Origin of the sequence: Pseudomonas sp. Irchel s3a12 (assembly GCF_900187485.1) — a bacterium.
Classification (GTDB): domain Bacteria; phylum Pseudomonadota; class Gammaproteobacteria; order Pseudomonadales; family Pseudomonadaceae; genus Aquipseudomonas; species Aquipseudomonas neuropathica.
In genome coordinates this window covers 115,094-171,640 of the sequence record NZ_FYDN01000012.1, presented here as the reverse complement: position 1 = coordinate 171,640, position 56,547 = coordinate 115,094, and the positions used below count along the sequence as shown (strand labels likewise).

The following is a 56,547-nucleotide window of genomic DNA, read 5'->3' as shown; positions in this document are numbered from 1 at the left end:
ACCTACGACAACCCGCAAGACCTGAGCGCGGAAACCTGGACGTTGATGCGCTTTACCGAGCACGAAACCGACGCCGGCAACCTCGAATGGCTGATCCGCAAGGACGGCTGCATGCACTGCGCCGAGCCGGGTTGTCTGGCGGCGTGCCCGAGTCCCGGTGCGATCATCAAGCACGCCAACGGCATCGTCGATTTCGATCAGGATCACTGCATCGGTTGTGGCTATTGCATCACCGGTTGCCCGTTCAACATTCCGCGCATTTCGCAGAAGGATCACAAGGCCTACAAGTGCACCTTGTGTTCGGATCGCGTGGCGGTAGGGCTGGAACCGGCCTGTGTGAAAACCTGCCCGACCGGCGCCATCGTCTTCGGCACTAAGGAAGACATGAAGGAACACGCCGCCGAGCGCATCGTCGACCTGAAAAGCCGTGGCTTTGAAAACGCCGGTCTGTATGACCCGGCAGGTGTTGGCGGCACGCACGTGATGTACGTGCTGCACCACGCAGACACGCCGAAAATCTATGCTGGTTTACCGCAAGATCCGGCAATCAGTCCGTTGGTGGGCCTGTGGAAAGGCATCAGTAAACCGCTGGGCCTGCTGGCCATGGGTGCGGCGGTGCTGGCCGGGTTCTTCCATTACGTGCGCATCGGCCCGAATCGCGTCGAAGAAGATGAACATCCGACGCCGCCCGACACCTCGGTGCATGTCGTCGATCCGGCGGTGCACACCTTCGATCCACGCGGGGAGGACCGGCCATGAGCAACAAGACGATCCTGCGTTACACCGCCAACCAGCGCACCAATCACTGGCTGGTGGCGATCCTGTTTTTCATGGCCGGGTTGTCCGGGCTGGCTTTGTTTCACCCTTCGCTGTTCTGGCTGAGCAACCTGTTTGGCGGCGGGCCGTGGACGCGGATTCTGCATCCGTACATGGGCATAGCCATGTTCGTGTTTTTCCTCGGTCTGGTGCTGAGTTTCTGGCGCGCGAACTTCTTTATCAGCAACGACGGCAAGTGGATGCGCCGCATTGATCGCGTGCTGGTCAATGACGAAGAAAGCGTGCCACCGGTAGGCAAATACAACGCCGGGCAAAAGCTGCTGTTCTGGACTTTACTCCTGTGCATGCTGGGTTTGCTGTTCACCGGGCTGGTGATCTGGCGCGCCTGGTTCAGTGCGTATTTCGGCATCACCGTGATTCGCTGGGCAATGCTGCTGCATGCGCTGGCCGGGTTCATTCTTGTGCTGAGCATCATCATTCACATCTACGCCGGGCTGTGGATCAAGGGTTCGGTGGACGCGATGATGCATGGCTGGGTAAGCCGCGCTTGGGCGAAGAAACACCATGAACTCTGGTATCGCGAGGTGACCCGCGATGAACGCCAACCGGACGTGCCGGAGCGACCGATCACCAAAAAGGGCTGACTTTTGCCAACCATTCTTGAACCTGGGGAAATCGAAGCGGCGGCGAGTTCGCCGCCGTTTCTGCATCTGCCGCCTTCGAACCTGTTTGCGCTGCGGGCTGATCGACTGGAACAACTGGCCGAGGGGCATGCGCTGGCAGAGTACCTGCGACTGATTGCCGGGTTGTGCCGGGTTCAGCAGCAGGTGTTTGATGATCCGCCGCTGACGGCGCCGTTTGATCAGCAGCGGATCGAGGCTTGTCAGCAGCATGGTTTGCCGCCGTTCGCGGCTGATAGCTTGGTGCGCGAAGAGGGCTGGCAGGCTTATCTCGAAGCTTTGCTGCAGCGTTATGAACCTGATGAACAGCCCGCCGTCATTGAGGCGGTGACAACGTTGCGGGTCGCCAGTCCCGGTCAGTTGCGTGCATGGGCCGTGGCGTTGGTCAGTGGCCAATACTCAATGGTGCCGGCGCAACTGGTGCCGTTTCTTGGCGCAGCGCTGCAAGTGGCCTGGAGTCACTGGCTGCTCAGCGCGGCGAATCTGCAACTGAAACCCGGCGACAGCCTCAGCCAATGCCCGGCGTGCGGTTCACCGGCGATGGCCGGGGTGATCCGCCATCGCGGCAAACACAACGGTTTGCGTTATCTGGTCTGCTCGCTGTGCGCCTGCGAATGGCATGTGGTGCGGGTCAAGTGCGTGTATTGCGAGTCGAGCAAGGGTCTGGATTATCTGAGCCTTGAGGACGATCGCCATGCTGCCAATCAGGCGCCGCTTAGGGCGGAAGTCTGTCCGGGCTGCAACAGCTATCTGAAACTGGTGTATCTGGAGAACGATGCCGATGCCGAGGCGTTGTCGGCGGATCTCGGCAGTTTGCTGCTCGATATGCGTCTGGCTCAGGATGGTTTTCAGCGGCTGGCACCGAATCTGTTGCTCGCACCGGGAGACGAATGACCTCAAGGTCTACACTCTTGTTTTTCACTGCGGGGCGCAGTGAACTGTCTCCAGGAGTGACTGATGTCCCTGCGGTTACCTTCCATTGATGGTGTGTTGCGTCATCCGGCCTGTGTGCCTTTGCTTGAGCGTCATGGGCGTGAATCACTGCTGGCGGGTTTGCGCCAGTTGCTCGATGAACTGCGCCCCGGTGTGTTGAACGGGCAATTGTCAGCCGTCGAAATCAGCCCTGAAGTGCTCGCTGGCCGCGTCAGTGAACGCCTGCTCCAGCAACAACGCAGCCACGTGCGCCGGGTCTTCAACCTCACCGGCACGGTGCTGCACACCAACCTTGGTCGCGCCTTGTTGCCCGAAGAAGCCATCGACGCGGTGCAAATGGCCGCGCGTTATCCGCTCAATCTGGAATTCGATCTGGCCAGCGGTAAGCGCGGTGATCGTGATGATTTGATTGAAGGCCTGATCCGCGAACTGACCGGTGCCGAGGCCGTCACCGTGGCAAATAACAACGCCGCCGCCGTGCTGCTGACACTCAACAGTCTAGGCGCGCGTAAGGAAGGCATTATTTCCCGTGGCGAGCTGATCGAGATCGGCGGCGCCTTCCGCATCCCCGACATCATGGCCCGCGCCGGCGTGCGCCTGCATGAGGTCGGCACGACCAATCGCACCCATGCCCGCGACTATGAAGCGGCGATCAACCCGCGCAGCGGTTTGATCATGCGTGTGCACGCGAGCAATTACAGCATCGAAGGGTTTACCGCTCGCGTGCCGACTGCGGAATTGGCCGAGTTGGCCCATCGGCATGGTTTGCCGTTGCTGGAAGATCTGGGCAGCGGCAGCCTGTTGGATTTGACCCGTTGGGGATTGCCGGCGGAACCGACTGTGCGGCAGGCGCTGCTGGATGGCGCGGACATCGTCACCTTCAGCGGTGACAAGTTGCTTGGCGGCCCGCAGGCAGGGTTGATCGTTGGGCGCAAAGAACTGATTGCGAAGATCAAGAAGAACCCGTTGAAACGCGCTTTGCGCGTGGACAAGTTGACCTTGGCGGCGCTGGAGGCGGTGCTGGGTTTGTATCGCGATCCCGATCGCCTCGCTGAGCGTCTGCCGAGCTTGCGTCTGCTCACCCGGCCGCAGGCAGATATCTTTGCGCAGGCCTCACGCTTGCAGCCCTTGATGGCTGAAATCTTGGGGTCGGTTTGGCAGGTTAGCGCAGTCGAGGCCTTGGGCATGATCGGCAGCGGTAGCCAACCGGTGGCGCGTTTACCGAGTGCGGCATTGTGTATGCGCCCGCAAGTCTCCAAGCGTTTGCGCGGGCGTTGCCTGCTGAATCTGGAAGCGGCGTTGCGCGCCTTGCCGATCCCCGTGCTTGGGCGGATTGACGACGATGCCCTGTGGCTGGATCTGCGTCAGCTCGACGATGAACCAGCGTGGCTCGCGCAATTGCCGCAGTTGCAGGTCGAGTCGTGATCGTCGGCACGGCGGGGCACATCGACCACGGCAAGACGTCGCTGCTACAAGCGCTGACCGGGCAAACCGGTGACCGCCGCCCGCAGGAACGCGCGCGCGGCATGACCATCGACCTCGGTTATCTCTACGCTGAACTGGAACCCGGCGCGGGGCTGACCGGGTTTATCGACGTGCCCGGCCACGAGAAATTCACCCACAACATGCTCGCCGGTGCGCAGGGCATCGATCTGGTCTTGCTGGTGATCGCCGCAGACGATGGCGTGATGCCGCAGACCCGCGAGCATCTGGCAATTGTCGAATTGCTCGGCATCCCGCGCGCCGTGGTGGCGATCAGCAAATGCGACCGGGTCGAGGCGGGCAGGGTGGAGGAGGTTCAGCGGCAGGTGCTGGATTTGCTTGAGGCCGGGCCATTTGCTGAAGCGCCGATCGTGCTTGTGTCGAGCGTGACCGGGCAGGGCGTTGATGAACTGCGCGAGACGTTATTGCAGACGCAACGTGAAGTACTGGAGCGCAGCCGCGAAGGTGGTTTTCGCCTGGCCATCGACCGCGCGTTCAGCGTCGCCGGTGCGGGGATTGTGGTTACCGGGACGGCGTTGTCGGGCACAGTTGCCGTCGGCGACAAGCTCACCCTCGGGCCATCCGGAAAATCGGTCAGGGTTCGCGGCTTGCATGCACAGAATCAACCCGCCGAACTTGCTGTTGCCGGCCAGCGGGTGGCGTTGAACCTGACCGGCGAACGCCTCGAACTTGCGCAGATCCATCGCGGCCAGTGGCTGCTCAGCGAATGGCTGCACGCGCCAACACAACGGGTCGACTTCGACTTTAAACTGCTGCCCAGCGATCGCACGTTCGAACACTTTCACCCGGTACATGTGCACCTCGGTACGCAGGACGTCATCGCTAGGGTGGCTTTACTTGAAGGCCCGCGGCTGAGTCCCGGCGAGCGCATGTTCGCGCAACTGCTGATCAATGCGCCGGTGCATGCGGTGAAGGGCGATCGCCTGATCCTGCGCGACCAGAGCGCGCAACGCACCTTGGGTGGCGGTCAGGTCCTCGACCCGTTCGCCCCGGCGCGACAACGGCGCAGCCCTGAACGTCTGGAGCAACTACGCACCTTGGCCTCCGGCGGCGAACTCGAACATGTCTTGCCCGTGCTGCTCAACTACAGCGCCGGCGGCCTCGATCCGCAAAGGCTGGAGCGCCAGTTCAATCGCCCGCGCGCGTCGTGGTCGTTAGCGGAAAACGTCCGCCTGATCGACACCCGCCAGGGCCCGGTACTGTTCAACGTGCAGCGCTGGGCGCAGTTGAAATTCACCCTGCTGGAACAACTCACACAGTTTCATGAACAGGAGCCCGACCAGATGGGCCCCGACCGCGATCGCCTGCGCCGCTTCAGCGGTCTGGCGCTGGAGCGTTCGACGTTTGTAAGTTTGCTGGATGAATTGCTGGCGGCCGGATCGATCCAAACGAGCGGCCCATGGCTGCACCTGCCTGAGCATCAGGTGCGCCTGAACGCCGAAGACGAAACCCTCTGGCAACAACTGCAACCGCTGTTTGAAAACGCCAAATTCGACCCGCCGTGGGTGCGCGACATCGCGAAAATGCTCGGCCAGGACGACGCCGTCGTGCGCCTGCTGCTGCGCAAACTGGCGCGCTTGGGTCTGATGCATCAAGTCGTACGCGATCTGTTTTTGAGTGACGCGCAACTGCGCCAAATGGCTGACGTGTTGTTAAAACTGGCCAAGGAAAATCCGCAGATCCAGGTGACAACCTTCCGCGATGCGCTAGGCTTGGGACGCAAACGCTGTATTCAGTACCTCGAATATTTCGACCGCGTCGGCCTGACCCGACGCCTCGGCGAATCCCGCCAGATCCGCCCCGACAACGCGCTGGCCAACGCCTGCGCACAATGAGTTCAAGGAAGGCAATCGCGCCCGGTGGCGCGGCCGGGCTTCAAACCCGGTTGGGGACGGCATCCGTTCCCGGGCAGGTTCGACTCCGGCTGCCTTCCGCCAGTTTCCAACAAGCCAAAGAACGGCTGCCGTAGATTGATCGCTCCCACGCTCCGCGTGGGAATGCAGCCCGGGACGCTCTGCGTCCCATCCAGACCCGAACGCGGAGCGTCCGTTGAGGCATTCCCACGCAGAGCGTGGGAACGATCTGTATCCCCGCTACTACGGCAACTCCAGATTATCCATCACCCGATTCACCGCCAGCTCACCGAGCATGATCAATTGCGCAATCCCCAACAGCGTCCGTCGTTGCGACGCGGGTATGAGGCGGGCGAAGTCATGGGCGATGGTTCTGGCTGAGGCGAGTGTTTCGCTGGCATCGGCCAGCAGTTCTTCGTTTTTGAAGTCGGCGGTCACGGCGTACATCCGGCGGGTTTTCCGTGGCGGCGGGGTGGAACCGGGTGGGCAGAGGTAGTGATCGAGCGCGCGTTCGGCGGCGTCGTTGAGCTTTCTTGAATCGAGGGATTCGTAGGGGGAAGCGAGGTCAGTTTCGGGCGGGTTGGGTGTTGGTTTTATCATGGTGAAGCTCCTTGAGATGTGGAGCCGTCATTCCATCGCTGCTAAACGGATAGGGTGGCGGCTGTACGCGGGTTAGCAGACCAGGCTCAAGGATCCCGGCGCACCGAAGTGCCCCACGCAAAGCCGCCATAACGTAATGGCGATACTCGCGTGCCTTGAAATTTGCCGAGCTGCTAAACCCGATCGCTGATTCGTCAGCGACGGCACCACAATAGAACCCGCCCCCAAGGCGCACAAGCCGGCGGATTCTGGCGTAGCTGTAGGCAATGGCGCAAGAATTTGTAGCCTTGAAGGCGTGTCTGGAGGTGTCTTTTAAACACTGAAGTTTAAAAGACGAAAAGTCGGGCAAAGGTCTGGGGGCAAACGGGGTTTGTCCCTGATACCTGATAACGCGTTCCGCCAGTTTGCCAAAAGCAAAAGATCGCAGCCTTCGGCAGCTCCGACACCGATCTATGTAGCAGCTGCCGAAGGCTGCGATCTTTTGATCTTGCCGGTGTTGATCGTTCCCACGCTCTGCGTGGGAATGTAGCCCGGAACGCTCTGCGTCCCATCCAGAGCCGAACGCGGAGCGTCCGTTGAGGCATTCCCACCCAGAGCGTGGGAACGATCTGTACCCGAACTAATTCGGCAATTCCAGATTATCCATCACCCGATTCACCGCGAGTTCGCCGAGCATGATCAATTGCGCGATCCCCAGCAGCGTCCTGCGCTGCGACGCGGGGATGAGATGGGCGAAGTCATGAGCGATGGTTCTGGCGGAGGCGAGTGTTTCGCTGGCGTCGGCCAGCAACTCCTCGTTTTTGAAATCTGCGTTAACGGCGTACATCCGGCGGGTTTTACGTGGTGGTGGGGTGGAGCCAGGTGGGCAGAGATAGTGATCGAGGGCGCGTTCGGCGGCGTCGTTGAGTTTTTTTGAATCGAGGGATTGGTAGGGGGACGCGAGGTCTGTTTCGGGTGGGTTGGGTGTTGGTTTGATCATGGGTAAAGCTCCTTGATTGTCGGAGCTGCCACATTTCGCTGCGAAACGAAGAGAGGTGGCAGCTGTACGCAGGTTCGCAGACCGGGAATCAAGGTACCCGGCATACCCGAAGGTATCCCGCGCACAGCCGCCATGAAGCACCGTTGCATAAATCTTGATAGCAACGATTGGGTGCGCTGTGCGCCTTGATTGATCCGGGCTGCGAAACCCGATCGCTGATTTGTCAGCGACCGCACCACAATAGAACCCGACCCCAAGGCGCACAAGCCGGCGGATTCTGGCGTAGCTGTAGGTAATGGCGCAAGAATTTGTAGCCTGAAAGGCGTGTCTGAAGGTGTCTTTTAAACGCCTGAGTTTAAAAGGCGATTTGCGCTGATTTCACTGGCCCCTTCGCGAGCGGGCTCGCTCCCACAGGTTCGGCGGTGTAAACACAGCCTGGTGATCGCCGCAGAAACCTGTAGGAGTGAGCCTGCTCGCGATAACGGTGTATCAGTCAGCATGAATGTTGCTGAAAAGACGCTATCGCGAGCAGGCTCACTCCTACAGGGGAAAGTGTTTCAATTCGGGATGGGCGGTGGGTTAGAAACCCAGTGGGTACTGGATCACCACGTAGATACGGTCAATGTCATCACCGGCCTGCGCCTCGTTGGCCCGGTGTGAAACATGCGACACCTGCACCGACAGATCCTTCGCCGCGCCCGATTGCACGACGTACTTCAAATCGATATCGCGCTCCCAGTGCTTGCCACCATCGCCTTGCTGCGGTTGATAACTGCCGCTGTCAGGATCGAACGGGTTGTAGGCGCCACCCTTGGGCGCGTGGGTGCCGTCGATGTGGCTACCGCTGACGTAGCGGGTCATGAACTTCAGGCCGGGGATGCCGAAGGCGCCGAGGTCGAGGTCGTAGCGCGCTTGCCAGGAGCGTTCGTTGGCGCCGTTGAAATCGGCGTATTTGATCGAGTTGGCGAGGTAGATCGAGTCGCCGCCGACGAAATCGAACGGTGTGTCGCCATTGATCTTTTGCCAGCCGAGCATCACCGCGTGCGGGCCGAAGGCGTATTTGCCGGAGAGGCTGAACGCGGTGTTGTCGATGGCGCCGGCCAGCGCTCGGCCGGTGTCGCGGGTGTGGTAGAGGTTGGCGTCGAGCAGCACCCCGGACTGCTTGAGGTGCAGATTGCCGTAGTACTGATGCCAGGTGTCGCTCAGGTCGGAGGCATACAGCGCGCCGCCCACTGGGCTGTCGGTGAACAGATCGGCGCCGAGAAAACTGATCGCGCCGGCCTCGGTATTGGCGCCGTAGCCGTAGAAGTCGCCTCTGCCGGAGGAGCTGTCCTGGTTCTTGAAAGCGGTGAAATGCCCGGCCATCAGGTTGATGTGGTTGAACTCGGCGCTGTTGAGCAGGAAGCCTGTGGCGTACTCCGGTTGCAAGCGTTTGTCGGAGGTGTCGAACACCGGGGTTTCGACGGTCATTTCACCGAAGGCGAGGGTGGTGCGCGAGGCTTTCAGCTTGAGCGCACCGCCTGCGCTGGAGTAATCGTTTTCGCTGCGGCCATCGCTGTCGACCGGCAGCAGACCGGTCCCGGAATGGCCTCTGCCACCGTCGAGTTTCAGCCCGGCGAAGGCGTGGGCATCGATGCCGAAACCGACCGTTCCGGCGGTGAAACCGGATGAGAAAGTGCCGATAAGGCCCTGAGCCCATTCTTGTTTGTAGTTTTTGCCGGAGGGTGAGGGCGAGCGGTAGTCGTTGCTCAGGTAGAAGTTGCGGCTGAGGATTTCGCTTTTGGCATCGTCGAAGAAACCGCTGGCGTGGGCGCTGGTGGTCAGACCGCAGAGCAGCGCGAGGAGGGTGAGGCGTGAAGAGGCGCGGTCGATCATGGTCGGTGGCCAGCGGCAATTAAGATGGCTGGGATGATCGCGGGAATGTAGGGCAGGGGATTGAGCGGATGTGCTCAATGAACGGCATCACACAACCCCCTGTAGGAGTGAGCCTGCTCGCGATAGCGGTGTGTCAGTCTCGATAAATTTAACTGACAGACCGCTATCGCGAGCAGGCTCACTCCTACAGTTTTAACCGCGTTTACGCCAGCGGCGGCGTGCGTGGCGGGATCTGGCGTTTGCTGCCGGTTGATTCAAACGCGGCGGCGAAACGCAGCAGGTTCGAGTCGTCGTAGGCGCGGCCGGCGAAGGTTAAGCCCACCGGCATGCCGATGTCGGCCATCACGCCCATCGGCACGGTGACGGTCGGCACGCCGAGATGACGGATCGCCAGGTTGCCGTTGGCCACCCAAATGCCATTGCTCCAGGCGATGTCAGCCGACTCCGGGTTGACGTCCGCGTCCGCCGGGCCGACGTCGGCAACAGTCGGGAACAGCACGGCGTCGAGGCCAAGCGTGTCCATCCAGTCTTCGAGGTCGATGCGTCGGGTTTGCTCCAGGCCGCGCAGGCCGTCAGGCACGGTGCTGATTTCATTCCACGGGATGATGCCGCGCTCGGCCATGCGCACGTACTCATCCATGCCGGCAGCCAGATCGCCTTCACGGTTGGGCAGGGTGCCCGGGTCGTGCGGGAAGATTTTCGGCCCGTCGACGTCGACCAGACGATTGAGTTTCGGATCGCCGTTGGCTTGCAGGAAGTCGTCGAACGCCCACGCGGTCAGGTCCCACAGCTCATGGTGAAGGAACTCTTTGGAGACCAGCCCCCGAGTGAACACGGTTGGCGCGCCGGGGCGATCGCCTTCGCAGTTGGAGACCAGCGGGAAATCGGTTTCGATGACTTCGGCACCGGCTGCTTCGAGGGCTTGGCGCGCTTGCTTCCACAAGTCGATCACCGAGGCGCGGGTGTTGATGCGCTGGCCGGTCGGGCCTCCGATGCCCGGGGCTTCGCTGGTGCCAGCCTCAGGGTCGGCATTGATAAACATGCGCGGCACGGCGAAACGCTTGCCGGCCAGCGCTTTAGCGTCGGCGGCCAGATCGGCGTAGGCGGCGGGGCGCACTTCGCTGACGCTCGGGATCGGCACCCACGGTTGCAGACGCCAGAGGTCGCCACGGGTGTCCGGGTCTTCGGCGACGACGATGTCGAGGACTTCGAGCAGGTCGGCCATGGTGCGTGCGTAAGGCACGACGACGTCCATGGTCGGCGTCAACGGCCAGTTGCCGCGCACCGAAATCACCCCGCGCGACGGGGTGTAGGCGCACAAGCCGTTGTTCGACGCTGGGCCACGCCCGCTCGACCAGGTTTCTTCAGCCAGACCAAACGCGGCAAAACTCGCGGCAGTGGCGGTACCGGCACCGTTCGACGAACCGGAGGCAAACGGCGCGGTGAGGTAATTGGCGTTGTAAGGACTTTCGGCGCGACCGTAGACGCCACGTTGCATGCCGCCATTGGCCATCGGCGGCATGTTGGTTTTGCCCAGGCAAATCGCCCCGGCCGCGCGCAGACGTTCAATGGTGAAGGCGTCGCGATAAGCGACCAGATCGGCGAAGGCCGGGCTGCCGGACGCTGCAGTGAGGCCTTTGACCAGATAGCTGTCTTTGGCGGTGTAGGGAATGCCGTCGAGCGGGCCGAGGGTTTTGCCTTCGGCACGACGGGCATCGGACGCCCGAGCTTCGTTCAACGCTTCAGGGTTGCGCACGACCACGGCATTCAGCGCCGTTGGGGTGTCGGCGCCATCGTAGGCATCGATGCGTGCGAGATATGCCTGTACCAGTTCGACAGCGGTGGTCTGGCCGGACTCGAGCGCGGCGCGCAGTTGGGCAATGGAAACTTCGGTGACTTCGATCATGCGCTCACCGCTGTTTGAATTTGGGTGTTTTTCCTGGAGTGGGTGTTCATATCGGTTCTCGTTGCACAGCTATAAGCGACAAGGTTAAGACTGGCGCCTATTTAACACCAAGCGGCGCGCGGAGTAATCGGCGGGATTGATCTCCAACCGATTTTCCCTTTCAGGCTTACACCATTCCCTGTGGGAGCTGGCTTGCCAGCGATGGGGCCAGCCCATTCGATAATGATGTGTCTGAACTATCGCCATCGCTGGCAAGCCAGCTCCCACAGGGATTTTATGGTGTTCACAGACGGCAGGTATGACCGCAGTCGATCACAGCACCCCGTACTCCCGCGCCGTCCGATCCACCGCAATCCGCGTCTTGTCGATCAACTCATCCAGCTCCGTGCGCGTGGCGACCAGCGCCGGGGCCATGATCATCCGTCCCAATGTCGAGCGAATGATCAATCCCTCCTCAAAGCCAATCGTGCGGCAACGCCAGGCGATATCGTTTTCATTGGCAAAACGCTTGCGCGTCGCTTTGTCCTCAGCAAACTGCAACGCCGCCACCAGCCCGACGCCCTGAATTTCACCCACCAAAGGGTGATTGCCAAACACTTCGCGCAGGCAATTCTGCAGATACGGCCCGGTGTCGGTTTTCACCTGGGTGACCACACCTTCATCACGCAACGCCTTGAGGTTGGCAATCGCCACCGCGGCCGCGACCGGGTGCCCGGAATAGGTCAGGCCGTGGGCAAACACGCCACCTTTCTCGACCAGTGCTTCTGCCATGCGCCGCGACAGAATCAAGCCACCCATAGGGATGTAACCCGAGGTCAGGCCTTTGGCGATCGACAGCGTGTCCGGCTCAAAACCGAACGTCTGATGGGCGAACCATTCACCGGTGCGACCAAAACCACCAATCACTTCATCCGCACACAACAACACATCGTATTTACGGCAAATACGCTGGATTTCCGGCCAGTACGTCGCCGGCGGAATGATCATCCCACCCGCACCCTGAAACGGTTCTGCGACGAACGCGGCGACCTTGTCGGCGCCTAGCTCTAGAATCTTGTCTTCCAGTTGCCGCGCCGCTTGCAGGCCGAATGCTTCCGGGCTGAGGTTGCCTTCGTGAGCGAACCAGTACGGCTCATCAATGTGCGCGACATCGGGAATGGTCCCGCCCATCTCATGCATGAATTTCATCCCGCCCAACGCCGTCGCGGCCAGGGTCGAGCCGTGGTAGCCGTTCCAGCGGCCGATCATGATTTTCTTCTCGGGCTGGCCCATCACCTGCCAGAACTTGCGCACGGTGCGGATCAGCACTTCGTTGGCTTCGGAGCCGGAGTTGGTATAGATCGCGTGGCTGTAGTGCTTGGGCAACAGACTGAAGAGCAGTTCGGACAGCTCGATCACCGCGGGGTGAGTGGTGTGGAAGAACATGTTGTAGTAGGGCAGTTGTTCCAGCTGTGCGGTCGCAGCAGCGGCGAGATCCTTGCGCCCGTAACCAAGGTTGGTGCACCACAGGCCGGACATGCCGTCCAGGTAACGATTGCCGTCGTTATCCCTCAACGCCAGCCGATCACCGCTGACCATCACCCGCGGACCTTCCTCGTTGAGCGCCTTCTGATCAACGAACGCGTGGATGTGGTGAGCGGCGTCAGAGGCTTGGTAATCGCGGGTACTGCGGGTCGAATCGAGTTCGGCGGACATGGCGGATCTCCAGAGCAAAGGGCAAGTGAGTGAGCTCGTTGCAGCGCTGCACGGAGAAAGTTTTGTCATCTAAAAATATTTTTGTAAAGAAAATATTTGTCGGTGAAAAAAGATCTCCGTAGGCTGAGGGCCATTGGCAAGGATCATCAGAGGCAACATGAGCGGACTCAGAGAACGGCAGAAGGAACAGCGCCGGCAGGTGATTGCCGAGGCGGCGCTCGAGTTGTTCAAGCGCAACGGTTTTGCGGCTACCACGCTGGACCAGATCGCCGTGCAGGCGGGGGTTTCCGCCCCCACCGTGGTCAACTATTTCGGCGGCAAGCAGGAGATTCTGCTGGCCTTGCTCAAGCAACCCGACGAGCAAGCCATGCGCGAGGCGCGGGCGAATCTCGACGATGCCAGTGATCCGCTGGAAGCGCTGTGCGAGTTCGAAGGGCTGATGACCGATTACCAGCTACAAGCGATGCCGGCTTCGTTATGGCGAGAATTGGCGCCGTTCCTGCTGACCGGTGAGTTGGCTGAGGCGATGAGCCCGTGGAATGCCGCCGTGATCGAAGAGACCAAAGCGCTGCTTCTGCATTTTCAGCAGGCCGGCAAAGTGCGCGAATTGATCGATCTCGACGTGGTGGCGACGCTGTTCAACCAATACGCAAACATGGCGTTCATTCGCCTCGCCACGCAGGAGGTGCCGGATCGCCCTGCGCACGCCTTGCACATGCGCGGGGTTCTGAATCTGTTGTGTCACGGCATGCTGGAGCGCTAAGGCTAAAAGACGATGAGCTGGAAGTGGACTAGGCTCACAGCGGTTCAACGCTGGCCCAATCAGGAGAGCCGACATGGAAGACAAACCGCTGATAACGTTTCAGAGTTCCAGAGCATTGCTCGACGTGCTCATTCGAGCCGGCCTGATCACCGTTCTGGTGCTGTTCTGCTACGACATTTTCCATCCGTTTCTCAATGTCATGCTTTGGGCGCTGATCCTGGCCGTCACGCTGTATCCGCTGAATCAGGCTCTGGGCGCTAAACTCGGTAATCGCTACGGTTGGGCGGCAATCATTCTGGTGCTGCTGGGCCTGGTGATTCTGATGCTGCCGTTGAGCCTGCTGGGTGCTTCGATCGCCGATTCGATCAAGGGCAGCATGCACACGTTCGAAGCGGGGCAGTTCGAGATACCGCCGCCACCGGCCAGTGTTGAAGGCTGGCCGTTGATTGGCGCGCCGCTTTACGGCATCTGGATGCATGCGTCACAGGATCTGAGCTGGGTGTTTCAGGAACTGGCGCCACACCTCAAGGACTGGAGCAAAGTGGTGTTGCATCAAGCCGCCGGCGTCGGCGCAGGCATCGTGGTGTTTGTGATTGCCTTGATCGTTGCCGGGCTGATCATGCATCACGGCGAGCGCGGCCACCGCACAGCAGTGGCTGTCACCACACGCATTTCCGGGCCGGTGCGCGGCCCGCAGATTGCCCAACTGTGCACGGCAACCATCCGCGCCGTGGCACAGGGTGTGGTCGGCATCGCCTTTATTCAGATGCTGCTGGTCGGCGTGGCACTGGTGGTCATGGGCGTACCGGCGGCCGGTGTTCTCGCCTTGATGGTGCTGCTGCTGGGCATCACCCAATTGCCGGTGTTGCTGATCACGCTGCCCATCGTGATTTATGTCTTCGCCGTGGACGGGGTCAGCGCCGGCACGATTATCTTTGCGGTGTGGATGGCGATTGCCGGGCTTGCCGACAACGTGCTCAAACCGATGCTGCTGGGACGCGGCGTCGCGGTGCCGATGCCAGTAGTACTGATCGGCGCGCTAGGGGGCATGGTCACCAGCGGCATTATTGGTTTGTTCACCGGGCCGGTGATTCTGGCGGTTGGCTATGAATTGTTCATCGGCTGGGTCTATCAACCGGCCGATATCACCGAGCTTCTGGAGAGCCAGCGCAAAGAAAATCTACCGTGACACTCATCCCTCTCGCTGACGCATTGGCGTACACCTTAGCGGACGTCTAGGCTGGTCAGTCAGTCGCCCTTCGGGCGCAACGCCCACGCAGGGACAGGAGCGGAACCGATGAAAGCCCCAGCCAGTATTGTCTGCCTGATGTTCACACTGGTTCTCGCGCCGGGAGTCCGCGCCGAAGACCCGCCGGCGGCGCCCCCTCCCGAGACCACCGACGACGCGCCGTTGATCAACCCGCAAGTGGTCGACAAGCTCATCGATATGGGCGATTACCTGCGCAGCCTGCCGAAATTCCAGGTCGACGCCCAAGTCTCGCGCGACACGGTTCTGGAGTCCGGGCAGAAGATCAAGACCGAGTCCGCCAACACCCTGAAAGTGGTCGGCCATGATCGCCTGTATGCGAAAAGCGAAGGCGATGTGCGCACCCGCGAGTTTTTCTATAACGGCAAAAAACTCACCCAGTATTCGCCGTACCTGAAGTACTACACCACCGTCGACGCCCCGGCCACGGTGGCGGAAACCCTGCACAAGGTCGAAAACTTCTACGGTGTGCAGGTGCCGATGGAGGACCTGTTTCTGTTCGGCAGTGATCAGGCGCAGATCGATGCCTTGAAAGCCGCGTTGTACGTGGGCCCGTCGGTCATCAAAGGCCAGCTCTGCGACCATTTGGCGTTTCGCCAAGAGGGCATCGACTGGCAATTGTGGCTGACCCGCTCCGACAAACCCTTGCCGTGCAAGCTGGTGATCACCACCACCGACGATAAGAGCTTCCCCGAGTACAGCGCGGTGTATCAGTGGAACCTCAAGCCGACCATTCCGGACACGCAGTTCACCTTCAAACCGGGCAAAGGCGATGTGGCGATTGCGTTTAAAAAAGCCAGCGATCAGGGAGGGCAGTGACATGAACAAGTCGATGACGTGGAGTTTGTTGTTGTCGCTGGCCGCCGCCACGCTGCTGACCGCCGGTTATGTCGTCGAAGCCGATGCCCGGGGGCAACGCGCCCAGGGGCATGCCCGCGCCAACGTCAACCGCGCGCCGGCGCCGAATGCGCAACGGGCGCAGCGGATCAATGCGCCGCAGCGCACCAACAATGTCAGTGCCGGTAACCGGGTCAATTCGGGCAATCGGGTCAATTCGGGTAACCGGGTCAATGCCGGCAACAACGTTGGTAACCGTACGAACGTCAACAACGGCAACCGAAACGTCAACATCGACAACAGCCGCGATGTCGATATTGATGTCGACGGCCATGGCCGTTATGGCTACGACGATCACTACCATCCGGTGGCGGTCGCAGTGGCGGTAACGGCAACCGTCGCGGCCACTGCGGCGGTGGTAGGGGCAATCTTTACCCCGGCGCAAATGCCCAGCAGTTGCGTGCAGGTGATTCAGTACAACGTCGCCTACATGCAATGCGGCTCGACCTGGTACCAGCCGCAGTATCAGGGCAGTGATGTGACGTATGTGGTGGTCAATGCGCCTTGATCAGGCTTTCGGCACCCACGCTTGCATCTGCGCCAACATGCCACGGCCGCCTCGGCGTAACCCGGTAGCCAGGGTCAGCCACGACAGCTCAGTAACGATGACGTGTGCGGCAGGCACCAGTCGCACTTCACCGGCAGTGCTGCCCGCCGGGCCACCGTCCGGCATGAAAATCGTCAGCCAGTCATCCACGCTCTCAACGATCAGGCACAGGCGAAAGCCTTCGCCCTCGGCAATCAGGCCGACCTTGGAACCGTCCTCGTTTTCCAGCCCGGCAAACCGCGCCGTGGTGTCCTTGAACAACTGGTAACCGGGCAGGTTGCTGAGCAGCTTGTTTTCCGTGGCCTCCAGCGCCCGCGCCGCCGCAGACGTGCGTGCCAGCAGCCCGGCGAGAAAACACAGGACGATCAGGCCCAGCAACGTCGCCACACTCACCAGCGTCACGCCCGCCACGTCATAGCCTTTGAACATCGGCAACAACTTCTCCATCGGCCCGCGCAGCAGGTGGATGGCTTTTTCGATCAGCACGACAATCAGCACCAGCGGCAGGATGAACAGCAGCCCGCCGATCACGGTGGTCTTGATGAACTTGAACATGACGGCTCCTTGAATGACGTGCGATCCGTTTCAAGGCTAGCTGATAAAAATCTTGAGCCGGGTGGTGAAAGCGGTTCGAATGGCGCACTCCCGTTATCCATCAATAGAACAACGAGCCTGAGACATGACGACAGCCCGGCCGCTGGTGCCCGATCAAGAGCAATGGCAACCCTGGACACCTGACGAATTGGCCCGACGTCTGAGCGCGGTAAACTACCCGTGGTGTGTAGTCGGCGGCTGGGCGCTGGACTTGTGGCACGGGCGGCAAACCCGGACTCACAATGATCTGGAGTTCACGGTGTTGCGGGCGGATTTTGCGTGTTTTCGTCAGGCGCTGAGCGATCTCGACTTCTACGCGGTGAAGGACGGTACGTTCCAGGTTTTGTCAGCGATTTGCTTGCCCGCCGCAGACATTTTTCAGGTCTGGGGATACGACCGCGCCGCACAGGCCTGGCGCGTGGATGTGATGATCGAACCAGGCACGCCGGACACCTGGGTTTATAAACGCGATCCGTCGATTGTCTGTTCACGCGCCGACATGGTGATGCGCAGCACGGCCGGCATTCCGTATCTGCGACCTGCTGCCGTTCTCTTGTTCAAAGCCAAGCACACGCGCGCCAAAGACCGCAGCGATTTCGCCATGGCTTTACCGCGGATGTCGGTGCAGGAACGCGTGTGGCTGGTTCGACATTTGACGCTGTTGCACCCGGAGCACGACTGGCTGGACGCTGTTCAGGCTTTATCAGCGCCGCCAACTGCCCAAGGGTAACTCGACCTCGCGCTCGGCAGCAGCCAGGGCTATCTCCAGCCCGGACTTGTCCAGCGGCGCGCAGTAAGCCGGTTTCGCCCGCTCGAATCGCCAGCTCTCATCGAGGCCTCCGGCGTCGACCGCATCGAAGCCGAGTTCGTCCAGCAAACCCACGACCAACGCCTTGGCGTCAGCGTCATCTGCGGCGACGGGCAGGGCGCGCCGCTCGCTGGAGCCGTGCGGGCGGGCATCGGTGAGCAAGTCCGCGGCGAGGATGGCATTGAACACCTTGACCACGGTGGCGCCCTGCAGATGCTCGGCGAGCAAACGGCTGGTGGTGGTCTGGAAGGTGTCGAGTACGGCGATGTGTCCGTCGCGATCGGGGTAATAGTTGTTGGCGTCGAGCACGATTCTCCCTTCGAACCAGGCTGGCGGCAGGCTCGGGATGTGTTCGTAGGGGATGGCCAGCAACACCACGTCGGCAAACTGTGTGGCCTGTTCGGCCGTGCCGATCTGGCAGCCGGTGATGCCGGCGAGCACGCTGCTCATGGTCTTCGGGCCGCGTGAGTTACTGAGCATTACTTCGTGCCCGGCGGCGAGGGCGATTTGCGCGACGGCGCGCCCAATGAATCCGGCTCCAACGATTCCAATTCGCATGGTGTGTTCCTCTGTCAGGTGGGGAGCCACTATGATGATTCATGACCAGATGCAGATAAATTGCACTCTGTTACTTACTTTCGCTAACAGGAGTTTCGAATGGATCGGCTGACCAGCATGGCGGCTTTCGTGATGGCGGCCGAAGCGGGCTCCTACGCCAGTGCCGCGCAACGCCTCGACATGTCGGCGCAAATGGTTGCCAAACACGTGGCCGCCCTTGAACAGCGGCTGGGTGCGCGGTTGCTCAATCGCACCACGCGCCGGCAGAGCCTGACCGAACTGGGCCAGGCCTACTACGAGCGCTGCAAGCACATCGTCACTGAGGCAGAGACCGCTGATTCGCTGGCGCAAATCATGAATGACACGCCGCGCGGTAAGCTCAGGATCAGCGCGCCGGTAACCTTCGGTTCGTACAGCCTGATGCCGTTCATGACCGCGTTCTTGCGCGAATTCCCTGAAGTGGAAATTGATCTGCACCTGACAGACCGTGCGGTGGATCTGGTGGAGGAGGGGTTTGAGGTGGCTTTCCGGATCGGCCCGTTGGCCACGGCTAGCCTCACCGCCAGGCCCTTGGCCGCGTATCGCTTGATTGTCTGCGCGGCGCCACGCTATCTGGCAGAACACGGCACGCCGCAAGTGCCCGCCGATCTGCAACAACATGAGTGCCTGGGTTATGCCTATTGGTCACGGCCTGCCGATCACGAGTGGTCGTTTTTCAACGGTGCGCAGGTCGAGCGCGTGCCGGTGAGCAGTCGCTTGCACGTCAACGAGAGCAAGGCGTTGTTGTCAGCGGCGGTGGATGGTTTCGGGATTGTGCTGGGGCCTGCCGACTTTCTTGAACCGGCATTGCGCAGAGGCGAGTTGGTGAGGTTGTTGGAGGGGTTTGAGGCGCCGAGCAGAGCGATGCATCTGCTGTACACGGCGCATCGGCAGAAGACCGCGAAAGTGCGCCAGTTCATCGATGCCGCGGTCAGCCGATTTGGCTGACCGGGCGATTTGGATGAGTGAATAAAACGACTCAGTTAATTCGCGGATGCTGCTGCACCAGTTCCTTGCGCTTGGCTTCCAGCGCGGCGATTTCGGCGTCGATGTCTTCGATCTTCTGCTCGATGTTGTCGTGGTGTTCTTGCAGCAGTTCCTTGGCTTCCTCGAGGTCCGAGGCTGCCGGCGCGGCACCGCGCAATGGCTTGTTCGCGGTTTCCTTCATGGTCACCCCGGTGGCCAGACCGATCACGGCGATGACCATCAGGTAATACGCCGGCATGTACAGATTATTGGTGCTCTCGACCAGCCACGCGACCACGGTCGGAGTCAGGCCGGCAATCAATACCGAGACGTTGAAAGCTGCCGCCAGCGCGCTGTAGCGAATGTGCGTGGGAAACATTGCCGGCAGGGTGGAGGCCATGACACCGATAAAGAAGTTCAGCAGCACGGCCAGCATCAGCAGGCCGGCGAAGATCAAACCGATCTTGCCGCTGTTGATCAGCATGAACGCCGGAATCGCCAGAATGAACAAACCGATGCTGCCAACCACGATGAAAGGCTTGCGGCCGATCTTGTCGCTGATGAAGCCAATCGCCGGTTGTACGAAGAGCATGCCGACCATGATCGCGATGATGATCAACACGCCACGGTTTTCGCTGTAGTGCAGATTGTGCGAGAGGTAACTCGGCATATAGGTGAGCAGCATGTAGTAGGTGACGTTGGTCACCGCCACCACGCCGATGCAGGTCATCAGGCTGCGCCAGTGTTTGGTCGCGACCTCTTTGAACGAGACTTTCGGGCCACCGGCGAGGCCTTCGCGATCGCCTTGCTCAAGCTTTTCGACGTGCTGCTGGAACGCCGGGGTTTCTTCCAGGGCGTGACGTAAGTAGAGGCCGATCATGCCCAGCGGCAAGGCGAGGAAGAACGGCAGACGCCAGCCCCATTCCTCGAACTTCGCTTCGCCGAGCGTAGTGGAAATCAACACCACCACGCCGGCACCGAGGACGAAACCGGCAATCGAGCCGAAATCCAGCCAACTGCCGAGGAAGCCACGCTTGCGGTCCGGCGCGTATTCGGCGACGAAGATCGACGCACCGGTGTATTCACCGCCCACTGAGAAGCCTTGGGCCATTTTCGCCAGCAACAGCAGGATCGGCGCCCAGATGCCAATCGAGGCATAGGAGGGGATGAGGCCAATGGCGAAGGTGCTCAGCGACATGATCACGATGGTCGCGGCGAGGACTTTCTGTCGCCCGTACTTGTCGCCCAAGGCGCCGAAGAACAAGCCGCCCAGCGGCCGGATCAGGAAGGGCACCGAGAACGTCGCCAGCGCGGCGATCATCTGGGTGCCGGGGTCGGCGCCGGGGAAGAACACTTTGCCGAGCACATAGGCGACGAAGCCGTAGACACCAAAGTCGAACCATTCCATGGCATTGCCCAGGGCGGCTGCGGTAATCGCTTTGCGCATCTTGGCGTCGTCGACAATGGTGATGTCGTTCAGGCCGATCGGCTTGACGGTTTTCTTGCGTGATTTCATCCGGGTCTTCTCTTTGCTGATCCATCGTGCCGCGTAGATGCCATCTTTTTGATGGCGCGTACTCTTTGGCTCAGATACATGAGGACACGAAATAATTCACTGCTCGGCGCTTTTTTTCCTTGCACACCTGTGTAGGAGCTGCCGAAGGCTGCGATTGATCGTTCCCACGCTCTGCGTGGGAATGCAGCCGGGGACGCTCCGCGTCCCAATAAGATCGCAGCCTTCGGCAGCTCCTACAGGGGATATGTGTTTACCGGCGGATGGCCGTATACGATTGCCGCAGGTCGCTGGCCCAGCCATCCAGCACAACCTTGACATCATCGGCGGTCAACACCTGCTTGTCGTTCTCCAGCGGCACACCGGTGCCTTTGCGCACCACTTCGGCAATCACCTCGCCGGTCGAACCGTCCTCGAACGACACCTCGGTGGCGACTTGGCTGTCCTGATCGCGGATGCCGGTCGCCGTGCTCACACCGGCAGCGACGAGGGTGACCGGCAGCCACTCATAAAAGCGCAAACCCTGAGTGCTGGTCGCCACTTGGGTGATGGCGGGGCGCACCACCAACGTGTTCGGCCCCGGTTGGTTGACCAGATGCATCACCTTGCCTAATTCCAGTCGCAGCGCCGCATCGTAGTAGTCAGTGACCCCGGACAGCGTGCTCAGCGGAATCCGCGACGTCGGCTCGGCACTTGGGTAAAACTGGCTTGGCGCCAGGTAAACCTGGGTATATCGGCCCCGGGCGAGTGCCGGGCTGACCCACGCCAGGACAGGCTGGCCGGACGGCGACTGGCGCTCGGCCAAGACGCTGTAGTCATGCAGAAAACCGCTGTGTTCGACCTTGTTACTGCTGCAGGCGGACAGGCTCAGGGTGGTGGCGAGGGCCAGCGACAGCGAATGCGTGCGGGTCATTAACGGGTTTCCTTGTGAGGTTGCGTGGCGATGCTGTCGGAACATTCGATGTGCAACTGGCCGTGGCTCATGATCCATTGGATCAGGTCGGCGGCAGCAATGCTGTGGACGTATTCGACCCAGTGCGCATTGGTCGGGCTGAACTGCTCGAAGTAGCGGCGCAGGACGATGCGGCTCTGATCGCTGGAAACGCTCAGGCACGACTCCTGAAACACAATCGGCGTGTCGGGGCCGAGCGCGGCGGTGCGCTGGCTGAGGATCAAGGGACGATTGCTGTTGTGCCCCTCGGCGCAATGGTTGTCGTTCAATAGCTTCATGCGAACCCCCTTGGATTGGAATGGCCGCAGAATGCCCGCGAGGTTTTGCCAGAGAATGTCCGCTTGATGTCTGCTGCGTAGAAATGTTGCTCGATTGAAATAAATGACCCGGGCGCCGAAATGGCTTTAGATTGGCTTTTTTTGGTGCATGGATTCTGTAACTGTGAGCAGACTGCTGTTCGTCGACGACGACGTGGAAATTCTCGCGCTGCTGAAGAAGTTCTTCGTGCAGCACGCCTATGAAGTCGACGTGGCGCCGCACGGCGAGGCTATGTGGGCGGCGATCGCACTGAACCGGCCGGACACGATCATTCTTGATGTGATGATGCCCGGCGAAAGTGGCCTGAGCCTGTGCCAGAAGGTGCGCGCGCAGTTGGGCATTCCGATCATCATGCTCACCGCCATGGCCGAACTGAGTGATCGCATTGTCGGGCTGGAACTGGGCGCGGACGACTATCTGACCAAGCCGTTCGCCCCACAAGAACTGCTCGCTCGCGTACGTGCCTTGCAGCGTCGCGCCGCTGAACAGCGCAACCCGGTCGAGCCTTCCCGCCCGGTGATCGCCTTCGCCGGTTGGCATCTGGACATCACCTGTCGTGAACTGCGCTCACCGGAAAACGTGATGATTCCGCTGTCCGGCGGCGAGTTCGATTTGCTCGTGGTGTTCCTCGATCATCCACAGCGCATACTCACCCGCGAGCAGTTGATCGACCTGACCCACGGCCATGGTCACGACGCTTTTGATCGCAGTATCGATGTGCAAGTCAGCCGCCTGCGGCGCAAGATCGAGCCGGACAGCAAGCGCCCGGACCTGATCCGTACCGTGCGCAACGGCGGTTATCTGTTCACCGCCAAGGTCAGCCGCTCGTGATTCGCCGACTGTGGCGTGGCGACACCCTGCGCCGGCGCATCGCCCTGACGATCATTGCGGCAATGGTCGCGTCGCTGGCGTTGAATGCACTGTTCGTGCAAGTCGCCGGGATCTGGGCGCGGCCACCGATTGAACGCACCGGCCTGCTCGAGCAAATTGCCGCGACATCCCGGGTGATCGAGGCAGCCCCGGCCAACCTGCGCCCGCAACTGGCCGCTGCGGCGAGCAGCGCCATGCTGCAAGTGTCGTGGAAAGCGCAGCGCGCGGACTTCGATCTGCCCAATGACGGCCTTCGCCTGCCAGCGAGCAGGGTGCCGGTGCTGCAGCAACTGCTGGGCAATGATCGAAAAATCGAGGTGTTCAGCCCAGGCGACTGGCCGAACGGCAGTGCCCAGGCGCATTACGCCGCCGTCGTGCAATTGGTCGATGGCAGTTGGTTGTCATTTATCCCGCCGGAGCGCAGTTGGGGTCTGGAATTTGGCGTGCGTATCGTGATCGTCATCGCGTTGGGACTGATTGCCACATTGCTCGTCGCCTGGGTCGCCACCCGGCAACTGGCCAATCCGTTGCAGCGCTTCACGCGTGCCGCCAGAAGATTTGGCACCGACCTGCGCGCACCGCCGATCAAGCTCGAAGGCCCCGACGAAATTCGTCAGGCGATCATTGCCTTCAACACCATGCAGGCGCAGATCCAGCATTTCATCGCCGAGCGCACGCACATGCTGGCGTCGATCTCCCATGATTTACGTGCGCCGCTGACGCGCATGCGCTTGCGCAGCGAATTTATGGAAGATCTCGATCATCAGGGCAAACTGATTCGCGACGTTGAAGAGATGCAGTCGATGATCAACGCCGCGCTCGCGTTCTTCCGCGAAGACACCCACCGCGAGCAGACCACGGCGTTCGATCTGTCGGAGCTGCTGCAAACCATCGTCGATGATTACCGCGATCAGCAGATCAATGTCGACTTCGGCGGCCCGGCGCATCTGGTGTATGAAGGCCGGCCACTGGGGATCAAACGGGTGGTCGTCAATCTGTTGGAGAATGCGCTGAAGTATGCGCAGCGTCCGGTCATTGCGTTGAAGCGTGACGAGTATTCGATTCGCATCGAGATCAGCGACGAAGGCCCCGGCATTCCCGAGGTGGCGTTGGAGCAGGTCTTCGATCCGTTCTTTCGGCTGGAGACTTCGCGCAATCGTGACACCGGCGGTGTGGGTCTGGGTCTTTCCGCAGCGCGAGCCATCGTCCGTGAGCAGGGCGGTGAATTGACGCTGAGCAATCGCAAGAGCGGAGGGTTGATCGCGAAGGTCGAGTTGCCTGTGTGAAATTTCTTCTGTAGATTTTCATGAAATTACAAGAAACAAATTTCATGGGGTCGTGAATGTTTCAGCAATCCAGCCAGCACGTCGACAGCTATTACGCCCACAGTTGCGCCGATATTCTGCGCCATCGGCCGGCGCTGGAAGGCGAACATGACGTCGACGTGGTGATCATCGGCGCCGGTTTCAGTGGCCTGCACACCGCGCTGCGTCTGGCCCTGGCGGGCAAACGCGTGATCGTGCTAGAGGCCAGTCGCGTGGCGTGGGCGGCCTCGGGGCGTAATGGCGGGCAGGCGATTCTTGGCTGGTCGTGCGATATGCCGCCGCTGGAAGCCGCGCTCGGTTATGAGCGGGCCAGACGGCTTTGGGATGGCATGCGCTGGGCTGCCGACGAATTGCGCGAATTGCCCGGGCGCCATGGTTTCGATTGCGACTATCGCCCCGGGCATTTGTGGACGTCGGTGATGCCACGGCGGGTCAGCTTGCTCAGCGAATGGCAACACGAGGCCAGTCACAAGTGGGGCCACGATGCTTTGCAGTTCATTCCTCGTGATCAATTGCCCGAATGGGTGGCCACTGATCGCTATCAGGCCGCGCTGTACGACCCGCAAGGTGCGCACCTCAATCCGCTGAAACTGGCGCTTGGGCTGGCGGCCGCCATCGAGCGGGCCGGCGGGCGTATCCACGAGCAAAGCAAGGCGTTGAGTTATCAGGAGGAGGGCGACGGTTTCCGGGTCAACACCGCGCGCGGCTCGGTGCGCGCCGATGTGCTGGTGCTGGCGTGCAACGCTTATCTCGATGAACTCGACCCGCAACTGTCCAGTTGCATTCTGCCGGTGGGCACTTATCAGGTCGCCACCGCACCGCTGACGCCTGAGCAGGCCAAGGCGCTGTTGCCGCGCAATGTCTGCGTGACCGACAACCAGTTCGTCCTCGATTACTTCCGCCGCACGCCGGATAACCGCTTGTTGTTCGGCGGCGGCTGCACTTACCTGGGCGGCATGCCCAAGGACATCGCGGCGGCGACGCGGCCGTTTCTTGAGCGAGTGTTCCCGCAGCTCCAGGGTGTCGGCATCGAGTTTGCCTGGGGCGGGCATATCGACCTGACGATCAACCGCACGCCGGACGTTGGCGGCGAGGGTAACCGTTATTGGCTGCAAGGTTACTCGGGCCACGGCGTCCTGCCGACATTGGCTGCCGCACGTGCGGTGTCCAATGCGATCCTCGGCGATAGTGATGAATTGGCGCTGTACCAGGGCTTGAGCAATGGCCGTTTCCCCGGTGGCAAGCATTTCGCGGCACCGCTGGAAGCCATCGGTAAGGCCTGGTATCGACTGCGCGACAGCATTTGATGAGACTTTTTTTGGAATCGCGGCCATGAACAAGCAAGAAGAAATCGCCGCGCTGGCGATCCTCATCCACGACCTGCGCAAGCACAAGAAGTGGACCCTGAAAGAGCTGGCCGACAAGATCGGCCGTTCGGTCGGCTTCCTGTCGCAGGTCGAGCGCGGACTGTCGCGCCCCACCGTGGCGGACCTGACCGCAATCAGCGAAACCTTCGGCGTGCCGACCACGTATTTCTACAGCCTGCCCAAACCCAAGGAATTGCCGTGGGTGACGCGCCCGGACGAGCGTCGCACGCTGTATTACGCCAATGGCATCACCGACATTCTGGTGTCGCCGCAGATCCGCGCCTCGTTCTCCATGCTCGAAAGCCATCTGGAAGCCGGCGCGAGCAGCGGTGATCGCCATCTGACCGACAGCTCGGAGCAGGGCGGTTATGTCCTCGAAGGCGAGCTGACCTTATGGCTGGGCAACGACGAAGAACCGATCACGCTGAAGGCCGGCGACAGCTTCCAGTTCGACAGCCATACCCGCTGCCGCTACGGCAACCTCTCCGAGCAGCTGACCCGCGTGCTCTGGGTCTACACCTGATCACAACAAAGGATGAACACGATGGACGCTGTCTGCGCTGACCTGCTCGCCGAAGTGCGTGCCTTTCGCCAACGCTACCCCGAGGTGCGTTATGTCGATCTGATTTGCCTGGACATTCCCGGGCACTTCTATGGCAAGCGTTATCCAATCGACATGCTCGAAAAAGTCGCCGCCGGCAGCGTACTGAAGCTGCCGCAGAATTGCGTACTGTTGGGCGTGCAGGGTGGTTTGTTCCCGATTGGCGATTACTGCTTCAACGACGGCGATCCGGATGCCGTGCGCCGTCTGGTGCCGGGCACACTGAAACCGGTGACATGGGAAGCGCAGCCGCTGGGGCAGATGCTGATCACTTCCGACGGCACTGAAAAGCCGATCGAATTCGAACCCCGTGAAGTGCTCGCACAGGTGCTTAAGCGCCTGGCGCGCAAAGGCATTCACCCGGTGGTGGCCTTTGAGCTGGAGTTCTACCTGTTCGATAAAAAGCTGCGCGACGGTCTGCCACAATTCCCCCGCGACGACCTGACCGACGACGCCGATGATCAACCGAACCTGCACATCGAGCGGCTCTCACGCTTCGCGCCGGTGTTGGATGAAATGGTCGAAGCGACGCGGGCGCAGGGCATCGACGCCACGGTGATTACCGCTGAACTCGGCCCTGGACAGTTTGAAATCAATTTCGGCCATCTCGACGACGGTTTGCGTGCGGCGGATTGGGCGGCGTTATTCTGCCGCAGCACTCGAGGTGTGGCGCTCAAGCATGGTTATCGCGCCAGTTTCATGGCCAAGCCGTACTTGCAGCATCCGGGCAGCGGCATGCATGTGCATGTCAGTTTGTACGACGCAGCCGGCAATAATCTGTTGGCGGCCAATGAGCAGCAGCCGCTACGCCATGCAGTCGCGGGGTGTCTGGAATTGCTGCCGCACAGCATGCCGATCTTCGCGCCGAACCAGAACTCAATGCGCCGATTGGGCGGCACGGTGAACACCGCGACCAAAGCCAGTTGGGGTTTTGAGGATCGTGATGCGTGTTTGCGGATTCCCGAGTCGGACGCAAAGAACCTGCGGGTTGAATATCGCTTGGCGGGGGCGGATGCCAATCCGTATCTGGTGCTGGCGGCGATTCTGGTGGGGCTTGAACACGGGCTGGAATCGGCTAAAGAACCGATCACACCGCTGAATGAAGACCGCAACAGCGGGATCGATTTTCCCAAGGAAATGTTAGAAGCCGTGCGTGCGATGCAGCATCAGCCGCAGTTGCGTGAGGGCTTGGGCGCAGAGTTTGTGGATGTATATTGCGAGAATAAACGCCAGGATCATTTGGCATTCATGCAGGAGATCAGTGCGCGGGAGTACCGGTGGTATTTGTGACACCTGCAAAGCAGTCAGCCTTGAAGGGGGCAGGTGCCGAGACTCCACTATACTGCCCCGCGACATCATGGAAGCTTCGTAACAGGGACGGCGATATCGATCATGAACTACAGACGACTGGGACGCTCGGGACTCAAGGTTTCCGCGATTGCGATGGGAACCGCACAATGTAACTGGTGGGTCGACGAGCCTACCTCACGCCGCTTGTTCGATGCCTATGTCGAAGCGGGCGGTAACCTGATCGACACCGCGGATGTCTACCCGGTTCTGGGCGACGGTGTCGGTGGCAAGGCTTCCGAGGCGTTCGTCGGACGCTGGTTGAAAACCACGGCCAGGCGTAATGAGGTATTGCTGGCAACGAAGGTGTCCGGGCGCATGGGGCCTGGGCCGAATGACGAGGGGCTTTCCTGGCGGCACATCGTCAAGGCTGTGGAGGGTTCGCTGGAGCGATTGCAAGTCGACTGCATCGATTTGTATCAGGCCCATGATGACTACGATGATATTCCGGTCGAAGAAACCCTGCGCGCCTTCGAACATCTGGTGCAGCGGGGCATGGTGCGTTACGTCGGTTGCTCCAACTTCAAGGCCTGGCGCCTGATGAAATCACTGGCGATCAGCGAGCGCAACGCACTGGTCGGCTACGTCAGTGTTCAAGAACGCTACAACCTGCTCGAACGGTGTCGTGTCGAATCCGAACTGCAGCCATTGTGCGTGGAAGAGGGCGTCGGACTCTTGCCGTATAACCCGCTCGCCAAGGGCTTTTTGTCTGGCCTGTACCACCCGCAGGCAGGATTGCCGGATTCTCCGCGCGCGCCGGGTGTACAGAGAGATTACTTCAACGAGCGCAACTGGCAGATCCTTGAATCACTGCGCCGGATTGCACGGGACTGCGACAGCACCTGTACGCAAGTCGCACTTGCCTGGTTGCTGGCGCAACCTGCGGTGGTGGCACCCGTGGTGGGGGCCAGTACTGTCGAGCAATTGCGCGAGATCATGGCGGCGCCACAACTGCACCTGCCGGCCGCCGATGTCAGTCATCTCAATCAGATCAGCCAACCGCCGGTTCAATAGCCATCAAGCACTGCTTGCCGGCCGTCCGGTGCGCAAGCCCAGTCTGACTTGCCGCAGGTAATCCTGGCGATTGTAAGGGTTGGCCAAGGTGCGCTCCCGGCGAGGCGCAGTGCCCGTGACTGGCGTATACGTGGCCAATTGGCTTTCCATAAAACCAAGGCCGCTGGTGACATCGGGTATCTGGTGCTGCAACTTGTAGATTCGCGTGGTGACGATCGAGCCTTCGATCCGCGCGGTCTCTGCGTCCAGCGTGGTGCCATGGATTGTGGCCCCGGCCTTGGCCAGCAAACCATGCACCGCGCTGCTCAAGGCCGCCGGCACTTCGATGCTGAACTGGCTGCGCGGCTCGCAGACCGCGGTGCCGGCGCGGCTGATCGCTGCAGCCAGTACCAGCGGTGTGAGGTGTCGAAAATCAGCCGCAGTGCTTGAGGGCGATGCATAGTCGACGGTGGTCAATATCACCTCGCAATCGTGAACCATCCAGCCGCACGGGCCTTCCTTGAGACTCTCGAAGACCGATTCTTCAATCGCTTTGTAGAAGCTCGTCGGCATCAGCCCGGCATGGGCTTGACGAATGAATGTGAGCCCCGATCCTGCCGTCCCTGGACTGACACGAATACCGACGGTGGCGAGAAACGGGTTGTCGGGTTCATCGATTGATTCCTGGGCCTGACCAGACGCTTGCAAGGTTTCAACGCAGATCGCCGAGCTTTCCTCGAAGACCGCCTCGATGGCGTACTCCTCTTGCAGCGTGGCCTGGATGATTTCCTTTTGCACCTCGCCGTACAGCGAAACGAACATTAGCCCCGCCGGGTTTCGGCGCAAATCGATCAGTGGATCCTGTTCGGCCAGCAGGCTCAATGCTTCCCAGAGGGCTTTGGTCTGCGCTGGCAAAGCGGCTGAAACATGGGTTTCGATCGCCGGCGGGGTAAAGGTGCGCGCGGCTGTGTTGCGTTCTCTGCACGCGCCGATCCGATCGCCGATGCGCACGCCTTCAAGCCCGGTGACGCAAGCGATCTGGCCTGCGCGGGCAAGCGTTGCCGGTTGCAGACCGCCGCTTTCGGAGACCTGAATGGCGGTGATCCGGCTGGTGCCTTGCGGCGTCTCGATCGATTGGCGTACGTGCAGCGTGCCGGCCTGGACACAGACATGAAAACGCCGGTGCCCACCCCAGCCCCGGTCGATCTTGAATACCGAGGCAAGCACAGGTGCCTCGGCATCGTGACATCTGGCCGGGGCCAACCGCGTGAGCGTCTCGATCATCTGTGCGACGCCAACACCGGTAATGGCGGACCCGGCAAACACCGGATTGACCAGGCCTCTGCCCAGTTGCTCGCGCACCACTTGTTCAAGGCGCGAACCGTCGATTGTTTGCGCCGCCGTCACGTAGTCGTGCAACAACGTCTCATCGTGTTCGCACAGCACGTCCAGCCACTGTGACGTGACCTCGGCTGACGCCTGATCAATGCGTTCGACCGTGGCCTGTGCCGTGCCGGCGTCTCGCACAGTGCACAAGGCCAACGGGTGACTCTTGAGCTGAGCCTGGAGAGCCTCCAGGGTGCGCAGGAAATCGGCGCCTTTACGATCAACCTTGTTGATGAAGAAAACATGAGGTATCGCCATTCGTTGCAGGGCGTTGACCAGTACCCGGGTTTGCGCCTGAACCCCCTCGACGGCCGACACCACGACGACGGCGAGGTCGAGCAAGGCGAGCGTACGCTCCACCTCGGCAATGAAATCCGGGTGCCCGGGGGTGTCCAGCAGATTGATCAGCAGGTGGTTGAGCTCGAACGAGGCCACGGCGGATTTGATCGTGATGCCGCGCTCCCGTTCCAGCAGCAGGCTGTCGGTGCAGGTGTTGCCCGAATCCACACTGCCCAGGCGCAAACGCGCACCGGCATCGAACAGGATCCGTTCGGTAAGGCTGGTCTTGCCGGCATCGACGTGCGCGAGGATTCCCAGATTAAGGGACTTCATGGTTGATCGCTCCTGATCATACGGCTGACGAGGCGGGTGTCGGCCGGTCGAACTCCATTCGAATGCGCTGTCCCACGGCGGATACATCCAGTTACCACCGGTGACGGTTGTTTAAACTAGTTGAGGTTTGTAGGTGCGTCAATTCACCACGGACTGTTGCAATTTGTTTCTGCTGTACCTTTTAACGCTGAAGGTGCCGAAATTGCGAGGCGCGACGGCGGGTAACTTTCTGTGCACCGTCGCGCATCGCAAAAAACATGATCGGGTTATTTTTCATTTAAACCATTGATACACGTCGAAAAACGCCAACGGAACTAACTAGAAGGTTCGTTTGGCCCTGGCGCGTGCCTTTCACAAACTTTCTTGACGTATCTTCGGACGACAGCTAAATCTTACGTCGCTGCAATTTGCAGCAAACTTTAAATCACATGGAGACAGTGAAATGATCAAATATCAAAGCGTACAAAATCGGATGCTGTCGGCGCTGTTCATCCTCTGAGAAGCAGTAACTTCCATTTCGGCCGCATTGAAAGATTCGGTCGTGAACGAAGTAACGGAATCGCATGGATATGCCATGCATACTTTTAAAAAGGAGCTTCAACATGATTAAGTTCAATAGCGTACAGAACCGAATCCTTTCGGCACTGTTCATCCTCTGATTGTCCGCTGTACACAAGATACCGGTGTCTTGTGAGGTACGGCCGAAGCATTGTTTCGGCCGTATTTAATCTCGACAGCGCAGTTTCTACATGTCATTAGGGAAAGTGATATGCACAGCAAATTGGACGATGCTTTTTCGCGCGCCGTGTTTTTCTATGATGACGCAGGCGCCCATCCGACGAATTGGTCGCGCTCCGTGTGTGCGGGGCTGGCGGAGCAGAACTTCGATGAGGTGCCTTACCGGGTGCCTCAACTGCTTGAGCCCTCAACGCTGATTGAAGTGGCACAGCGCCACGCAATCGGTGTCGACGAACTGGAGTTTTTTTCTTACCCGATGGATGGCCCGGTGACCAAGGTCAAGTGGTTGGCCGACATGCTGGAATGGGCCCCGCCGGTGCAGAAATTGAGCCTTGCACAGTGTCTGGCCGCCAGTTGCAGGTACCGTTACGCCAATCAGGTATTGACCAAAATACCTTACGAGGCACTGTTTCCCGACCAGCGTGTGACATTTCATCTGACCCGGTTTGCCATTCAGAACCGTCTTGAAATGACCACTTCGCATCAGCAAGACTTCACTGCGCTCAAGGCATTGCTACAGGCTCAACGTATGCCACCGTCCAGGGTTCTGGACGTTTGCTCGCAGGCGATTGTCTGGAAACTGAAAGGCGATTCCATCGATGATGAATTGAATAAATGGTTCATCGACGCTGGCGAAAAGGCCGCCCGGCAGATTGCTTCGAGCGACGCGCCGGTGGATCTGGTTTCGCTGTCATCGTTCTATCGCGGACTGGCCATGGTGCCGGCAGCCCGGGGCGATGTGGCAACCACGCGACAATACATGCTGCTGGCCGAAGAATATGCCGATGCGGTCATCCGTGGAGAAAAAGGCGCGAGTATTCCGGCAAGGGAAGCGCGCAAGACTGTTTACGAATCCAAGCTCAAGGAAATGCTCTATGTCGCCCGCGACATCGAGAGCGCACGCCAGGTGGCCGACGAGTTGATCGCCTACGATCCTCACTGGAGCATTTCCTATCACGAGGCTGCCGAAATCGAAGTCAAGGATCAGCAGTGGCAGCGTGCGTTGCAACGTTATCAGCAAGCTTACGATATCGGTTTTCCACGCGTGACGTATTCGCAGTACATGATCGGTGCCTGTCATCAGCAAATGGGTAACTTCGATCAGGCACTGGCGGCATTCAAAGACACCTTGTCGCTGGACACGACCAATATATCCGCAGGCGTCGCCGGTTATGAGGTCGCCTTACAGCACCTTCCAGAACAATTACCTTTCTTCACGTCCTGCATCGACCGTTGGCAAGCTGACGGTATATTGCCCGACGAATATCGAGGGTTAGTCCAATGAGCGCTGCACTCGACAAGATCAAGATAGTTGCTGTGGATCATATTCAACTGGACGTCGCCGATATTGAAGAGAGTCGCGATTTTTATGCGCGCGTGTTTGGCTTCGAAGTCAAGGAAGTGGGCATTCGCGCATTTACCCGCTGGATGACGATCGGTGCCAATGAAACACTTTACTTATGCATGCATGAATATGCAGAAGGCCGCGGCGTAAAAAACGACGGACTGGAAATTACCCACTTCGGGATTTTAGTAGAAGACTTCGATCGGGTGCTGACGCAACTTCGCGATCACGGCGTAAAGTTGCTGCCGGACTACGAAGTTCAATACCATTCTTCACGTTCCGTTTATTTTATTGATCCTAACGGTTACAAAGTCGAAATCTCCGAGAAGTACGGCGGCGGTATCGAAAGTGCCAGGCACACCTCATGCTGAACGGACCCGGAACGGCATATGCGCAGCACCTGCAAAGCACTTGGTACAAAAACAACCAGGCGCTGCGCAGCCACAGACCCTGGCGCGAAACCTCGCACAAGAACTGGCAGGCTCCTCCTGCTTTTCAACGCACGGTTTCCTGCGACGAGAGGGTATGGAGCATTCCCGGCAGGATCGCTGATGACCGGATTCTGTTCGGCTGCTGGGACAACAGCTTGCAGTGCGTACGCTTGAGTGACGGCGAGCCGCAGTGGCGGTTTGCGACTCAGGGACCGGTCTATAGCTCGCCCGCCGTGTCGGCGGACGGCAGTTTCGTCGTGGGCTGCGAGGACCATCTGCTACGTCGCATAACCTGTGACGGCGAATGCCTGTGGACGTTTCAGGCGCAAGGGCCGTTTCACGCCAGCCCGACCATCGACTCCGCCAGACATATCGTCTACGCCGGCAGCTACGACCATACGCTCTACGCCGTCGACCACGTTTCGGGCACGTTGCTGTGGAAGCAGTCCTTCGACGAGCAGGTTGAGGATGACCTCTATAGCTCGCCGGCACTGGACGGGAACGGCAATGTCATCGTCGGCACAGACAATGTGCTGATGTGCTTCAGCCCCGAAGGCGAGGAGCGCTGGAGAATTACCGAAACCAGCCGGTTTGAAGGCACTGCTGCGATCGATCATGCCTCGGGGCGCGGGATCATCGGCACCGAAGTCGACGGCAAGATCATTGTCTTCGATGCTGCCGACGGTACGGTGCTGCGGCAATTTCACACCGACGGTTTCGTGGTCTCGTGTCCGAGTCTGTCACCGGAAGGTGTGGCGTACGTCGGCAGCAATGACGGTCACGTGTACGGCATTGATCTGCACAGCCTGAAAATGTTGTGGCGGGTCAATCTCGCCTGCGAGTTCCGCTACACACCCTTTACCGTGCTGCCAAGCGGCGACGCGTTGTTCGTCGGCACCGACGAGCGTTTGCACTGCCTGGCGCAACATAGCGGACAAACCTTGTGGCAACTGGAGCACGACACGGGATTTCATTCCTCTCCGTTGCTCACTGATGATGGGCACCTGGTGATTGGCTCGCACCGTAACGCTGTGCATTTTTATCAATGGATCCGCTAGCGTGGATCGAACCCCGGCAGTAAACAGGAGTGGTGGATGAGTCACGAACTGCAAGTCGAGACGCTCTTCGACGAATGGGCCATCGAGGATGGCGCGGTGGACATGGCGCGCGAGCATTGGGCACGGGTCGAGCCGGTATTGTCCGCGCTTGAATCGTCTACAGGTCGCTACCTGGAGATCGGTCCGGGCAACGGATATGCCCTGGAGTATATGGCTCGCTCGAAGTTTGCCAACGGCTATTGCCGGGCTGTGGAGCTCAGTCAGGAAATGGCGCGCATGTGCAGAACCAGAGTCGAGGATTGCAACAATGTCGACATCGATGTCGAGAGTTTCATGAACTGGCGCCCACCGGCGGGCATGCAGTTTGAGCTGATTTTTTCCATGGAGGTGTTCTATTACTTCGAAGACGTCACCGCCGCTATCGAAAAAGCCGCCGGCCTGCTGGCGCCCGGTGGCGAGCTGATTGTCATGGTGGACTATTACGAAGAAAGCGAAGAGTCGCAGGGATGGGAGCAAGAGCTGGAGGTCAAGCTGACACGCTGGTCACGAAGCCGATTCCTCGAAGCTTTCGAAGCGGCTGGCCTGCAAGCCGTCAGCCAGGAGGAAAAACGTGGTGGTGTGCACGAGCATGGCGTAACGCTCTGCACCCGAGGCACAAAAGCCTCGACAGGCGTAGCTGCGTGACGCAGCGCAAAAAACCATTGCGGCAGTCGCCAGGTGTAGCGGGTGAGCGATGTGCTTTGCGGGGAAGGCGCCGGTGATTTCCCATCTGGATCACGTCGTCTACCCCGTGTCGCAAGGCTTGTTCGATGAGGTCATCGGTCAGTTCACCCGCGCAGGCTTCATGGCGCATACGCGACAAGTGCGTCACGATGATGGCCGCGTCAGCGCATTCTTCCGGTTGAGCGGCGGGTATCTGGAGTTCTGCACGGGCATTGCGCCGGGGAGCGATCGAGGCTGTTCAATCTGGCTGTGTTCAACGGATCTGATGGCACATCTGGCGTGCCTTTTGCCCTCGCAGCGCGCAGCCCTGGCCCTGTCGGCCAAGGCTCCGGCGGGCGAGACGGCGCCGGCCTGGCTGATCGCCGACTTACCCGCCGGTGATACGGGCGATGTCAGTGTGTCGCTCATCGAGTACGTGCGCGGCATCGGTGGCGACCTTGCCACTCAAGTCTCGGATAACGGTTTGTTTGCGCTCGGCGGAGTGTCATTGCTCTGTGCCCGGCCGAAGCAGGAACAACACCATTACTTCACACACCTGGATGACCGGGTCAGCATCGCAATGGAGCCGGGACGCTTGATGATCGGTCAGCAGCGTCTGGCCTTTCTTGAGCGTCAGGCGTTACCCGGCAACGCGTCGACCGCTCTGATGGCGGCGCCGTGTCTGGTGCACCTGATCACGGTCGACGTCGATCGGACGAAGGCGTTGCTGCAGGCGGCCGGTTTCAAACTGCAAGAAGTACTCGGCCTCGGCCTGTTGGCCCGATCGAGTCTGGCGCCAGCGGTTTGCCTGGTGATCGACGACGGTTTGTCTGTGCAAGCCCATCACGATCAACTGCTGGCTCGCCGTGGCTGAGTACGCCAACATACAGGGATCGCCACCGTTACATGCTGGCGTGTTGACTGAAGTGAAGGATGCGGGATTTCAAGGATAGGTATGTCAAAAGCAATCGAGCTGTGTGGTATCAGCAAGGTTTACGAGGTTTACCGGGCCCGTGACGACCAGTCGCGCAGCCTGTTGCGTTACTTTCGTCGCGAGAAGACGTACGTGCCGGCTGTTACGGATGTTTCCTTCTCGATAGACGCGGGTGAAGTGGTCGGTTTTCTCGGCGGTAATGGCGCGGGCAAGACCACCACGCTGAAAATGCTCTCGGGTATCGTGCGACCGAGCGGCGGCCATCTTTCGGTATTGGGCCATGACCCGTTCAAGCGGCGCGCGGAGTTCCTCAAGTCAATCGCCCTGGTGATGGGGCAAAAGCAGCAACTGACATGGGATCTGCCGGCGCTGGAGTCCTTCCATCTTCATGGTGCGCTGTACGATATTGCGCCTGTCGAATGCAGGCGCCGGATCGATGAGCTGTGCCAGTTGCTGTCGGCCGGTGACATCATTCGGCGTCCAGTCAGGAAGCTGTCGCTGGGCGAGCGGATGAAATGCGAGCTCATCCTGTCGCTGCTGCATCGCCCGAGTATCCTGTTTCTCGACGAGCCGACCATCGGCCTCGATCTGGAGATGCAGGTCGCCATCCGCAAATTCCTCCTTGAGTACAATCGCGAGTCCGGCGCCACGATTATTCTCACCTCACATTACATGGCGGACATCGAGGCATTGGCCAACCGCGTCATTGTGCTGGACCAGGGACGCGTGGTGTTCGATGGCGCACGTCAGGCACTGGTCAAGGCGCACGTCAATGAACGCCAGGTCAGCCTGCGCTTTTCCTCGCAAGTGGGCAGTGACGAACTGAGCGTTTACGGCACTCTGCTCAGCCTGGACAGTGATAGTGCCGAGTTGTTGGTGCCTGAAGAGCAATTCGCCGACACCGTGGGGCAACTGCTGGCGAACTTTCCGGTGACAGACATCTCGATCCAGACGCCCTCCCTGGAGCAGGCGTTTCCGCGCCTGCTGCTGCCAAAGGAGCACGCGTAATGGTTGCGCTGGCTTCGTGGCCCGGCATTGCCGGACGCCTGCTGCGCACAAGCGTGCTGGTGACCGTGGTCTACCGGGCGCAGTTGTTTGTCTGGTTGATCAGCGGCGTCGCACCGTTGTTCATGATGATGATCTGGTGGGAGCTGTCACGGGATAAGGTCATCGGTGGTTATGCGCCCAGTGATTTCGTGGCGTATTTCCTCGGCATCTATCTGGTCAGACAGCTGACTGCCGTATGGGTCATCTTCGTTCTGAACGACGAAATCCGCCAAGGCACGCTGTCCGGTCGACTGCTGAAACCGGTCGCACCTTTCTGGTTTCACGTGGCAGAGCATTTGGGGCAGATGGTGGTGCGCGCACCGATCGTCATCACCGTGTTCTGTGTCGGCGCCTCGTTGTTTGCCATCGACCTGGCAGCTGTCGCCTGGCGATTACCGTTGTTCCTCGTCTCGCTGGTGCTGGCCTGGATCATTATTTTCCATATCTATTACTGCGTCGGCCTGCTTGCGTTCTGGATGGCCAATTCGCTGGCGCTGGATGCAATGGTCTGGTCGATGTACACGGTGCTGGGCGGCATGCTGATTCCGGTTGATCTGTTTCCCGAAGCGACCCGTCATCTAGTGGCGCTGCTGCCGTTTTCCGCCTCACTGGATTTTCCGGTCAAGGTGCTGATCGGCAAGGCCGCCGACGGCGATCTGCTGCAGGGGTTTGCGGTGCAACTGTTCTGGGTGGTGCTGCTGGTGGGGCTGCGTCGGGGGCTGTGGCGCCAAGGGTTGAAGCGTTTTTCGGGGGCCGGCATATGAACCTGCGACCGTTGAAAGTGCTGCTGGCGCTGATCAGGCATTCGATGCTTGCGGAACTGGAGTTTCGTATCAATGCCGTCACCAATGCCCTGAACACGGTGGTCGGGATGCTCCTGGCGCTGTACTTCCTTGATGCCATGTTCAGCGAAGTCGGAAGTCTGGGCGGCTGGAACCTGCATCAGGTACTGGCGCTGTTCGGCGTGGCTCTGGTGCTGGAAGGTTTGCTTGAGGTCTGGCTGTTTCCGAGCCTGCATGCGCTGTCGGAGCAAGTGCGCACCGGGGATCTGGACTACATGCTGGTGCGCCCGGTCGACAGCCAGTTTCTGGTGTCATGCTCGAAAATCAGCCTTTGGGAACTGCCCCGCGTATTGATCGGGCTCGCGGTCGTTGTGTATGCGATGCACAGCGAAGGTGCGCTAGGGCTGGGCAATCTCGCGGCGTTTCTGGGGTTGATGGCGGCAGGGGTGGCGATTTTCTACTCGTTGTTCCTGATTACCTGCACCTTGTCGATCTGGTTTGTGAAGATCGGTGATGTCTGGATCATCAGCTACACGCTCATGGAGATCGCGCGGTTTCCGGTCACGGCGTTTCCGCAGACGATCCGCATGGTCCTGACGTTTCTGGTCCCGGTGTATTTCGTTTCCAATGTCCCGGTTGCGGCGGCGATGGGCATGGTCGGCTGGCAGGAAGTCATGGGCGCGCTGCTTTTTGCCGTCGCGTTTGTTTGTCTGTCACGGGTGTTCTGGCTGTTTGCGCTGCGCTCTTACAGCAGTGCCAGCAGCTAGCGCTTGAGAAACCGCGCAACTGGATGCGCGGCAATGAGGATCGTCTACACAGGGAAGTCTTCGATGAGTCGTTATTCCGGGCCTGTTTTCGACGCGCACGTGCATACCGAATTTGCGCGAACGGACAGTCTGCAAGCATTCAAGGCGCTGCAAGCGCGCTTCGACATCCGCGCATCCGTAACGGATTCGCATAACCCCGGTTGCGATGCCGGGCAGTTGCAGGCGCTGGGCGTGGCCAGGTGTGCAGTCATCGCTCAGCCTGAGTGGTCGCCAGCGTCGCTGGCGCAGGGACTGGCGCGCGGTATCTATGGGGCCATCAAAATCAATCTGGGATTTATGCATGTGCATGCTGACGATCCCAGGCTCATGCCGCTGTACGCTCTGGCGCGTGAGTTTGATGTTCCTGTGCTGTTCCACAGTGGCGACACAGGCTGGCATCGCTCCAAGCTCAAGTACGCCCACCCACTCAGCCTGGACGAGGTCATCGTGGACCACCCGGACGTGAACTTCGTTCTGGTTCACAGCGGTAACCCGTGGTTTACCGATGCCGCTGTGCTGGCGGCGAAAAACCACAATGTCTGGCTCGAACTCAGTTCGATCATCGAAGGATCGCTAAGCGACGTTTCGCAAGCCACGCTTGGCCGATTGATGGTCGAACCGATCCGCTGGATGCTCGATTACACCGGCAAACCGGAGCGGTTCCTCTTCGGATCGGGCTGGCCCAGCGTCGACTACCCTGGCTACGTGGCCGCGTGCGCCAGTGCCATCGACGAGCAGTATCACCGGCAAGTGTTCTTTGACAACGCCGCACGACTGTTCAAGTGGACGGAGGAAGAGGAGCCGACATGCGACGAGCGCTCCTGAAAAAAACCAGGCAAAAAAACTCTCGTGCCCCGGTGTTTCGCGGTTACCTGAAAAACAAGCTGCATGCGGCAGCGCTCGCCGACACCTGTCGAACCCTGGCCGGTGCCCGGTTTGCCGGGCGCGGGGCAGGGGAGCCCGGTGCGTGGCGAGCCTCCCTGTGGATTGCGCGAAAAGTACGGGCGCAGGGGTTGACGCCCTGGCAGGGCCGCCGGGGCCTGTTCCAGTCAGTACCTCTCGGTTGCGCCACGGCGCAATCCGGCGCCGAAAGTTGTCGGACGATTATTCAGGGTGATACCCGCTACGACCTCGAACAGGACGATGAACTGCTGATTCGCTCACAGCAAACCAGGGTTTGGCTCGACCACGCGCCTTTGGTCTTTGTCGGCTATGGCATTGTCGCTGCGCAGTTCGACTGGGACGATTACGCCGGACTGGATGTCGTCGGCAAAGTGGTCGTGGTGTTACCCAATGATCCTGGACGCAACAGCCCGGGAGGCGAACTGTTCCTCGGCCAGCGCATGAGTTACTACGGGCGCTGGGAATACAAGTACGAGGAAGCGGCCCGCCAGGGTGCGGCGGGCGTCATTATCGTCCACACCGATGAACTGTTCGGCAGCGCGTTTCACCTTGTGCAGGACGAAATGCGCCGGCCGTTTCGCTTTCTTCCGCACGCTGTGCGCAGTCGGCTGGATTTCGAAGGGTTCTGCAGTGAACGGTTTGCCCGGCGACTGTTAGCCGACGGCGGTGTTGACCTTGATGCATTCATCGCTGCCCCCAGGCCAATGGCGGGACGCCCGTGCCGGCTCGATGCACACCTGCAACTGCGGCTCGATTGCGACATTGTCATTCGGCATTGCCGGAATGTGCTGGCGATGAAAAAGGGCCGACTGTTTCCCCGCCAGTGTGTCCTGTTCTGCGCGCACCTGGATCACCTCGGCAAAACCGCCGACGGCAGAGGCTATTACCCCGGCGCTGTCGATAACGCGATCGGTGTGGCGGTCTTGCTTGAGCTGGCCAGGCGTCTGGCCGCCACGGCGCCGCTGCGGCGCACGGTGCTCTTTGCCTGGACGTCTGCCGAGGAGGTCGGCATGCACGGTTCCGCACGGGTCGCACAGTTGATCCGCGAGACGGGGCTGGATGTGGTGGCGGCGCTCAATGTCGATGGTTTCGTACCGATTGGCAGAACCCGTGACCTGTTTCTGGTGGACGGCGATCAGTCCGATTTGCCCGAGGTGTTTGTCAGCGCTGCCCACACCCTCGGGCGCAAAATCAGCCTCGATGAAGAGCCTTCGGCGGGATATTTTTTTCGCTCCGATCAGGCAAGTTTCGCCAAAATTGATATCCCCACGGTGCAGGTGAGCACTGGCGACGATTTGCTCAAAGGAGGCATCGAGGAAGGCATGAAGCGGCATGATTTCTATGACTCGAACACCTACCACCGCACATCCGATACGTTCAACCGCTACTGGGATTTCGCCAGCCTCATCGCTGACGTCGACGTCCTTGAAGAAACCCTGCATCTGCTCGGCGACTCGTCACTGCGTCCGGCGCTGCGGGGGCGTTAACGGCCGGGCTATCGACCTTGTAGGCAATGATGGCAATATGTCACCTCTTGGAGAGGTAGCGTCCGGCGCGAAGCGAAGCCGGATGTCATGCGTATAGGGACGAGGAATATGGCTTCGATTCAGATGGATGGTGAGGACAAAACCGCAAAGATCAGCGACTGGGCGATTCGCTGGAGCGACAAAGACGCATTGCTGGAGCTGACCTGTCACTACCCCTCCAGGAAAAAATACACCCGCCCGCTCAGTGATTGCCTGGTTTCGCCCACCCGCGAGTTGAGCAATGCCTTGCTGCACCAGCGCGGCAGCACCAAGCCCATCGCCAGCGCTACGATTTACGGTGAGCGCTATGCCGTTGTGCACTACCCGGACAGTAAAAAGCCCTATGTCTACAAGATGGACGGCATCGGCTTTTCCGCTCCGACACCGATGAAGGACACGCCGGTCTTCCGCTATCTCACTACCGTGGCGAACGCGCGACAGCATCACGCCAAGTCGCAGAATGATCGTGAAATTGCCGACAATGTGGTGCGCCAGCTCGAAAAACTGCCGGCCATCCCTGGCACAGCCTTGCAAGCCTACTGTACCGGGCGCAACGGCACTCTGGCGCCGGGGCAGGGGCTCATCTATCCGTTCGGGCTGAACGAGAGTCAGCTTCAGGCCGTCGAGCGGGCGTTCAGCGCGCAAGTCAGCGTAATCGAAGGCCCGCCAGGGACCGGCAAGACCCAGACAATCCTCAACATCCTCGCCAATATTCTGCTACGTGGGCAGACGGTCGCGGTGTTGTCCAACAACAATGCTGCTGTGGAAAACGTCTACGAAAAACTGGAGAAATACGGCCTAGGCCACTTGGTCGCGAAGCTTGGCAACCAGGACAAACGCAAGGCCTTCTTCTCCGACCTGCCTGCGTGGCCGTCAAGTGTGCCGGAGCCGGCACTTTCCCTGGATGAGATCCAGGCCTTGCTGGCCCGCTTGAAACAGCATCTCCAAAACCACAACAGGGCGGCGCAACTGCAAATCGAGCTGGACGAGTTGGTCATCGAGCGACGCTACCTGCAGCAGTGGCAGGCAGAAAGCGCTGTGCCGGTCACAGCCTCGCTCGACAAGTACGGCCTGACACCGCGCAAGACGGCGGACCTCATGGCCTACCTGGCTTACCTCGGCGAGCAGCGCATTCATCTCAAAGACCGTATCGAGCTACTGTTCAAATTCAGGATCTTTCGCACCAGGCCATTTGCCGACGGCGAGGCGCGGATGGCCGTTTTCCATGCACTGCAAATGCATTATTACGACCAGTCGCTGCGCGACAAAGAAGTGCAACTGTGCGAGTGTCGCGAAGCATTGGCACGCGCGAATTTCACGGCGCTGCTCAAAGAACTCACAACCGCTTCGATGCAGCATCTCAAGCGCCATATGCAACTTCAGGTAATGCCGTCGGACAGCTTTGATGTCAAAACCTACCGTGAGCGTTTCGATGCCTTTATGCAGCGCTTCCCAATCCTGGGCAGCGGCACGCACTCCATCGTCAATTCGATCGCGCCGGGAGCGGTCCTCGACTACGTGATCATCGACGAAGCCTCTTTGCAGGACATCGTGCCGGGTATCTTGCCGCTGGGCTGCGCCAAGAACCTGATTGTCGTGGGTGACAACCGCCAGTTGCCGCATATCCCCGTGAAACTTGGGCTTCAAGCGCCCGCCGAGGCCTACGATTGCGAGCGCTACAGCTTGCTGGATTCATGCATTGCCGTGTTCCAGGACGCGCTGCCCAGAACCCTGCTGAAAGAACATTACCGCTGCCACCCCAGGATCATCCAGTTCTGCAACCAGCAGTTCTACGACAACGCACTGGTGCCGATGACCGAGGACAACGGCGAAGAACCCCTGCGCCTGGTGGTGACCGCCAAGGGCAACCACGCCAGGCAGAACACCAACCTTCGGGAGCTGGACTCCCTGTTGAAGGTGCTTGAGGAGGAGGGGCAACCCGTCGGAATAGACGGCGAAGGCCGCGGTTACATTGCCCCGTACAGGGCACAAGTCAACCTGTCCGGCACGCACTTGCCGGCGGATTTCGTCAAGGACACCGTGCACAAGTTTCAGGGGCGCGAATGCGACGAGATCGTGTTTTCCACGGTGCTCGACAAGAAACGCTACAACCAGGCGCGTACACGCCTGGATTTCGTCGACGACCCCCGCATGATCAACGTGGCCGTTTCGCGGGCCAAACATCGCTTCACCCTGGTGACCGGCGACGAGGTGTTCACGGACAACAATGGGCACATCGCCGCGCTGATTCGCTACATCAGTTATTACGCGCAAGACGAGCAGATCGTGCGCGCGCCCGTGGTGTCGGCATTCGACTTGCTGTACCGCGAGTACGACCAGTCTCTGGCACGCCTGGACGCCCGCTTGCGGCCCGAGGATTCACGCTACAGGTCCGAGCAGATCGTGGCACAGTTGCTGCGCGAAGCGCTGTCCGCCCCGGCGTGCCAGGCATTGAAGTACCACACACAGATCCAGCTGGATAAGCTTGCATCGCCGGTTGGCCTCAGCTGGACAGAGCCGCAGCGAGCGTTCATGCGGCGCGCCAGTTGCGATTTCGTGATCTATTTCAAAGTGGGCAAGCAACCGATAGGGGTGATCGAAGTCGATGGCGGGTATCACGACCACCCCGTACAGGCAGCTCGGGACGCCATGAAAAACGAGATTCTGGCTAGAAGTGGCATTCCCATTCTGCGGCTGCGGACCGTTGAGAGTGATATTGAGCGCAGAATTGGCGACTTTATCGGGCAGTGGGCCAGTCCTGCAGATGGCGCATAAGCACTGGGGCAGAGGCCCTCAGATACTGAGGGTCTGCCCCCAATTGATCCGGGCAAGGAACCGATTGCGCCGCTGAATGAAGATCGCAGCAGCGGGATCGACTTCCCTAAAGAGATGTGCGAAGCCGTGCGTGCAATGCAGCCGCAGCCGCAGCCGCGTGGCGGGTTGGGCGCGGAGTTTGTCGATGATCTCCACAGTCGTTGCGCAGAGACGCAAGGAAAGTGATGCCGAGTAACAAATCGGCCCATTGAAAGGAATCATGTATGACCACCCCTTCACCTGCTCACACCCTGAGGGCGTTGCCTGATCTTGATTACTATCACAGCCGATCGGTGCTGCTGCCTGTTGAAATAACCACTCTTGATGCCTGGAACTGCATGCGGGCCAAGCCGGGACTGGTCATGCGACTGGCGTTTCGAACGAGGGATGCGATTTCCTCGTTAGTTGGCGTGAAGCGCATCGGCGGTTTCTCTGGCGCCCGTCGAGAGGCAATACAGGCTGGCGAAAAGCTGGATTTTTTTCTGGTCGAGCATAGTGCCCCCGACGTGCTCGTTCTGAGCGTAAGAGACCGACATCTGGATGTCATGATCTGCCTGTCGATAACAGATCATGTGTTCACGATCACATCGTCTGTCGTAACGCATAACGTCTTTGGGCGCATCTATATGTTGCCGGTGGGCGTAGTCCATAAGGTGCTGATCAATAGGGACCTCGGGCGTCTCAAGCGGAATACTGGCGCCGCCCAAATGTAGTTAACGGCGCCAGCGGCGGGACAGCTGCTGTGGGGCAGAGGCAGACGTTAACGGTGGAACGAGTAGAAGCAAGAAGATTTGGAGTGGAACCATGCAATGCACCTGCAACGGTCAAGACAACCTGGTAGATATCAGTCAGCGTTACACGGCGTTTGTCGCAGGAATGCGCTGCCTGGCAACGGGGGACTGGATCAAACTATTGCAATGTCCCGGGTGCGGGCAGTTTTGGCGAGCGGATGAGTGGGATAAATATCAAACCCTGTACGCCCGCAAACTGGACTCGCCCGAGGGCTGGGAATCAGCTGAAATGGAATCTTTGATAAAGCTACGCATCGTCGAGAATCATGGCGGTCTGGGTACATCTGCTTGTCTGGCGAAGGACTGCCAGCAACCTGTACTCAAGGGAAGAGCCTATTGCGTTGACCACTTTTATGAAACCGGAGCAAGAGCATGAACTGCTGAAACTGGCCAGTAGAGCGGGATTAAAGAACAGATCACGTTTTTCTGAATGGGGTCTTCCCTGAATTTTTCCCCAGCCACTCAACCCTTCAACGACATCGGCTTGTCCCCACCCGGCGGCAAACCAAACAGCTTCCGCACCCGATTAAGAAACGCTCCATAGGGTCGCCCCAGAACCAGCATCATCACGGCCGCGCCAAGTGTGCCGCGCACCAGACCTTCGCCCGATGCACCACTGAAGGCAATGATCGCGGCATAGATCGGCACTTGAAAACTGATTAGGGCAATACTGTCCCATATCAATCTCGACCCCCGACCCGAACTGGCTCGCGTCATCACCCAATCGCGCCATAGGCCGTAAGGTCGCGCGACCGGAATCATCAGCGCCGCGCCCAGCAGGCGCGCGTGCAGAACCTGATCCCACGTCATGCCGGCAATCAAACGTTCATTGAGGATGCCGGTGGTGGTGAAAAACACGATCAGCGCCGTGGTGTCTGCAATAAATGCAGTCCGACGCGTTGACTGTTGCAGGCGTTGCGGCACCTCAATTCCCCTTTCATGGCTTAGCGTTGATCTTTCCTCAGCTAGACGCCGGCGCTTCATCGTGCTGTGACAGCGGCTGCACGGCGAGGTGCGGCGATTCGCCGAAGTACTCGATCAGCAGATCCGTGAGCACGCGGATCTTGCGCGCGGGGTGCGGGCCCGGCGCGCGGAGGAGGTAGGCGCCGGCCGGGGGCGGTGGATGGTTGGTCATGATCGGCACGAGTGCACCCGAGGCAATGTGTTCGTGGGTGAGGCAATCGGGCAAGTAGGCGACGCCGAGGCCGGCAGCTGCGGCTGCGGCGAGGGCCGTGCCGTTGTCAGCCTTGAAGCGTCCTTGCGGGCGAACCGTGATGACCTTGTCAGCCGCCATGAATTGCCAGGCTTCGGTGCCTTGCATGAGCGCCTGATGAGCGTGCAGTTCGTCCGGGGTTTCCGGGGCGCCGTGCGCTTTGATGTAGTCGGGGCTTGCGACGAGCTTGGTGTAGACCGGGCCGATACGCCTCGCGATCAAGTTGGAGTCCTGCAGATAACCCACGCGAATGGCGCAATCATAGCCCTCGGTAATCAGGTCAACGAAGCGATCGCTGTAGCAGGTCTGCATGTGCAACTGAGGATGACGGCGAGCCATTTCCGCCAGCACCGGGGCGAAGTGTGTCGGCCCGAACGACAACGGCACTGCTACGCGCAAGCGACCGCGCAAGGCGCCGGCGGGCAGGATGGTTTCCTTGGCGATGTCGATTTCGCTGCAGACTCGGGCGGCGTAATCGCGGAACGTCGCGCCGGCCTCGGTGAGTGATGCCCCGCGCGTCGAGCGTGCCAGCAGTTGCACGCCCAGTTCTGCTTCAAGCCGGGCCAGACGGCGGCTGACGATTGATTTCGAAACCCCGAGCCGCAGCGCTGCCTGTGAAATGCCCCCGGCATCGGCCACTTCGACGAAGGTTTGCAGTTCTTCGATATCCATTCCCGCGTTCCCCTTGGCGCGACACAGTTCGCCTCGGGATGCTACTACTGCCGCGAACAGGGGAACAGCACAATGGGTTTTCCAGGCACGGCGTCACTCGCGTGCATTCTGGAACCCTTAGCCGCACGGGCTCCGGCCGTTTCACCCGCGTGCGTTACCCATACAAAAGGACCTGCAAATGGCAAGCGAACCCATCCGTAACCCGCACACCGATCAACTGCTGACGCCCGACAATTCAGCGTTGATCATCATCGACTATCAACCGGTTCAGGTGTCCTCGATCCGCTCGATGCCACGGGATGAACTGGTCTTCAATATCACCAGCGTTGCGAAGGCGGCGCTCAACTACAACCTGCCGATCATCCACTCGACCGTCAATGTCGCGACCGGCCGCAACAAACCGCCGATTCAAGAGTTGCAAGCGGTGCTCGGCCATCTGCCAACCTATGACCGCACGTCGATCAACAGTTGGGAGGACACCGGGTTCAAGCAGGCAGTCAAAGCGCTCGGGCGCAAGAAACTGATCATGACCGCGCTGTGGACCGAAGCCTGCCTGACCTTCCCGGTGCTCGACGCCATTCAGGAAGGCTATGAAGTTTACGTGCCGGTCGATGCGGTGGGCGGCACGTCGCTCGCTGCGCACGAGGCGGCGTTGCGCCGAATGGAACAGGCGGGGGCGAAGCTCATCAGCCGGGTACAGATGTACTGCGAACTGCAGCGCGACTGGGCGCGCGAGGTGACCGTGCCAGGCTTTATGGGCGTGTTCGAAAACTTCGATGGCTTCAACGCTGAAAAGGCGCTGGAGGCGGCGGGCAACAAGGCCTGATTCACGAGGTGTTGCTGAAGGTGGCGTGGGCGATAGCCGGCGCTGCCTTCATTTGGCCTGTTTCAACGCTTGAAAATAATCTGAACCGCTGTCGGAGCCGCTCGCCTAATGATTAGCTTGTGGTCAATCGCACAGGCGATGTGTCAATAACGGCACACTCCGAGAGGTGGTCAACGTGGCTAAAGACGAAAAGAAAAGCAAAGACAAAGGTGACGCTTCGAAAGCCAGCAAGGACTTGAAAGACAAAAAGTCATCACCTGAGAAGAAATCAGCGGCAGCCTCAGCGCTTTCAAAATCTTCCGACAAGAAGGACAAGAAAAAAGACGCCGAGCCGAAGAAGTCGGCGAAAAAAGCCGACAGCAAACCTGAGAAGGCCAAGGATTCGAAGAAGGCTGATAAGCCGGCCAAAAAGAAAAAGTGATCTAGAAGGCAAGAAAAAACCCGGCAATTCGAGCCGGGTTTTTTATTGTCTGCTTTTCGGGGCCTCAGAGCGCTGCTTTCATCTGCAAACCAAACACCAGTGCATTGTCGATGTCCTGCCCGGAAAACGCGCCCGGCTCGATGATGTACTGCACATTTGGGCGCAGGGTCAGCCAAGGCGTGGCCTGATAACCGTAGCCGAGTTCGATCAGTTGCTCGGCGCTGTCCAGGTTCGGCAACGCCGTGCCGTTGTTCAATGCGGCGTCCTGCAGCACGTCACGGCTGCGCGGGTTCGGCACGGCGCGTCCGTAACCCAGGGCGACGGTGTCACGCGGGCGACCTTCGAACGGTTTGTACAAAACCACCCCGGTGCCATACCACTTGCTGAACGGCGACGCCGCTTCGCTGGCCGCCGAGTATTGGCCGAAGGCATGCAGGCTGCGGCCTTCGGAAGTTGGCGAGTTCCAGACCGCCTGATCGATCAGCAGATAATGACCGCCGCGACCGGACACTTCTTTGTCGCTGCCGATGCGTTTTACGTCGGAGCTGTCGTAGTAGTAGCCGAGCTTGTATTCGCCAGGCAGCTCGCCCGCGTGTTTGTAAACCAGCTCGATCGGCACCACGGTGCCGGTGGTGTGTTTTGGCCCGAGGTGCCAGGCACGGCTGGAGTTGCCGTTGCTTTCCGGGTCGACGTTGAACGCGGCCACGCGCAGTTGCCAGGAAGACGACAAGTCGTATTTCACCCGCACACCGAGGCGCGCATTGGGGTAGTTGGTCCAGCCGCTGCCGCCGGACATGTTCAGCGGATGGCCGCAGAAACCGGCGTTCATGAAGTTGCACAGAATGCCGCTGTCGAGGCCGCCGAGGTCGTTGCCCATGGCCATGTAGCCGAGTTTCACATTGAGTGCTGGAGTGAACAGCGTGCGCTCGTAACTCAGTTCGGTCAGGCGCGTGTACAGGCCACCGTAGTTTTCCTGGATCGGCAGACGGTTGCCGACCAGATCTTCCGAGGCGCTGTTGCCGCGACGATCGTTGATGGTCAACTGGACCTTGCCGGCATTGTCGACGCCGTACAGTTTGCTCAGGTCGAACTGCACGCCGAGCTTGATGTTCTGCGAGTAACGCGCCGAGCGATGCAAGCCACCGTCGGCGTTGTAAGCCATTTCGCCGCTGTAGTCGCCAGTGAACTTGATGCCCTGTTCATCCATCTGGTGACGCAAGCCACCCCAGTCGCCGGTGAGGGTGCTGCGGGTCAACAGATCGGAATCGTTGTCGGCCAACGCGGGGAGGGCGGTGGTGCACGTCAGGCCCAGCAACAGGCCTTTGAACAGGTCGGAACGGGAAAAACCAACAGCCGATAGCATGTAAATCTTCCTGCAAAAAACATGAGCAATAGGGGGAAAGCAGCGCGGCACCCGAAGGTGCCGCGCTTTACGTGAACACCGTGGTTTACGGCAGGGCGTAAGCCATCACGTAGTCGCCGCGATCGGTTGACTGACGCGCACCACCGGCGGTGATGACGATGTATTGCTTGCCGGTTTTCGGCGAAACATAGGTCATCGGGCCACCTTGGCTGCCGACTGGCAGACGTGCTTTCCAGACTTCTTCGCCGTTGCCGCTGTTGAACGCGCGCAGGTAGAAGTCCTGGGTGCCGGCGATAAAGATCAGGCCACCCTGGGTCGACAGGGTGCCGCCGAGCGTTGGCAGACCAATCTTGATCGGCAGGTGCATGCGGATGCCCAGTGGACCGGTGTCTTCAACGGTACCGACCGGAACCTGCCAGGCGACTTTCTGGGTTTTCATGTCGATCGCAGTCAGCGTGCCGAACGGTGGTGCCTGGCACGGAATGCCGGCTACCGACAGGAAGCGGTTTTTGTTCACGGCGTACGGCGTACCTTTCAGCGGCACGGCGCCCATACCCGTGTTCAGCGCTTCGCCGCCACCAGCAGCCTGGCCTTTGTTCTGCGACGGGATCATCTGAATCCACAGGCCCAGACGCATGTCGTTGACGAAGATAAAGCCGTGTACCGGGTCAGTGGAGAGGCTGCCCCAGTTCATGCCGCCCAGCGAACCCGGGAAACTCAGCGATTTATCGGTGCCCGGCGCGGTGTACAGGCCGTCGTAGCGCATGCCTTTGAAGTCGATGCGGCAGAGCAGCTGGTCGTAAGGGGTTGCGCCCCACATGTCCGATTCGGTCAGGTGTTGTGCGCCGATTTGCGGCATGCCCAGCGATTTCGGCTGGGTTGGCGAGTACGGTTCGTTCGGGATGTTCGCCGCTTTGACCGGGACTTCTTTAACGTCGGTCAGCGGTTTGCCGGTGGCGCGGTCGAGCACGTAGATCTGGCCGGCCTTGGTGCCGATGACCACTGCTGGTACGGTTTTGCCGTCCTTGGTGAAGTCGATCAGGCTTGGCTGCATCGGCAGGTCGAAGTCCCACAGATCGTTGTGCACGGTCTGGAACACCCAACGCTCTTCACCGCTGGTGGCGTCCAGCGCGAGGATCGAAGCGCCGTAGGTGTGATCGAGTTTGCTGCGCTCGACACCATAAATGTCGGTAGACGAGCTGCCCATCGGCAGGAACACGGTGTTGGTCGCCGGGTCGTAGGACATCGGTGCCCAGCTGTTCGGCGTGCTGCGCACATAGGTGCTGCCGTCTGCCGGCGCCTTTTTATCCTGCGGGTTGCCCGGGTCGAAGGCCCAGCGCATGGCGCCAGTCATCACGTCAAAGCCACGGATCACGCCGCCGGGCATGTCGGTCTGCACGTTGTCAGCCACGCGACCGCCAACCACCACGGTGGTGCCGGCCATCAGCGGAGCGGAAGACAACTGATAGTAGCTGTCCGGGACATCACCCAGACCGGCCTTCAGATCGACCTGGCCATTGTTGCCGAAACCCTGGCAGAACTCGCCAGTGTCAGCATCAACCGCGATCAAACGGGCATCGATGGTGTTGGTCAGCAGACGGCGCTGGCAGTTGGCGGCCGGCGCCGGTTTGGCTTCGATGATTTTCGAATTGGCTGGCTGAGCAATGGCAGCGCTGGCGTCGAAGTAGGCCATGCCACGGCAACGCTGCCAAACTTTCGACTGGGCGTTGATCGCGTTCTTCCACAGCTCTTTACCGGTGTCGGCATCAAGGGCGATCAGGTTGTTGTGCGGGGTGCAAATGAACACCTTGTTGCCAACCTGCAGCGGAGTGAGCTGGTCTTCAGCGCCATTGCCATCGCTCTCGGCGACGTCACCGGTGTGGTAGGTCCACGCGACTTTCAGTTTGTCGACGTTGGCGCGATTGATCTGATCCAGCGCGGCGAAGCGGCTGCCACCTTCGGTATTACCGTAGTGCGCCCAGTCCTTTTGCGCCTTGTCCGGCTCGACCGGGGTCAGGCCCGGGCCAGTGCCGGTGGCGGCAACGGTCGGGTGCGCGACGAACATGTTGCCAGCCGCCACGGCCACGCCGACCGCCAGCACCGCAGCCACGGCGTAAGCGCCGCGACCTGCAACACTGCCGTTGGCACGCTTGAGCAGAGGATAAACCAGCGTCACGACCAGGCCGATCACGCTGAACATGAACAGGCGCGAGAACACCGGCCAGAACACCAGCCCGGCATCGCTCACTGCCCAAATCGCTGTTCCAACCAGAAACGCGGCAAACAACCAGGCACCGGCTGGCTTGTAGCGCGCGATCAGCAGACCGGAAACGGCCATGACCAAGCCACCCACCAGGAAGTACCACGAGCCTCCCAGGCTGACCAACTTCACGCCGCCCGCAGCCAGCGCCAAGCCGAGCAGGGCGATGACGACGCCCAGCCCGACCAGAATGAATTTTGATATGCCCGAGAGGCGTTGACTCTGCTTCACGTTGAATGTCCCGTTGAAATGAGGAGGGCATTATATAGTTAGGTAACTACCTAGTTAAATCACTAATTCAGTAATAAAGTGTTGTTGGATTTTTGATAACCCGCTTGGGCCGTAAATAGCGCTCTAACAGGCTTCAGCAGAGCTTTTGAAAACCTGCAAAAGACGCCGTTTTGTCAGAAAAAATCATGGTTATGACAGCATTTCTATTTTGCTGTTTTCAGTCAGCCAACAACGTTCAACTGACGCACGGCCCTAAAACCAGCTTAGCGGGTACGCGACAAATGGGGCGGCCCCGCTCGTTACCAGTTGATGTGCGTGGTTCGACTCATACGGGCGTAGTGAGCGAAAACGGAATGCGCAGCTCTTCGACAGGCCCTGAATCGCGCCCGCACATTTCGTCGTGCACGCATTGCTGCACCAGTACGCAGGGAAAGGCCGGCACAGTCTGTAGCAAGTCCCGCAGGTGGGTGATCGAACGCAGGTGCATCGGCTTGGCCGCGTCATCCAGCAGGGTGAACTGGCCGTGATCCAGGCGGATCCGCGCCAGATAAAAACCACCTTCGAGCGACAGCAGCTCCAGTTCACGTATTTCACTGTTGGCCGCACGTTCGGTGAGGGCTTGCAGGTTCATGCTTCACTCCTTGCCTACCAGGGTAGGCGTTCTCCATCGTAGGCAAAGAAATGGCCGCTGTCGGCCGGCGTCAACTGGTCTATCAAGGTCAGTAACTGTTCAGCGGCAACGTCTGCCGGACGGGCGCTGGAGGCGCCGCGAAAAGGTTGCGACAACCCCGACACCACCGTGCCCGGGTGCAGACTGAGCAAGCGACTCTGCGGGCGCGTGCGTGCCAGTTCGATGGCGGCGGTCTTGATCAGCATGTTCAGCGCAGCCTTGGAGGCGCGGTAGGCGTACCAGCCGCCCAATCGGTTGTCGCCAATGCTCCCGACCTTGGCCGAAAGCATCGCCATCGCTCCCCGAGGATCGAGCAGTGGCAGGAAATGGCGCAACACCAATGCCGGTCCCAGCGTGTTCACTTGAAACACGGTTTGCAGCGCATCCGGATCGATTGCGCTGAAGCTTTTTTCCGGTTTGATCCCTTCGCGATGGAGCAGACCGGCCGCGTGGATGATCAGTTGATACGGCGCTTCGCCTGCCAGTTCGGTGGCGGCACTGGCAATCGTTTCGGGCCGTTCAAGGTCGAGCGCGGGGAGCGTACGGCGCCCCAGCGCACGAACGTCGGCACAGCGCGGATCCTGTTTCAGCCGTTGGCAAAAGGCTGTGCCGAGGGCGCCACTGGCGCCGATCACCAGCGCGCGATAACCGTCGCCGAGCGAGGCCAGGGTCAATGCGCGGTTCATTCGCTGACTCCGGCACCCTGGCGACGGAAGAACAATGTCACCTGTCCGACCTCTACGCCGAATTTGGACATGCTGGTGCGGTTGATCAACGTGTCCTCGTCCATCAAGTACATCCAGTCGTCCATGCTCATTTCGTAAGTCGAGTCATCGACCGGCAGGTTCAGGCGATAACGCCAGTGCAACGTGTTGCCCGCGACCTGGCCCTCGGCGACACCCACCACGTCAGCCGCGCGACCGCTCCAACGCCCCTGGCCTTCAGGCGTGAGGGTCCAGACGCGGCGTTGGCGGGTGCCGTCGCTGTACAGGAAGCGCTCGTCGAGAATCAGGTTGTTGCCCTCACGCCGGCTGACGATGTTGACCTCAAAACGCTTGGCCACCTCACCGCTGCGCTTCTGAAACATCCCCCAGGCTTTGACGGGCTGGCTGAAAAAGCGCTGCAGGTCCAAGGCCGGTTGTTGCTCGGCATAACGGGCAACATCTACGCTGCCGCAGCTTGCGACGCTGAGTATCAGTGCCAATAACAGCAGAAATCGGGTCATCGCCTAACTCCCTGAAACACACAAGTGAAGAGGGTGAGATTCGAACTATCGGCTTGTACAGTGACTGTCCCCTGTATAGCTTTATCGACGTCCGATCAGTTGCAGGAACTCCTGCCGTGTCGTCGAACTATCCCGGAAAGCCCCCAGCATCACGGAGGAGGTCATGACCGAATTCTGCTTCTCAACGCCGCGCATCATCATGCACATGTGCCGCGCTTCAATGACCACCGCCACACCGGCGGCATCGGTGATCTGCTGAATGGCGTCGGCAATCTGCCGCGTGAGGTTTTCCTGGATCTGCAGGCGCCGCGCGAACATGTCTACCACCCGCGCGACCTTCGACAGCCCCAGCACCCGGCCGGTGGGGATGTATGCGACATGTGCCTTGCCGATAAAGGGCAGCATGTGGTGCTCGCACAAGGAATACAGCTCGATGTCGCTGACGATCACCATTTCATCGCTCTGCGACTCGAACAGGGCACCGTTGGTGACGTCTTCCAGGCTCATCGTGTAGCCATTGCACAGGTACTGCATCGCTTTGGCGGCGCGCTGGGGTGTGTCCAACAGACCTTCGCGCTCGGGGTTCTCACCGACGCCGACGAGAATTTCACGGTAATGGCTGGCTAATAGTGGGTTCATTCAAGGTGCTCGCGGCAGTGCTGTGCGTGAGGCCAATCCATAGCGAAAGAGTTGTACGCAACGAAGTGCTTTGTATAGGTTTTATTGAAGATAGGCTGAAAAAAATCACCTGACAATGAATCGGCAATCTTTTTTATGCAGATGCGAAAACCTCACATCGCAAAATGTGAGGTGGCGCGAGGAGCGGGAAGGGGGGGATGACAGTGAGCGCTACGGCAGAAGCAGGAGCGCGGGGCACAACCAAGCGATGTTGTGCGGCGTTCTGATTGATTTGGAAACCGTCAGACATCCTGACGGTTCCCGATTGCTGCACCTCAAGCGTTCTCTGCAAGCCTGCGCACGTCACCCAGGGAGTCACGCTGCATCGACTGCAGGTTCTTTTCGATGGTTTCGCACAGCGCTTCCATCTGAATCTGATGCTCGCTGTGGCGAAACGGACTTTGCAGATCGGTGCCGATGCGCTCGATGGCCAGCAGCATAAAGCCCACCACGGTCGACGCCAGCGGCGTGAACCAGCCCAGGGATTCCACTAGTCCGATCGGTACGATCAGGCAGAACAGCGAAATAAACAGCCGCGGAAAATACACATAAGGGTAGGGCAGCGGCGTATTCGCAATCCGCTCCATGCCACCCTGGCTGTTGGACAAGTCCACCAGCGTCGATTCCAGCCGCGCCAGGCGAATGCTGTCGAGGCGCCCGGCCTTGTATTCCCGAGCGAGCAAAGTCGCCGAGCCAGTGAGGATGTCGTTGGCAAAGTTATTGGTGGTGCCGCTGCGGGCGAACTCCTCGGCGGGAATGAACGCGCGGACTTCCTCAGGGCAAGGCTGGCCTTGCAAATGCGCTGCGAGGCAATTCACATAGGCGACGTGGCGGCGTAATAGAGTCGACTTGACCGGATTGACCTCGTTGTCAGCGTCATCCAGCAACGTCAGCACCTGCCGGGCGAAACTGCGCGAATTGTTGATCATCGAACCCCACAGCGTCCGTGCTTCCCACCAGCGGTTGTAGGCGCTGCTGTTGCGGAAACTGATCAACACAATCAACGCCGAACCCAATAAAGTCAGGGGCATGAGGGGTAAATTCAGCTTGGTGTTGAGAAACAACATGAAGTCGACAGTGACAGCGATGTCCCAGAGCAACAGCCAGAACAAGGCCCAGCCGACGTAGCCCAGCGTTTTGATGATCAATCGGTATTTTCTGACGATGGCAGCTTTCAAACGGAAACCTCGTGGCGAGCGGTAAGCGTTAACGCTTTAGCTCGGACGCTGTTTTCGGGGGAAAGGTTCGCTCATCGATGCAGCGCCCGAGTGATCACCGGCAAAGACGTTACACGCTATGTGCTCGATACGCCTGGCACATCCATATTGATCTTGCGCCAGCAAGCTTCCGACAGACTGTAGACCGAGAACGCCATCAGCCCCAGGGCTATTACCATCAAGATCAGCCAGCCAGCGGGTAGATTCTGCAGCGCATCGAGCGCTTCCTTCATACCCGGGGGATCCATGGCCCGATAGGTAGAGCCGCTGATTGCCAGGAGCAATGCGATCTCGATAAACACGACGCCGCGCGCGATCAGGCCAAACCGCGAGACCGGGCGGACGTAGCGCATGACCTCTTCGTCGGCCTCGAAATACTTCTCGAACGACGCTTTCCAGCCCTTGATGATGTGAGCAATGCCTACACCGAGCGGCACGAGGGCGATCAGGTACACCAGCCAGTTCGAATGTTCCCAGGACAGAAGATTCGCCAGCCAGTCTTTGGTTTGTCCTGCGGAATTGCCCGAGCTTTTAATCCCGCTGATGAGCAGGCCCAATGCAAAGAACGCCAGAGCACCGTTGACCAGACCTCCCACAAACAACCCTGTGCGGATCACCAGACCTTTGAGTTTTGTGCCGTGATGATCGACATCACGCGTTGCCTGCAGGACACGCCAGGCGGCAAATGCGAGCAGTCCCGCCACGACAAGTCCAACCAGAAAATAGCCGAATGGCTGGCCTAACAAGGCTTCCAGACTCTTGTGGCTGTCCTTCGGTTTAGTCGAATCCTGGGCTGCCAGCAACGCAAAGATACCGATGATCAGATAAAGCATTCCTCGGGCGGCATAGCCTCCCCGAGCGAGGAGTACGAGGTTGCGTTGCGCGGACATGGGGGTATTCCTGAGAGGTTATAAGAGAGCAGACCCTTCTTGCCGGGAGGGGTTCTATGACCTGTCGAAGAACGCCGTGAGCGGATTTCCATAGATGACTCAGCAATAGCCGGAATCGTCATTTGATCGAAACAACGACCTTGCCCTTGGCGCGTCCCTGCTCGACGTATTTCAACGCCTCTGCTGTAGATTCAAAGGGGAACGTTCGATCAATCACCGGTTTGATGATGCCGGCCTCGACCAGTGCGCTGATCTGCTGCAGTTGGGCGCCGTTGGCGCGCATGAACACGAATGCGTAATTGACGTCCTGCTTGCGTGCCTTGCGCCGAATGCCGAGGCTCAACAGGCGCATGACCTGCTGCAAGGGCCAGGACAAACCTTGCTCCTGTGCGAATTGCGCGGTGGGTGGCCCAGAGATGGAAATCAGCTGGCCACCGGGCTTGAGCACCTTGATTGACTTCTCCAGGACATCAGAACCGA

54 protein-coding genes, 1 tRNA gene and 1 pseudogene (2 of these 56 only partly in view) are annotated in these 56,547 nt (G+C 59.8%); 34 read left to right on the top strand and 22 right to left on the bottom strand.

Going from position 1 to position 56,547, the window contains the following annotated elements; all coding sequences use genetic code 11:
* From fdxH to CKW14_RS20820, 6 genes are all read left to right on the top strand, one after another.
* A protein-coding gene (fdxH, locus tag CKW14_RS20845) for a formate dehydrogenase subunit beta (RefSeq protein ID WP_093431371.1) crosses the window boundary here: on the top strand, window positions 1–759 show its 3' portion. It extends 177 nt beyond the left edge of the window; only the last 759 of its 936 coding nucleotides appear in the window; its start codon lies off the left edge, out of view; the stop codon is at window positions 757–759.
* The gene (locus CKW14_RS20840; protein WP_095126045.1) at window positions 756–1,421 is read left to right on the top strand and encodes a formate dehydrogenase subunit gamma; all 666 of its coding nucleotides are present in this window, start codon (window positions 756–758) and stop codon (window positions 1,419–1,421) included. Before fdxH ends, CKW14_RS20840 begins: the two co-directional genes overlap by 4 nt.
* Window positions 1,422–1,424: 3 nt before the next feature.
* A complete protein-coding gene (gene fdhE, locus CKW14_RS20835; protein WP_095049064.1) occupies window positions 1,425–2,351 on the top strand; it encodes a formate dehydrogenase accessory protein FdhE in 927 nt (308 codons plus the stop codon).
* Between the two features lie 60 nt (window positions 2,352–2,411).
* Window positions 2,412–3,815, top strand: a complete 1,404-nt coding sequence (gene selA, locus CKW14_RS20830) for an L-seryl-tRNA(Sec) selenium transferase (RefSeq protein WP_176471318.1) — start codon at window positions 2,412–2,414, stop codon at window positions 3,813–3,815.
* Entirely contained in the window at window positions 3,812–5,728 is a 1,917-nt protein-coding gene (gene selB, locus CKW14_RS20825) for a selenocysteine-specific translation elongation factor (protein ID WP_095126043.1), read from the top strand. The genes selA and selB overlap by 4 nt, the downstream gene beginning before the upstream one ends.
* Window positions 5,729–5,734: 6 nt before the next feature.
* Window positions 5,735–5,830, top strand: a tRNA-Sec gene (locus CKW14_RS20820).
* Window positions 5,831–5,989: 159 nt separating this feature from the next.
* On the opposite strand, the gene CKW14_RS20815 is transcribed toward CKW14_RS20820, so the two are convergent.
* From CKW14_RS20815 to CKW14_RS20795, 5 genes are all read right to left on the bottom strand, one after another.
* On the bottom strand, window positions 5,990–6,346 hold the full coding sequence (locus tag CKW14_RS20815; RefSeq protein WP_095126042.1) for a DUF6124 family protein: 357 nt from the start codon (window positions 6,344–6,346) through the stop codon (window positions 5,990–5,992).
* 619 nt (window positions 6,347–6,965) lie between these two features.
* On the bottom strand, window positions 6,966–7,325 hold the full coding sequence (locus CKW14_RS20810) for a DUF6124 family protein (RefSeq protein ID WP_095126041.1): 360 nt from the start codon (window positions 7,323–7,325) through the stop codon (window positions 6,966–6,968).
* A gap of 579 nt (window positions 7,326–7,904) precedes the next feature.
* A complete protein-coding gene (locus tag CKW14_RS20805; RefSeq protein WP_095126040.1) occupies window positions 7,905–9,200 on the bottom strand; it encodes an OprD family porin in 1,296 nt (431 codons plus the stop codon).
* A 202-nt stretch (window positions 9,201–9,402) separates the two neighbouring features.
* Entirely contained in the window at window positions 9,403–11,106 is a 1,704-nt protein-coding gene (locus tag CKW14_RS20800) for an amidase (RefSeq protein ID WP_095049057.1), read from the bottom strand.
* Between the two features lie 312 nt (window positions 11,107–11,418).
* Entirely contained in the window at window positions 11,419–12,801 is a 1,383-nt protein-coding gene (locus CKW14_RS20795) for an aspartate aminotransferase family protein (protein ID WP_095126039.1), read from the bottom strand.
* Window positions 12,802–12,958: 157 nt separating this feature from the next.
* On the opposite strand from CKW14_RS20795, the gene CKW14_RS20790 reads away from it, so the two are divergent.
* The 4 genes from CKW14_RS20790 to CKW14_RS20775 all read left to right on the top strand — a co-directional run bounded on the left by CKW14_RS20790 (window position 12,959) and on the right by CKW14_RS20775 (window position 16,236).
* Window positions 12,959–13,564: a TetR/AcrR family transcriptional regulator gene (locus CKW14_RS20790; RefSeq protein WP_095049055.1), complete on the top strand. Its 606-nt coding sequence runs from the start codon at window positions 12,959–12,961 to the stop codon at window positions 13,562–13,564.
* 73 nt (window positions 13,565–13,637) lie between these two features.
* The gene (locus tag CKW14_RS20785; RefSeq protein WP_095126038.1) at window positions 13,638–14,753 is read left to right on the top strand and encodes an AI-2E family transporter; all 1,116 of its coding nucleotides are present in this window, start codon (window positions 13,638–13,640) and stop codon (window positions 14,751–14,753) included.
* A gap of 108 nt (window positions 14,754–14,861) precedes the next feature.
* On the top strand, window positions 14,862–15,650 hold the full coding sequence (locus CKW14_RS20780) for a DUF2092 domain-containing protein (RefSeq protein WP_095126037.1): 789 nt from the start codon (window positions 14,862–14,864) through the stop codon (window positions 15,648–15,650).
* A 1-nt stretch (window position 15,651) separates the two neighbouring features.
* Window positions 15,652–16,236 (top strand): hypothetical protein, encoded by a 585-nt coding sequence (locus CKW14_RS20775; RefSeq protein WP_095126036.1) that lies wholly within the window; start codon window positions 15,652–15,654, stop codon window positions 16,234–16,236.
* Here the strand turns inward: CKW14_RS20775 and CKW14_RS20770 are convergent, their stop codons facing one another.
* Window positions 16,237–16,830 carry a hypothetical protein gene (locus CKW14_RS20770; protein WP_095126035.1) on the bottom strand — a complete coding sequence of 198 codons (594 nt, stop codon included), beginning with the start codon at window positions 16,828–16,830 and terminating at the stop codon, window positions 16,237–16,239. It abuts the gene before it with no gap.
* A gap of 124 nt (window positions 16,831–16,954) precedes the next feature.
* Here CKW14_RS20770 and CKW14_RS20765 point away from each other — a divergent pair, with 124 nt between their 5' ends.
* The gene (locus tag CKW14_RS20765; protein WP_095049050.1) at window positions 16,955–17,599 is read left to right on the top strand and encodes a nucleotidyltransferase domain-containing protein; all 645 of its coding nucleotides are present in this window, start codon (window positions 16,955–16,957) and stop codon (window positions 17,597–17,599) included.
* On the opposite strand, the gene CKW14_RS20760 is transcribed toward CKW14_RS20765, so the two are convergent.
* Window positions 17,573–18,235, bottom strand: coding sequence for an NAD(P)-binding domain-containing protein (locus CKW14_RS20760; RefSeq protein ID WP_095126034.1), 663 nt, complete (start codon window positions 18,233–18,235; stop codon window positions 17,573–17,575). The two genes, CKW14_RS20765 and CKW14_RS20760, sit on opposite strands and share 27 nt — an antisense overlap.
* Window positions 18,236–18,334: 99 nt before the next feature.
* Here CKW14_RS20760 and CKW14_RS20755 point away from each other — a divergent pair, with 99 nt between their 5' ends.
* The gene (locus CKW14_RS20755) at window positions 18,335–19,222 is read left to right on the top strand and encodes a LysR family transcriptional regulator (RefSeq protein WP_095126033.1); all 888 of its coding nucleotides are present in this window, start codon (window positions 18,335–18,337) and stop codon (window positions 19,220–19,222) included.
* A gap of 31 nt (window positions 19,223–19,253) precedes the next feature.
* On the opposite strand, the gene proP is transcribed toward CKW14_RS20755, so the two are convergent.
* The 3 genes from proP to CKW14_RS20740 form a co-directional block, all read right to left on the bottom strand.
* Window positions 19,254–20,756 carry a glycine betaine/L-proline transporter ProP gene (gene proP, locus CKW14_RS20750; RefSeq protein WP_093431427.1) on the bottom strand — a complete coding sequence of 501 codons (1,503 nt, stop codon included), beginning with the start codon at window positions 20,754–20,756 and terminating at the stop codon, window positions 19,254–19,256.
* A 250-nt stretch (window positions 20,757–21,006) separates the two neighbouring features.
* Window positions 21,007–21,666: a DUF3313 domain-containing protein gene (locus CKW14_RS20745; RefSeq protein ID WP_095049047.1), complete on the bottom strand. Its 660-nt coding sequence runs from the start codon at window positions 21,664–21,666 to the stop codon at window positions 21,007–21,009.
* A complete protein-coding gene (locus CKW14_RS20740; RefSeq protein WP_093431433.1) occupies window positions 21,666–21,983 on the bottom strand; it encodes a hypothetical protein in 318 nt (105 codons plus the stop codon). Before CKW14_RS20740 ends, CKW14_RS20745 begins: the two co-directional genes overlap by 1 nt.
* Window positions 21,984–22,131: 148 nt before the next feature.
* On the opposite strand from CKW14_RS20740, the gene CKW14_RS20735 reads away from it, so the two are divergent.
* The 6 genes from CKW14_RS20735 (at window position 22,132) to CKW14_RS20710 (ending at window position 28,547) form a co-directional block, all read left to right on the top strand.
* Entirely contained in the window at window positions 22,132–22,854 is a 723-nt protein-coding gene (locus tag CKW14_RS20735) for a response regulator (RefSeq protein WP_095049046.1), read from the top strand.
* Entirely contained in the window at window positions 22,851–24,179 is a 1,329-nt protein-coding gene (locus tag CKW14_RS20730) for an ATP-binding protein (protein ID WP_095049045.1), read from the top strand. The genes CKW14_RS20735 and CKW14_RS20730 overlap by 4 nt, the downstream gene beginning before the upstream one ends.
* Before the next feature lie 56 nt (window positions 24,180–24,235).
* Window positions 24,236–25,525 (top strand): FAD-binding oxidoreductase, encoded by a 1,290-nt coding sequence (locus tag CKW14_RS20725; RefSeq protein ID WP_095126032.1) that lies wholly within the window; start codon window positions 24,236–24,238, stop codon window positions 25,523–25,525.
* Window positions 25,526–25,550: 25 nt separating this feature from the next.
* Complete coding sequence (locus CKW14_RS20720) at window positions 25,551–26,108, top strand: helix-turn-helix domain-containing protein (RefSeq protein WP_095049043.1); 558 nt, start codon at window positions 25,551–25,553, stop codon at window positions 26,106–26,108.
* 21 nt (window positions 26,109–26,129) lie between these two features.
* The gene (locus CKW14_RS20715; protein ID WP_095126031.1) at window positions 26,130–27,476 is read left to right on the top strand and encodes a glutamine synthetase family protein; all 1,347 of its coding nucleotides are present in this window, start codon (window positions 26,130–26,132) and stop codon (window positions 27,474–27,476) included.
* Window positions 27,477–27,578: 102 nt separating this feature from the next.
* Window positions 27,579–28,547 carry an aldo/keto reductase gene (locus CKW14_RS20710; protein WP_095126030.1) on the top strand — a complete coding sequence of 323 codons (969 nt, stop codon included), beginning with the start codon at window positions 27,579–27,581 and terminating at the stop codon, window positions 28,545–28,547.
* Between the two features lie 3 nt (window positions 28,548–28,550).
* Here CKW14_RS20710 and CKW14_RS20705 read toward each other — a convergent pair whose 3' ends face one another.
* On the bottom strand, window positions 28,551–30,524 hold the full coding sequence (locus CKW14_RS20705) for a GTP-binding protein (RefSeq protein WP_095126029.1): 1,974 nt from the start codon (window positions 30,522–30,524) through the stop codon (window positions 28,551–28,553).
* A gap of 769 nt (window positions 30,525–31,293) precedes the next feature.
* Here CKW14_RS20705 and CKW14_RS20700 point away from each other — a divergent pair.
* From CKW14_RS20700 to CKW14_RS20635, 14 genes and pseudogenes are all read left to right on the top strand, one after another.
* Entirely contained in the window at window positions 31,294–32,547 is a 1,254-nt protein-coding gene (locus tag CKW14_RS20700; RefSeq protein WP_095049039.1) for a M48 family metallopeptidase, read from the top strand.
* Window positions 32,544–32,978 carry a VOC family protein gene (locus CKW14_RS20695; RefSeq protein WP_095049038.1) on the top strand — a complete coding sequence of 145 codons (435 nt, stop codon included), beginning with the start codon at window positions 32,544–32,546 and terminating at the stop codon, window positions 32,976–32,978. The genes CKW14_RS20700 and CKW14_RS20695 overlap by 4 nt, the downstream gene beginning before the upstream one ends.
* Window positions 32,972–34,096: a PQQ-binding-like beta-propeller repeat protein gene (locus CKW14_RS20690; protein WP_095126028.1), complete on the top strand. Its 1,125-nt coding sequence runs from the start codon at window positions 32,972–32,974 to the stop codon at window positions 34,094–34,096. The genes CKW14_RS20695 and CKW14_RS20690 overlap by 7 nt, the downstream gene beginning before the upstream one ends.
* Before the next feature lie 36 nt (window positions 34,097–34,132).
* Entirely contained in the window at window positions 34,133–34,780 is a 648-nt protein-coding gene (locus tag CKW14_RS20685; protein WP_095049036.1) for a class I SAM-dependent methyltransferase, read from the top strand.
* A gap of 73 nt (window positions 34,781–34,853) precedes the next feature.
* A complete protein-coding gene (locus CKW14_RS20680; protein WP_141231812.1) occupies window positions 34,854–35,672 on the top strand; it encodes a hypothetical protein in 819 nt (272 codons plus the stop codon).
* Window positions 35,673–35,753: 81 nt separating this feature from the next.
* Window positions 35,754–36,740, top strand: a complete 987-nt coding sequence (locus CKW14_RS20675; RefSeq protein ID WP_095049034.1) for an ATP-binding cassette domain-containing protein — start codon at window positions 35,754–35,756, stop codon at window positions 36,738–36,740.
* Window positions 36,740–37,543, top strand: a complete 804-nt coding sequence (locus CKW14_RS20670; protein WP_095126026.1) for an ABC-2 family transporter protein — start codon at window positions 36,740–36,742, stop codon at window positions 37,541–37,543. Before CKW14_RS20675 ends, CKW14_RS20670 begins: the two co-directional genes overlap by 1 nt.
* On the top strand, window positions 37,540–38,328 hold the full coding sequence (locus CKW14_RS20665) for an ABC transporter permease (protein ID WP_095049032.1): 789 nt from the start codon (window positions 37,540–37,542) through the stop codon (window positions 38,326–38,328). The genes CKW14_RS20670 and CKW14_RS20665 overlap by 4 nt, the downstream gene beginning before the upstream one ends.
* Window positions 38,329–38,391: 63 nt before the next feature.
* Window positions 38,392–39,192 carry an amidohydrolase family protein gene (locus CKW14_RS20660; RefSeq protein WP_176471316.1) on the top strand — a complete coding sequence of 267 codons (801 nt, stop codon included), beginning with the start codon at window positions 38,392–38,394 and terminating at the stop codon, window positions 39,190–39,192.
* Window positions 39,174–40,757, top strand: a complete 1,584-nt coding sequence (locus tag CKW14_RS20655; RefSeq protein ID WP_095126025.1) for a M20/M25/M40 family metallo-hydrolase — start codon at window positions 39,174–39,176, stop codon at window positions 40,755–40,757. The genes CKW14_RS20660 and CKW14_RS20655 overlap by 19 nt, the downstream gene beginning before the upstream one ends.
* A gap of 108 nt (window positions 40,758–40,865) precedes the next feature.
* A complete protein-coding gene (locus CKW14_RS20650) occupies window positions 40,866–43,571 on the top strand; it encodes an AAA domain-containing protein (protein ID WP_095126024.1) in 2,706 nt (901 codons plus the stop codon).
* 51 nt (window positions 43,572–43,622) lie between these two features.
* Window positions 43,623–43,757, top strand: a pseudogene (locus CKW14_RS30240) (glutamine synthetase); the annotation flags it as partial.
* Window positions 43,758–43,834: 77 nt separating this feature from the next.
* Window positions 43,835–44,323, top strand: coding sequence for a DUF2867 domain-containing protein (locus CKW14_RS20640; protein WP_095126022.1), 489 nt, complete (start codon window positions 43,835–43,837; stop codon window positions 44,321–44,323).
* 91 nt (window positions 44,324–44,414) lie between these two features.
* The gene (locus CKW14_RS20635; RefSeq protein WP_095126021.1) at window positions 44,415–44,777 is read left to right on the top strand and encodes a metal-binding protein; all 363 of its coding nucleotides are present in this window, start codon (window positions 44,415–44,417) and stop codon (window positions 44,775–44,777) included.
* Between the two features lie 86 nt (window positions 44,778–44,863).
* On the opposite strand, the gene alaE is transcribed toward CKW14_RS20635, so the two are convergent.
* Together alaE and CKW14_RS20625 are read right to left on the bottom strand one after the other, a co-directional pair.
* Complete coding sequence (alaE, locus tag CKW14_RS20630; protein ID WP_095126020.1) at window positions 44,864–45,325, bottom strand: L-alanine exporter AlaE; 462 nt, start codon at window positions 45,323–45,325, stop codon at window positions 44,864–44,866.
* A gap of 37 nt (window positions 45,326–45,362) precedes the next feature.
* Entirely contained in the window at window positions 45,363–46,286 is a 924-nt protein-coding gene (locus tag CKW14_RS20625) for a LysR family transcriptional regulator (protein WP_095126019.1), read from the bottom strand.
* Between the two features lie 178 nt (window positions 46,287–46,464).
* Here CKW14_RS20625 and CKW14_RS20620 point away from each other — a divergent pair, with 178 nt between their 5' ends.
* Window positions 46,465–47,112 (top strand): hydrolase, encoded by a 648-nt coding sequence (locus CKW14_RS20620; protein WP_093431462.1) that lies wholly within the window; start codon window positions 46,465–46,467, stop codon window positions 47,110–47,112.
* Window positions 47,113–47,287: 175 nt separating this feature from the next.
* On the top strand, window positions 47,288–47,533 hold the full coding sequence (locus CKW14_RS20615) for a hypothetical protein (RefSeq protein ID WP_095049097.1): 246 nt from the start codon (window positions 47,288–47,290) through the stop codon (window positions 47,531–47,533).
* 64 nt (window positions 47,534–47,597) lie between these two features.
* On the opposite strand, the gene CKW14_RS20610 is transcribed toward CKW14_RS20615, so the two are convergent.
* From CKW14_RS20610 to CKW14_RS20570, 9 genes are all read right to left on the bottom strand, one after another.
* Window positions 47,598–48,896 (bottom strand): carbohydrate porin, encoded by a 1,299-nt coding sequence (locus CKW14_RS20610; protein ID WP_095049024.1) that lies wholly within the window; start codon window positions 48,894–48,896, stop codon window positions 47,598–47,600.
* A gap of 85 nt (window positions 48,897–48,981) precedes the next feature.
* Window positions 48,982–51,387 carry a glucose/quinate/shikimate family membrane-bound PQQ-dependent dehydrogenase gene (locus CKW14_RS20605; RefSeq protein ID WP_095126018.1) on the bottom strand — a complete coding sequence of 802 codons (2,406 nt, stop codon included), beginning with the start codon at window positions 51,385–51,387 and terminating at the stop codon, window positions 48,982–48,984.
* 325 nt (window positions 51,388–51,712) lie between these two features.
* Window positions 51,713–52,018 carry a DUF6482 family protein gene (locus CKW14_RS20600; protein ID WP_034154117.1) on the bottom strand — a complete coding sequence of 102 codons (306 nt, stop codon included), beginning with the start codon at window positions 52,016–52,018 and terminating at the stop codon, window positions 51,713–51,715.
* A gap of 14 nt (window positions 52,019–52,032) precedes the next feature.
* Window positions 52,033–52,743 carry an SDR family NAD(P)-dependent oxidoreductase gene (locus tag CKW14_RS20595; protein WP_095126017.1) on the bottom strand — a complete coding sequence of 237 codons (711 nt, stop codon included), beginning with the start codon at window positions 52,741–52,743 and terminating at the stop codon, window positions 52,033–52,035.
* Entirely contained in the window at window positions 52,740–53,282 is a 543-nt protein-coding gene (locus tag CKW14_RS20590) for a DUF3833 domain-containing protein (RefSeq protein ID WP_095126016.1), read from the bottom strand. Before CKW14_RS20590 ends, CKW14_RS20595 begins: the two co-directional genes overlap by 4 nt.
* A gap of 81 nt (window positions 53,283–53,363) precedes the next feature.
* A complete protein-coding gene (gene folE, locus CKW14_RS20585; RefSeq protein ID WP_034154114.1) occupies window positions 53,364–53,921 on the bottom strand; it encodes a GTP cyclohydrolase I FolE in 558 nt (185 codons plus the stop codon).
* Window positions 53,922–54,235: 314 nt separating this feature from the next.
* Window positions 54,236–55,138 carry a bestrophin family protein gene (locus tag CKW14_RS20580; RefSeq protein WP_095049020.1) on the bottom strand — a complete coding sequence of 301 codons (903 nt, stop codon included), beginning with the start codon at window positions 55,136–55,138 and terminating at the stop codon, window positions 54,236–54,238.
* A gap of 116 nt (window positions 55,139–55,254) precedes the next feature.
* On the bottom strand, window positions 55,255–56,067 hold the full coding sequence (locus CKW14_RS20575) for a DUF1206 domain-containing protein (protein WP_095049019.1): 813 nt from the start codon (window positions 56,065–56,067) through the stop codon (window positions 55,255–55,257).
* Window positions 56,068–56,185: 118 nt separating this feature from the next.
* Window positions 56,186–56,547 carry the end of an NADP-dependent oxidoreductase gene (locus tag CKW14_RS20570; protein ID WP_095126081.1) on the bottom strand. 637 nt of this gene lie beyond the right edge of the window, so 362 of the gene's 999 nt are visible here — the last part of the coding sequence; its start codon lies off the right edge, out of view; the stop codon is at window positions 56,186–56,188.

Excerpts from the sequence above, each read along its gene's own strand:
- CKW14_RS20815 (WP_095126042.1), bottom strand. The coding sequence starts at position 6,346 with ATGATAAAACCAACACCCAACCCGCCCGAAACTGACCTCGCTTCCCCC.
- CKW14_RS20840 (WP_095126045.1), top strand. The coding sequence starts at position 756 with ATGAGCAACAAGACGATCCTGCGTTACACCGCCAACCAGCGCACCAAT.
- CKW14_RS20670 (WP_095126026.1), top strand. The coding sequence starts at position 36,740 with ATGGTTGCGCTGGCTTCGTGGCCCGGCATTGCCGGACGCCTGCTGCGC.
- CKW14_RS20665 (WP_095049032.1), top strand. The coding sequence starts at position 37,540 with ATGAACCTGCGACCGTTGAAAGTGCTGCTGGCGCTGATCAGGCATTCG.
- CKW14_RS20710 (WP_095126030.1), top strand. The coding sequence starts at position 27,579 with ATGAACTACAGACGACTGGGACGCTCGGGACTCAAGGTTTCCGCGATT.
- CKW14_RS20785 (WP_095126038.1), top strand. The coding sequence starts at position 13,638 with ATGGAAGACAAACCGCTGATAACGTTTCAGAGTTCCAGAGCATTGCTC.
- CKW14_RS20720 (WP_095049043.1), top strand. The coding sequence starts at position 25,551 with ATGAACAAGCAAGAAGAAATCGCCGCGCTGGCGATCCTCATCCACGAC.
- CKW14_RS20675 (WP_095049034.1), top strand. The coding sequence starts at position 35,754 with ATGTCAAAAGCAATCGAGCTGTGTGGTATCAGCAAGGTTTACGAGGTT.
- CKW14_RS20695 (WP_095049038.1), top strand. The coding sequence starts at position 32,544 with ATGAGCGCTGCACTCGACAAGATCAAGATAGTTGCTGTGGATCATATT.
- CKW14_RS20755 (WP_095126033.1), top strand. The coding sequence starts at position 18,335 with ATGGATCGGCTGACCAGCATGGCGGCTTTCGTGATGGCGGCCGAAGCG.
- CKW14_RS20735 (WP_095049046.1), top strand. The coding sequence starts at position 22,132 with ATGGATTCTGTAACTGTGAGCAGACTGCTGTTCGTCGACGACGACGTG.
- CKW14_RS20770 (WP_095126035.1), bottom strand. The coding sequence starts at position 16,830 with ATGTTCAAGTTCATCAAGACCACCGTGATCGGCGGGCTGCTGTTCATC.
- CKW14_RS20790 (WP_095049055.1), top strand. The coding sequence starts at position 12,959 with ATGAGCGGACTCAGAGAACGGCAGAAGGAACAGCGCCGGCAGGTGATT.
- CKW14_RS20595 (WP_095126017.1), bottom strand. The coding sequence starts at position 52,743 with ATGAACCGCGCATTGACCCTGGCCTCGCTCGGCGACGGTTATCGCGCG.
- CKW14_RS20625 (WP_095126019.1), bottom strand. The coding sequence starts at position 46,286 with ATGGATATCGAAGAACTGCAAACCTTCGTCGAAGTGGCCGATGCCGGG.
- CKW14_RS20765 (WP_095049050.1), top strand. The coding sequence starts at position 16,955 with ATGACGACAGCCCGGCCGCTGGTGCCCGATCAAGAGCAATGGCAACCC.
- CKW14_RS20690 (WP_095126028.1), top strand. The coding sequence starts at position 32,972 with ATGCTGAACGGACCCGGAACGGCATATGCGCAGCACCTGCAAAGCACT.
- CKW14_RS20610 (WP_095049024.1), bottom strand. The coding sequence starts at position 48,896 with ATGCTATCGGCTGTTGGTTTTTCCCGTTCCGACCTGTTCAAAGGCCTG.
- CKW14_RS20660 (WP_176471316.1), top strand. The coding sequence starts at position 38,392 with ATGAGTCGTTATTCCGGGCCTGTTTTCGACGCGCACGTGCATACCGAA.
- CKW14_RS20700 (WP_095049039.1), top strand. The coding sequence starts at position 31,294 with ATGCACAGCAAATTGGACGATGCTTTTTCGCGCGCCGTGTTTTTCTAT.
- CKW14_RS20715 (WP_095126031.1), top strand. The coding sequence starts at position 26,130 with ATGGACGCTGTCTGCGCTGACCTGCTCGCCGAAGTGCGTGCCTTTCGC.
- folE (WP_034154114.1), bottom strand. The coding sequence starts at position 53,921 with ATGAACCCACTATTAGCCAGCCATTACCGTGAAATTCTCGTCGGCGTC.
- CKW14_RS20810 (WP_095126041.1), bottom strand. The coding sequence starts at position 7,325 with ATGATCAAACCAACACCCAACCCACCCGAAACAGACCTCGCGTCCCCC.
- CKW14_RS20725 (WP_095126032.1), top strand. The coding sequence starts at position 24,236 with ATGTTTCAGCAATCCAGCCAGCACGTCGACAGCTATTACGCCCACAGT.
- CKW14_RS20575 (WP_095049019.1), bottom strand. The coding sequence starts at position 56,067 with ATGTCCGCGCAACGCAACCTCGTACTCCTCGCTCGGGGAGGCTATGCC.
- CKW14_RS20800 (WP_095049057.1), bottom strand. The coding sequence starts at position 11,106 with ATGATCGAAGTCACCGAAGTTTCCATTGCCCAACTGCGCGCCGCGCTC.
- CKW14_RS20655 (WP_095126025.1), top strand. The coding sequence starts at position 39,174 with ATGCGACGAGCGCTCCTGAAAAAAACCAGGCAAAAAAACTCTCGTGCC.
- CKW14_RS20635 (WP_095126021.1), top strand. The coding sequence starts at position 44,415 with ATGCAATGCACCTGCAACGGTCAAGACAACCTGGTAGATATCAGTCAG.
- CKW14_RS20805 (WP_095126040.1), bottom strand. The coding sequence starts at position 9,200 with ATGATCGACCGCGCCTCTTCACGCCTCACCCTCCTCGCGCTGCTCTGC.
- CKW14_RS20650 (WP_095126024.1), top strand. The coding sequence starts at position 40,866 with ATGGCTTCGATTCAGATGGATGGTGAGGACAAAACCGCAAAGATCAGC.
- CKW14_RS20620 (WP_093431462.1), top strand. The coding sequence starts at position 46,465 with ATGGCAAGCGAACCCATCCGTAACCCGCACACCGATCAACTGCTGACG.
- CKW14_RS20745 (WP_095049047.1), bottom strand. The coding sequence starts at position 21,666 with ATGACCCGCACGCATTCGCTGTCGCTGGCCCTCGCCACCACCCTGAGC.
- proP (WP_093431427.1), bottom strand. The coding sequence starts at position 20,756 with ATGAAATCACGCAAGAAAACCGTCAAGCCGATCGGCCTGAACGACATC.
- CKW14_RS20795 (WP_095126039.1), bottom strand. The coding sequence starts at position 12,801 with ATGTCCGCCGAACTCGATTCGACCCGCAGTACCCGCGATTACCAAGCC.
- CKW14_RS20705 (WP_095126029.1), bottom strand. The coding sequence starts at position 30,524 with ATGAAGTCCCTTAATCTGGGAATCCTCGCGCACGTCGATGCCGGCAAG.
- CKW14_RS20780 (WP_095126037.1), top strand. The coding sequence starts at position 14,862 with ATGAAAGCCCCAGCCAGTATTGTCTGCCTGATGTTCACACTGGTTCTC.
- CKW14_RS20600 (WP_034154117.1), bottom strand. The coding sequence starts at position 52,018 with ATGAACCTGCAAGCCCTCACCGAACGTGCGGCCAACAGTGAAATACGT.
- CKW14_RS20740 (WP_093431433.1), bottom strand. The coding sequence starts at position 21,983 with ATGAAGCTATTGAACGACAACCATTGCGCCGAGGGGCACAACAGCAAT.
- CKW14_RS20640 (WP_095126022.1), top strand. The coding sequence starts at position 43,835 with ATGACCACCCCTTCACCTGCTCACACCCTGAGGGCGTTGCCTGATCTT.
- CKW14_RS20775 (WP_095126036.1), top strand. The coding sequence starts at position 15,652 with ATGAACAAGTCGATGACGTGGAGTTTGTTGTTGTCGCTGGCCGCCGCC.
- CKW14_RS20590 (WP_095126016.1), bottom strand. The coding sequence starts at position 53,282 with ATGACCCGATTTCTGCTGTTATTGGCACTGATACTCAGCGTCGCAAGC.
- CKW14_RS20760 (WP_095126034.1), bottom strand. The coding sequence starts at position 18,235 with ATGCGAATTGGAATCGTTGGAGCCGGATTCATTGGGCGCGCCGTCGCG.
- CKW14_RS20685 (WP_095049036.1), top strand. The coding sequence starts at position 34,133 with ATGAGTCACGAACTGCAAGTCGAGACGCTCTTCGACGAATGGGCCATC.